A 57,671-nucleotide genomic window follows, 5' to 3' on the forward strand; every position below is an offset into this window, starting at 1 on the left:
CATCCACCGCACGGAGGTTCGATGACGCAGGTTCTCGTTCTGGTTCTGGCCCTGTTGATCGGCGTGGTCGCCGGCGCGCGTGCGATGACGGCGCCCGCCGCGGTGGCGTGGGGCGCCATGCTCGGCTGGATCGACGTCACCGACAAGTGGTCGGAATGGATGGCCCACCCGATCACCGTGACCGTGCTGACCATCTTGCTCGTCGGCGAATTGATCACCGACCAGCTGCCGAAGACGCCGAGCCGAAAGGTGCCCCCGCAGTTCCTCGCCCGTCTCGTCACCGGTGGCTTCTCGGGCGCTGTGATCGGCAGCGCCTTCTTCCACACGTTCTCGGCCACGGGCGCAGGCGTCATCGGCGCCGTGCTCGGCACGCTGGCCGGCGCTGCGCTCCGTAGCGGGCTGGCCGCCAAGAACAACGGAAGCGACCGCCCCGGGGCCTTCACCGAGGACGTCCTCGCCGTCGGCGGCGGGTTCCTGGTCGCCTTCCTGGTCAGCCTGGTCTAGGCGACTGATGCCGCAGCATTTCGATGCCATCATCGTCGGTGCCGGCCAGGCGGGACCGCCGCTGGCGGGTCGGCTGACCGCCGCGGGACAGACCGTCGCCGTCATCGAGCGCAAGCTCGTCGGCGGCACCTGCGTCAACTATGGATGCATCCCGACCAAAGCACTGGTCGCCAGCGCACACGCCGCCCATGTGGCGCGTCGCAGCGGCGATTTCGGGGTGAGCACGGGCGACGTCTCTGTCGACATGGCGGCGGTGAAGGCGCGCAAGGACAAGATCAGTGGCGGCGACCGTGAAGGTCTCGAGAAGTGGCTCGACGGTATGGAGGGCGCCACGCTGATCCGCGGGCATGCCCGCTTCGAGGACCCCCACACCATCCGCGTCGACGACCAAGTGCTGGAAGCAGATCGCATCTTCCTCAACGTGGGCGGCCGCGCCGTCGCCCCCGACATGCCCGGACTGGCCGACGTCGACTACCTGACCAACGTCGGAATCCTTGACCTCGATGTCGTGCCCGAGCATCTGGTCATCATCGGCGGCAGCTACATCGCGCTGGAGTTCGCCCAGATGTACCGCCGCTTCGGCGCCCAGGTCACCGTCGTCGAGAAGGGGCCGCGGCTGACCGGTCGCGAGGACGAGGATGTGTCGGCGGCGATCAAGGACATCCTCGAAGCCGAGGGCATCACCATCGTTGTCGGCGCCGACGCCATCAGTTTCGCCAAGCGCGAGAACGGGATTGCCGTCACGGCGCGCGACGGGGAGGAACCCGTCGTCGGCAGCCACGTCCTCGTCGCGGTCGGACGGCAACCCAATACCGACGACCTCGGGCTCGACGTCGCCGGTGTGCAGACCGACAGCCGGGGCTACGTGGTCGTCGACGATCAACTACGCACGAGCGTCCCGCACATCTGGGCGATGGGCGACTGCAACGGCAAGGGCGCATTCACGCATACCTCCTACAACGACTTCGAGATCGTCGCCGCGAACCTGCTCGACGACGATCCGCGCCGGGTGAGCGACCGGGTCTCGACCTATGCGCTCTACATCGATCCGCCGCTGGGGCGTGCCGGCATGACGGCCGACGAGGTGCGTAGGTCGGGTCGAAAAGCGTTGGTGGGCAAGCGCCCGATGACGCGCGTGGGCCGTGCGGTGGAGAAGGGCGAGACCCAGGGCTTCATGAAGGTGGTGGTCGACGCCGAGACCGAGGAGATCCTCGGCGCGTCGATTCTCGGCGTCGGTGGCGACGAGGTCGTACACCTGATCCTGGATGTCATGACCGCAAAGCTGCCCTACACGGCGATCTCGCGCACGATGCACATCCACCCGACGGTCAGTGAACTCGTCCCCACCCTGCTGCAGGAACTGGAGCCTCTCGCCTAGACCCTTGACTGTGGCTTGGGTCACAGTAATATGACCACTGGTCACATCAAGCCTTGGAGGCGCGATGCCGACGGTGACATGGTCTCGTCTGGGCGCGGATCGCCGCGCCGCGGTGGTCTCCGCCGCCGAAGCGGAGTTCGCCGCGCACGGGTTTTCCGCGGGCAGCCTCAATGTCATCGCCCGGCGTGCAGGTGTCGCGAAAGGCAGTCTCTTTCAATACTTTGCGGACAAACGCGATCTGTACGCCTTCATCACCGACGTGGGCAGCCAGCGTGTGCGCGAATACATGGAAGGCCAGATCGGCAGACTGGACCCCACGCGCCCGTTCTTCGAGTTCCTGACTGACCTGCTCGACGTCTGGGTGGCCTACTTCGCCGAGCATCCGCGTGACCGTGCGCTGCACGCCGCGGCCAGTTTCGAGGTCGACACCGACGCCCGGGTCAGCGTGCGCGCCGTCGTACACCGCCACTACCTGGAAGTGCTGCGGCCCCTGGTCCGCGACGCGCAGGCCCGCGGCGATCTGAGTGCCGACGCCGACATCGACGCACTGCTGTCGCTGCTGCTGATGCTGCTACCGCATCTGGCGCTGGCGCCCTATGTGCGGGGCATGGACCCGTTGTTGGGGCTTGACGAGCTGTCGCCCGACCAGCCCGCTCTCGTGGTACGCCGCTATGTCGCCGTGCTGTCGGCCGCATTCGGAGCACTCGCCCGGACAGCAGGTACCGCAACAACCGAAGGAGTGAACACATGACGAGGGCACGATCGGATTCGCTGGCCGAAGGCGGCCTCAACTGGAACAGTCTGCCGCTCAAGCTTTTCGCCGGCGGTAACAAGAAGTTCTGGGACCCGGCCGACATCGACTTCTCCCGCGACCGCGCCGACTGGGAATCGCTGACCGAGGTGGAGCGGGACTGGGCGACACGGCTGTGCGCGGAGTTCATCGCCGGAGAGGAGGCGGTGACCCAGGACATCCAGCCGTTCATGGCCGCGATGCGGGCGGAGGGGAGGCTCGGCGACGAAATGTACCTGACCCAGTTCGCGTTCGAGGAGGCCAAGCACACCCAGGTCTTTCGCATGTGGCTCGACGCCGTCGGCATCACCGGGGACCTGCAGGGCTACCTCGACGAGCTTCCCGCCTACCGGCAGATGTTCTACGAGGAACTCCCTTCCTCGCTGGACACGTTGTCGAGTGACCCGTCGCCGGCAGCCCAGGTGCGCGCCTCGGTGACCTACAACCACGTCATCGAAGGGATGATGGCACTCACGGGATACTATGCGTGGCACCGTATTTGCGTCGACCGCGGCATCCTGCCGGGAATGCAGGAGCTGGTGCGCAGGATCGGCGACGACGAACGACGCCACATGGCGTGGGGCACCTTCACCTGCCGGCGTCACGTCGCGGCGGACGACGCCAACTGGTCGGTGTTCGAATCGCGGATGAACGAACTGATACCGCTGGCCCTGCGCAACACCGAAGACGCGTTCGCGCTGTATGACGAGATCCCGTTCGGACTGACGATGGACGAATTCCAGAACTACGCCGCCGACAAGGGGATGCGTCGCTTCGGCACGATCAGCAGCGCCCGCGGACGCCCGCTTGAGGAGATCGACGTCGACTATTCACCACTGCACCTCGAGGACACGTTCGCCGACGAGGACCGCGCGGCGCTGGCCTCCTAGGGGCAGCCGCGGGCGGCGCCGACCTCGTCGATCATCAGCGCCGTTGTACCAGCAGCGTCTGCGCGCAGGTGCCGATGAAGCCATCGCGGTCGAACAGGTCGGCGGTCGTGGCTCCGATGCCGTCAGGGCCGATCGACCCGCGGGCACGCAGGCCGAAATCCTGCCCCTGCGGGAGCCGGTGCAGGTGCACGACGGTGTCGGTGTTCATGAACAGAAACTGCCGCGGATCCAGTGCGGCTCCGATACCGTTCGCCGAGTCGACCACCATGGCCAGCCGCTGCAGCGGAGTCGTCGGCTCCGAATCGACAAGAGGCACAAGGGGAGTCAGCCACGCGACGGCCGAACCGTTGTCATCGGGCTGGCTGCGCCAGTTCACCGTCTCCAGATATCCGGGCGCGTCCTGCCAGGCGTGGGTGAAATCCGTCGTTTCGCCCTCGACCAGGGGCGGATGACGGTCGGTGACCGCGTCACGGGTGTCGCTCGGCGCCAGCAGCCACGCGGTGACGCGGGCCACCGCCCTGCGCGATCCGTCCGGCCGGTCGGCGAGCATCTCGGCGGCCATCATCGAGATACGGCTGCCCGGCCGCTCGACCCAGGCGCGCACCCGTAGGGTCGTCACGGGGATCGCGCCGAGAATGTCGAGGGTGAGCCTTCCGACTCGCAAACCGGTACCGGCGGAGCGGTTTTCGATGGCCTTGGTCAGCAACGCCAGCGGCGGGGAGCCGTGCTGGATCTGCGGATCCCAGTTGCTGCGTGTGCCGTCGGTCGACTCGAAGACGTCGAATTCGCCGTCGGTGCCCAGACGGTGGAACAGGCAGTCGATCACGCTGCCGGCTCTGCCTGCAGCACCGCGTCGGGATCGCCTTCGTCGAGCACCTGAGGCCAACCGGGATACGGCGGGGGAGTGCCACCGAAGACCGGGCAGTGCGCGTGGTGGGCGCACCAATCGCACAGTCGCGACGGGTTGGGCCGGAAATCCCCTGTGACGCCCGCAGATTGGATTGCACGCCAGATCGCCATCAACGTCTTTTCGAAACGCTCCAGCTCGGCGAGGTCGGGGGTGTAGTCGAGCACCTGCTGATCGGCAAGATAGAGCAGCCGCAGCCGGGTGGGCAGCACGCCGCGGGAGCGCAGCAGCGCGACGGCGTAGAACTTCATCTGGAACATGGCCTTGAACTCGGCGAGTGCACGCGCTTCGGGCGGCGCCTTGCCCGTCTTGTAGTCGACGACGCGCATCTCACCGGTCGGTGCGACATCGATGCGGTCGACGAAGCCGCGCAGCAGTGTGCCGTCCGCGAGTTCGACCTCGACCCGCTGTTCGCAACTCTGCGGATCGAAACGGGTCGGATCCTCCAGCCGGTAATAACCCGACAGCAGGATGCGCGCCTGCTCCAGCAGTTCGGCTCGCATGCCCGGCTCGAAGTCGGAGGCCAGCGACGGCTGCTCGGCGACCAGGCGGTCCCAGGCAGGCGCCACGAGGGCCGTCGCGGCTTCCGGCACCCGGTCCGCGGCGGGCAGCGCATACAGCTGCTCCAGAGCGGCATGCACGACGGAGCCCCGGACCTGCGCGGTGGACGACGGCTCCGGAAGTCGATCGATCGCGCGAAACCGGTACAGCAGCGGGCACTGCTTGAAGTCCGCGGCGCGCGACGGCGACAACGCTGGGCGTCTCACCGGCTCGTTCATGGGTTTCACACTAGGACCGCGGTCGGACAACCCCGGAGACCCGGCGCGGCGCGTCTACTGGCAGGCTGATCAACCGTGCGCAGAACAGGCCCCTTCGACTTTGGTGATCGAGTGCAGCTCACCGACGCCAAGGGCAGGCGCTACACGATGCTGCTCAAGCCCGGCGGAGAGTTCCACACCCACCGGGGCATCATCTCGCTGGACGCCGTCGTCGGCCTGCCCGAAGGCAGCGTGATCAAGTCGACCAACGGCGACCAGTTCCTCGTCCTGCGACCGCTGCTCGTCGACTACGTGATGTCGATGCCGCGCGGCGCCCAGGTCGTCTACCCCAAGGACGCCGCGCAGATCGTCCATGAGGGCGACATCTTCCCCGGCGCACGAGTTCTGGAAGCGGGCGCCGGTTCGGGCGCGCTGACATGCTCGCTGCTGCGCGCGGTCGGGCCGGAGGGGCGGGTCACGTCCTACGAGGTTCGCGAAGATCACGCCGAACACGCGCTGCGCAACGTCGTGACCTTCTTCGGCGATCAGCCGCCCAACTGGGATCTGGTGACGGCAGACCTGGCCGACTACGACGGTCCCGAGGTGGACCGGGTGGTGCTGGACATGCTGGCGCCGTGGGACATTCTCGGCACGGTCGCGAAGGCACTCGTGCCGGGCGGAGTCCTGATGATCTACGTCGCGACCGTCACCCAGCTTTCCAAGACCGTCGAGGCGCTGCGCGAACAGCAGTGCTGGACCGAGCCGAGGTCGTGGGAGAGCATGCAGCGAGGCTGGCACGTCGTGGGCCTGGCGGTCCGTCCGGAACACACGATGCGCGGCCACACGGCGTTCCTGATCAGCGCCCGCAGGCTTGCGCCGGGCGCGGTGGCTCCGGTTCCCCTGCGCAAGAAGCGGTTGACCTAGCGCCCACGGTCATTCGTCGGTGCTCTTGAGGAGTCCCCGGCGTGTCGAGAGCAATTCGAGTTCGGGGCGCGCCGCCACGAGGCGCTCGGCGGCATCGAGGACGTCCACCACGTGCGCGCGGTCGGCGGCGACCAGTGCGATGCCGATGCCCGCACGCCGGTGCAGGTCCTGCGCGCCGCTCTCGGACGCGGACACCGCGAACCGTCTCGACAGTTCGGCGATGACCGGCCGGATCACCGAGCGCTTCTGCTTGAGGGAATGCACGTCACCGAGCAGTACGTCGAACTCCAGCCAGCCGATCCACATGGGTCAGCGCGGCGGGGGCGCCGGGGCGGGTTCGAGTTGGAGCAGCAGGTCGGCGGTCTGCCGGGTCAGCTGCCACGACCCGTTCGACGGGGCGAACTCCATCGGATAGCTGAACTCGCCGCCCTGCGGGTTCGCCGGTTTGATGACGATCGTCGTGACGACGTTGCCGGGGACGGCTTGCGACCACGCGAGATCCCGGGCCTCAAAGGTCAGGGGTAATGCGGCGTTGTCACGGAGTGCGATCGCGAACCGGTCGAGGCCGGGAGCCTCGTCGGGCGTGCCCTGTTCGATCAGCATGATTTTCTGATCGCCGGGAACGGCAGGATCGGCCAGCCGGGCCATCACGTCGGTGAGGGCGTTGGCCGGCGGTAGTGGGGGACCGCCTGGCGAGTCGGGGATCGGATCGGCATGTTCGGCCGACGTCGCAGGCGTGGGTGTCGATGACGGGCCGGCGGCGGGCTGCTGCTCCGGTTGACCGCACCCGCTCACAAACCCAGACAGCCCGAGCGCCGCCACACCGAGTGTGGCGGCGCACCGAGCCGAGAAGGCTGGACGCGACAGCGTCACAGTTTTGTTAGAAGCGTCAGCCGACCGCGCTGAGGAGCGCCATGGCGGACTGCTTGGAGATCTGCCAGCCGGTCGGGCTCGGGCCCGCGACGAACGTGACGTTCTGGGACGCGGCGGCGCCCGTCTGCGCGGTCGCGGTGACGCTGGCGGTGGCCACGGGGCCGTTCTGGTCGATGTTGGAGACCACGAAGTTCAGTGGAAAGTAACCCTGGGCGGCGGCATTGTTGTAGCTGTTGTCGGCGACCCTGGATTCAATGCGGCCGAGGCCACCCTGGATGTAGGAGCCCTTCCCACCTGCGAACGAACCCGGGCCGGCGAGCGCGCTCAGCGTCGTCACCAGCGGACCCTGCAGGTCCGGAGCAGGAGCGGCAGGCAGCGGCGCACCGAACGCGCCGGGCGAGGCTGACGCGATCCCGGCGCCGGTGGCAATCGAGGTCACACCCGCGGCTGCACCACCGACCATTGCGGCGGCTGCTGCCCCAGCGGTAAGGCTGGTAACGAGGGATTTCAGGGTCACGGCTGTCCTTCCGTTCGGCCGAACTGATCTAAAGAGGCTAACAGTGTTGCTGGTGTGTCGAATTCCCAGAGCACACACAATGACTGAATCGCCGGTAGCGTTGAAGTTGTTACCGCACCAACATCGGGTGTGGGAAAGGAGCTCAGCATGAGTGAGTCCGAGCGTTCCGGAGCCTCTGACGCCTTTGGAACATCCCCTAGTAGCCACCTGTCCAGCGAAGATGCGGCAGAGCTGGAACAGCTGCGGCGCGAGGCGGCGAACCTGCGCGAACAGCTGGAGAGTGCTGTTGGTCCCCAAAGCGGTTTGCGCAGTGCACGAGATGTTCACCAACTCGAGGCGAGGATCGACTCTCTCGCCGCGAGGAACGCCAAGCTGATGGACACCTTGAAGGAAGCGCGTCAGCAGTTGCTGGCGCTTCGGGAAGAGGTCGACCGGCTCGGTCAGCCGCCCAGCGGCTACGGCGTGCTGCTGTCGGTCCAGGAGGACGACACCGTCGACGTGTTCACCTCCGGCCGCAAGATGCGGCTGACGTGCTCGCCCAACATCGACACCAAGGAACTGAAAAAGGGCCAGACGGTCCGTCTCAACGAGGCGCTCACCGTCGTCGAGGCGGGCACCTTCGAATCCGTCGGTGAGATCAGCACGTTGCGCGAGATCCTGGCCGACGGGCACCGCGCCCTCGTGGTCGGGCACGCCGATGAGGAGCGCATCGTCTGGCTGGCGGAGCCGCTGGTCGCGGCTGAGCATCTGCCCGAGGACGCGTACGCCGCAGACGACGACATGACCGACGACCGGCCCCGCAAGCTCCGTCCGGGCGATTCCCTGCTCGTCGACACCAAAGCCGGCTACGCCTTCGAGCGCGTCCCGAAGGCCGAGGTCGAGGACCTGGTGCTCGAAGAGGTGCCCGACGTCAGCTACAACGACATCGGCGGCCTTGGCCGTCAGATCGAGCAGATCCGCGACGCGGTCGAACTGCCGTTCCTGCACAAAGAGCTTTACCGCGAGTACTCGTTGCGGCCGCCCAAGGGTGTGCTGCTCTACGGTCCGCCCGGCTGCGGCAAGACGCTGATCGCCAAGGCGGTCGCGAACTCGCTGGCCAAGAAGATGGCCGAGGTTCGTGGCGATGACGCCCGTGAGGCGAAGAGCTACTTCCTCAACATCAAGGGCCCCGAGTTGCTGAACAAGTTCGTCGGCGAGACCGAACGGCACATCCGGCTGATCTTCCAGCGGGCCCGTGAGAAGGCGTCCGAGGGCACCCCGGTGATCGTGTTCTTCGACGAGATGGACTCGATCTTCCGCACCCGCGGTACGGGCGTCAGCTCCGATGTCGAAACCACCGTCGTTCCACAGCTTCTCAGTGAGATCGACGGCGTGGAGGGGCTGGAGAACGTCATCGTCATCGGCGCCTCCAACCGCGAGGACATGATCGACCCGGCGATCCTGCGGCCCGGCCGCCTGGACGTCAAGATCAAGATCGAGCGGCCCGATGCCGAGTCGGCGCAGGACATCTTCAGCAAGTACCTCACCGAGGAACTGCCGATCCACGTCGACGATCTCGCCGAGTTCTCCGGCGACCGCGGATCCACGATCAAGGCGATGATCGAGAAGGTCGTCGACCGGATGTACGCCGAGATCGACGACAACCGGTTCCTGGAGGTCACCTACGCCAACGGTGACAAGGAAGTCATGTACTTCAAGGACTTCAACTCCGGCGCCATGATCCAGAACGTCGTCGACCGGGCCAAGAAGAATGCGATCAAGGCGGTGCTGGAGACCGGTCAGCCCGGTCTGCGCATCCAGCATCTGCTCGATTCGATCGTCGACGAGTTCGCCGAGAACGAGGATCTGCCGAACACCACGAATCCCGATGACTGGGCTCGTATCTCGGGCAAGAAGGGCGAGCGGATCGTCTACATCCGCACGCTCGTCACCGGTAAGAGTTCGTCGGCAAGCCGCGCCATTGACACCGAGTCCAACCTCGGGCAGTACCTGTAGTCGACGGCGGTCCGGACCCGTGGCGAGGCAGTTCGCCACGGGTCCGGATCTGCACGTGATGTTCACAGCCCTGTCTTCGTGATGACACCTGGCGCGCGTACTTTTCGCGCCAAGTCACCACGATCGGGAGCCTCATGAAGATTCACGCCGCACGCCTTGTCGCCGTCACGTCGCTGTTGTTAACGACGGCTGTGGGCGCCGCGAGTCCGGCGCTGGCCGACGAGTGGAAGATGCCCGACGTCGAAGGTGAGCTTCTGCAGAACGCGACGGACGCCGTCCTGAAGGCCAGCGACGGCTCCGTCTCGCCGGAGACGTCGGTCGCGGCGGGTCCGCCCTATGAGCAGATCAACCTCACCTACTGGGAGGTGTGCGCGCAGTCGCCGGAAGCCGGCGAGGAGATCTCCGGCGACACGCCTCCCGAGCTCGAGGTGGCCCGGCCCAATCAGTGCTGATCACGCCAGCAGCGAGTAGCTGTTGGCGAAGTCGTCCTGCAGGACGCTGGCCTGTTCCGTCGTGGTGTCCACCCGCAGCGGCTGCTCCAGCGTGCGGGTTCGGTAACTCCACCCGGCGGGCAGCGTGAGCCTGGGGGCCAGGTCCGCGAGGTCGCCCAGCGTCAGGTCGGGATCGACGGTCTGGCTGTAGGTCTGCATGATCCAGGTGCGGCCCTCGCCGTCCGCCAGTTCGAAAACCGGGCTGCCGGCGTCGTAGACGAACGCGGCTTTCCGATCGACGCGGTTCACGGAGTACGGAGACGGGTTCATCGACGACAACGCGACGGTCGCCTGCCGCAGCATCTCGATGCCGCCGAACGTCTTTCGTTCGGTCTCGGTGCCGCCCTCCTTCTCGATGCGGCTCATCAGCCAGTAACGCGGCCCGTTGAGCAGAGCTGCGACGGCCTGATGCTCGGCGGCGAGGGCCTGCGCGTCGAGTTTCGTCCACAGCTCGTCGGGACAGTCGTTGAGTGGATAGGTGTTGTAGACGGTGGCCTGCGGGCCGGTGTCGCCCACATGCACGAGGAGCACCTCGCCGTACCGCTTACCGAAGACGCTCACTGCCCGGCCGTCACGGTGCGGTAGCGGTCGCGGGCCACCAGTGTGAGGCGCAGATCCTCGATCAGCGGATCGAGGAACTGGGCGCGGTACTCCTTGTCGCCGACGGCGCGCGCGGCCAGATACATGAACGTCAGGGCGACCAGGAACATCGTGATCTGGATCAGGGCGTTCGGGACCGGCAGGGTCATCCCGAGGAACTGGCCGTCGGTGGACGCATCGGTCGTCAACGCCGCCAACAAGTCGGGGCTGATCAGGATCAGGCCCAGCGCGAAGAACAGCAGGCCCGTTACCACCGAGACCGTGAGCACCTGGACGATCTGCGACATCGCGAGCACGAACACAACATTGAGCCGTTCTGGTTTGGACAGAGGTACCCGCCGCGGCCGGTCCGGCATCGCGGCGAACGGAGTCCCGGTCAGCTGCGCGGCATCCTCGGGCTGCTTGGCGTCGGGGCGCAGGATCGGGCGTACCCGGCCCAACGTTCCCGACACCAGGAACGCGACGGCGATCAGCATCAGGAACAGCAGCCCCAGCCAGAGCCGGGGACGACTGATGATGCCCGCCATGGTCCAGACCGGACCGTTGAAGAACACCAGAACCGTCAACAGCATCACCGGTAGGGCGCCCAGGAGCAGACTGCCGATGGACGCCAGATTGCCCAGCGTCATCCTGGTCGCCCAGCCCAGGATCGCGCCGACTCCCGTTGCGGTGCAGACGAATATCAGTGCCACGATGATCAGCTCGACGACCACGTCGGCGAAGACGCGGGCGCTGGGGCCCGCGTAGATGCTGCCCAGCGTCGCGATGCTCAGCGAGGCCGCGGAAACCGTCGCGCGGAGGCGGACGTCGTCGGTGCGAGACACCAGCCAACCCGCCACGCCGGCGATCGGGAGGACGAGCAGAATGACCGCGATGACGAACCATTCGGTGCGCGTCGGCGCGCCGTTGATGTCGATCGAGTACTCCCCGGTCACGCCGACGACGAGCAGCGAAAACGTCATCATCACCGCGAGCCCTGCGAGCGCAGGCGCCGACCGCGTCCACACCCGCGCCACCAGGACACCGGGACGCAGCACGGCGGGCAGGCCGTGCCGCAGAAACCAGCGCTCCGCCGCGAGCCGGTCCGCGGTCTTCGGAGTCTCCGCTTTCTCTCGGGTCATAACGGGTAAATCTCACCACGCGAGAGGGCCCTCCGCGCGGACCTTTAGGCTGGTCGGTATGCAACGGATCATCGGAACAGAGGTCGAGTACGGCATTTCGTCGCCGTCCGATCCGACCGCGAATCCGATCTTGACTTCCACTCAGGCGGTGCTGGCCTATGCCGCCGCGGCCGGCATCCAGCGGGCCAAGCGCACCCGCTGGGACTACGAGGTGGAGTCGCCCCTGCGCGACGCCCGCGGTTTCGACCTGAGCCGGTCCTCCGGGCCACCGCCGGTCGTGGATGCCGACGAGGTCGGCGCGGCCAACATGATCCTGACCAACGGGGCGCGTCTTTACGTGGACCACGCGCACCCCGAGTACTCCGCGCCGGAGTGCACTGACCCGATGGACGCGGTGATCTGGGACAAGGCGGGGGAGCGCGTCATGGAGGCCGCCGCGCGCCACGTCGCGAGCGTGCCGGGCGCGGCGAAGCTCCAGCTCTACAAGAACAACGTCGACGGCAAGGGCGCGTCGTATGGATCGCACGAGAATTATCTGATGAGCCGCCAGACGCCGTTCTCGGCGGTCATCGCAGGCCTGACACCGTTCATGGTGTCGCGGCAGGTGATCACCGGTTCGGGACGGGTCGGAATCGGACCTTCGGGTGACGAGCCCGGTTTCCAGCTCTCGCAGCGCTCGGATTACATCGAGGTCGAGGTCGGCCTGGAGACCACGCTCAAGCGCGGCATCATCAACACCCGCGATGAACCGCATGCCGACGCGGACAAGTACCGCAGACTTCACGTCATCATCGGCGACGCGAATCTCGCCGAGACCTCGACCTACCTCAAGCTCGGGACCACGTCTCTGGTGCTCGACCTCATCGAGGAGGGCCCGCAGATCGGGGTCGACCTCAGTGATCTGGTACTCGCGCGCCCGGTGCACGCGGTGCACGTCGTCTCTCGCGATCCTTCGCTGCGCGCGACTGTGGCGCTCGCCGACGGACGCGAGATGACCGCACTCGCGCTGCAGCGGATCTACCTCGACCGCGTCGCCAAGCTCGTCGACAGCCGCGACCCCGACCCGCGGGCCTCGCACGTGCTGGAGACGTGGGCGCACGTCCTGGATCTGCTCGAACGCGACCCGATGGAGTGCGCGAACCTGCTGGACTGGCCCGCGAAGCTGCGCCTGCTGGAGGGTTTCCGTAACCGCGAGAATCTCGGCTGGAACGCACCCCGGCTGCACCTGGTCGATCTGCAGTACTCCGACGTGCGCCTGGACAAGGGCCTCTACAACCGTCTGGTGGCGCGCGGCTCGATGAAGAGACTCGTGACCGAGCAGCAGGTGATCGACGCGGTGGACAATCCGCCGACCGACACCCGCGCCTACTTCCGTGGCGAATGTCTGCGGCGATTCGGTGCGGACATCGCCGCGGCCAGTTGGGACTCGGTGATCTTCGACCTGGGGGGTGACTCGCTGGTGCGCATCCCCACTCTGGAGCCGCTGCGAGGCAGCAAGTCACACGTCGGGGCCCTGCTGGATTCCGTGGACAGCGCCGTCGAACTCGTCGAGCAGTTGACGACCTGATCGCGCTATCCCCAGCAATCCAGGCACCGCCCGGTAGTGTGGTGAGACCGGGGGGCAGACGGTCGAATGCCCGCAAGGGTGAAAAGACTTACGCAGGAGGCGGCGATGGCTCAGGAGCAGACCAAGCGTGGCGGCGGAGGCGGCGATGACGACGACCTCACCGGCAACACGGGTGCCGGCCAGGAGCGCCGCGAAAAGCTGGCCGAAGAGACAGACGACCTGCTGGATGAGATCGATGACGTCCTGGAGGAGAACGCCGAGGACTTCGTGCGTGCGTATGTACAGAAGGGTGGACAGTGACCTGGCCGAATCAAGATAAGTCGGCCTTTTCGTCCGCTCTACCCGGTGCTTTCAGTGCCTCGTCGGCGATGCCCCACGGTGGCGTGAATCCGTCGTCGTTCTCGGATTTCCTGCGCCACCAGGCGCCCCACCTGCTGCCCGGCAGTAGCGGCGGCGGGCCTGCGCCGACGGACGCGGTGCCGCACGGCACCACGATCGTCGCGCTGAAGTTCCCCGGCGGCGTGGTGATGGCCGGTGACCGGCGGGCCACGCAGGGGCACATGATCGCCAGCCGCGACGTCCAGAAGGTCTACATCACCGACGACTACACCGTCACCGGCATCGCGGGCACCGCCGCGATCGCGGTCGAGTTCGCGCGCCTCTACGCGGTCGAATTGGAACACTACGAAAAACTCGAAGGTGTCGCGCTGACGTTCCCCGGCAAGGTGAACAGGCTCGCGACGATGGTGCGTGGAAACCTGGGCGCCGCACTCCAGGGCTTCGTCGCTTTGCCGCTTCTCGCCGGTTACGACCTCGACGATCCGAATCCCGAAGGGGCGGGCCGCATCGTGTCGTTCGACGCCGCCGGCGGACACAACCTCGAGGAAGAGGGATATCAGTCGGTCGGTTCCGGCTCGATCTTCGCGAAGTCCTCGATGAAGAAGCTGTATGCGCAGGTGCGAGATGCCGATTCGGCACTGCGGGTCGCGATCGAGGCGCTCTACGACGCCGCCGACGACGATTCCGCCACCGGTGGACCGGATCTGGTGCGCGGCATCTTCCCGACGGCGGTCGTGATCAACGCCGACGGCGCCGTCGAGGTCACCGAGCAGCAGATCGCGGCAGTGTGCCGAGAGATCATCCAGAATCGTTCGCGGGCCGACACTTTCGGGCCCGACGCCGAGCCCGTTCGAGGTGACGAGCCGTGAGCTTTCCTTATTTCATCTCGCCCGAGCAGGCGATGCGCGAGCGTTCGGAGCTTGCGCGCAAAGGCATTTCCCGCGGCCGCAGTGTGATCGCACTGGCGTACGCCGACGGTGTGCTGTTCGTGGCGGAGAACCCGTCGCGGTCCCTGCAGAAGGTCAGCGAGCTCTACGACCGCGTGGGTTTCGCCGCCGTGGGCCGGTTCAACGAGTTCAACAACCTGCGCAGCGGCGGGATCCGGTTCGCCGACACCCAGGGCTATGCGTACTCACGCCGCGACGTGACCGGCCGTCAGCTGGCCAACGTATACGCCCAGACGCTGGGCACGATCTTCACCGAGCAGGCCAAGCCGTACGAGGTGGAACTCTGCGTGGCAGAGGTCGCGCATTACGGCGAGACGAAAGCCCCTGAGCTGTACCGGATCACGTACGACGGGTCGATCGCCGACGAGCCGCATTTCGTGGTCATGGGCGGCACCACCGAGCCGATCACGACCGCGCTCAACGAGACCTACACCGAGAACGCGAGCCTCGGGGACGCCGTGTCGATCGCGGTGGCAGCGTTGGGGGCCGCCGGCAACGGCGCTGAACCGCGGACGTTGGCACCGTCGACCCTCGAGGTCGCGATCCTGGACGCGAACCGGCCACGCCGGGCATTCCGCCGTATCACCGGGGCGGCGCTGGAAGCGCTGCTGCCCGCGAACGAGGCCGCCGAGGCCGGCGACTCCAGCTCCTAGTCGGGTCGTGTAACTCTCTCGCGCCGAGCGTGCGCGTACGGCGAGAAATCGTCGCTAACTCCGCCCTGGCTGCACGCTGGGCAGCGGAAACCTCGGGTGCGGTTCACGCCCCGCACTCTCAGGATCGCTTCGCGTGTCCATCTTGCGTCATCTCCCGTGAGGGTGGATGATTTTGTTGCGCATAACGCATCGCGTTGCGTAATACGCAACTAAACGTTCACAATCCTTTCAGCACAGGGAAAGCGGTCCAGGCATGCCCAAAGTCGTCGTGATCGGTGCCGGGATCGTCGGCACCTCACTTGCCGACGAACTGACCGCGCGCGGGTGGACCGACGTCACCGTCGTCGACCGCGGGCCACTGTTCGCCACCGGGGGCTCCACCACCCACGCGCCGGGTCTGGTGTTCCAGACCAACCCGTCCAAGACCATGACCGCCTTCGCGAGATACACAGTCGAGAAGTTCAACGCTCTCGACCACCCCGACGGGTGGGCGTTCAACCCGGTCGGTGGTCTCGAGGTGGCCACCACCCCCGAGCGGTTGGCCGACCTGCATCGCAAAGCCGGGTGGGCACAGTCATGGGGCATCGAAGGGCACCTCGTTTCGCCCACCGAATGCGTCCGACTGCACCCGCTCATCGATCGCGATCGCATCCTCGGCGGCTTCCACACTCCGGCTGACGGCCTGGCGAAGGCGCTGCGGGCGGCCGAGGCGCAGGCCCGCCGCGCCGAGGCCAGGGGAGCCACGCTCCGCCCGCACACCGAGGTGCTCGGCATCCTCGACAACGGCCGCCGCGTCACCGGGGTCCAGACCGCCGACGGGGTCATCGAGGCCGACATCGTGGTGTGTGCCGCCGGCTTCTGGGGTGCGCAGTTCGCCAAGCAGGTCGGCCTCGTCCTTCCGCTTGTTCCCATGGCGCACCAGTACGCGCGGACGGGGCAGATCCCCGACCTCGTCGGCCGCAACACCGAGCTCGCCGAGGCCGGCCTGCCGATCCTGCGGCACCAGGACCAGGACCTCTATTTCCGCGAGCACGTCGACCGCCTCGGCATCGGGTCCTACAGCCACAAGCCGATGCCGGTGGACATGACAAGGCTGCTGGCCGACACCGCCGGTGAACCGATGCCTTCGATGATGCCGTTCACCGAAGAGGACTTCGCTCCCGCCTGGGCAGCAGCCGCCGATCTGCTTCCCGCACTAGGGGATTCGAAGGTCGAGGAGGCGTTCAACGGCATCTTCTCGTTCACCCCTGACGGATTCTCGATCATGGGGGAACACCGCGAGCTTGCGGGCTTCTGGGTCGCCGAGGCGGTGTGGGTCACCCACTCGGCAGGCGTCGCCAGGGCCACCGCCGAATGGATCATCGACGGCACCCCGTCCATCGACACCCACGAATGCGACCTCTACCGATTCGAGGATGTCGCGCGCAGTCCCGACTTCGTCCTGAAGACCAGCTCGCAGGCGTTCGTCGAGGTGTACGACGTCGTCCATCCCCACCAGTACCGCACCGCGCTGCGCGGCCTGCGCACCAGCCCGTTCCATGCACGCCAGCGCGAGCTCGGCGCATATTTCTACGAGGGTGGCGGCTGGGAAAGGCCCGCGTGGTATGAGTCCAATGCCGATCTGGCGCAACGGCTTTTCGACGAAGGCCTCGCCGCCCCCGACCGCGACGAATGGGCGGCGAGGTTCTGGTCGCCGATTTCGATCGCCGAAGCGCACTGGACCCGCGAGCACGTTTCGATGTTCGACATGACCCCGCTGACCCGGTACGAGGTATCGGGCCCTGGCGCGGCCTCGTTCCTGCAGCAGATGACCACCAACAACGTCGACAAGAGCGTCGGGTCGGTCACCTACACGTTGCTGCTCGACGAAACCGGCGGTATCCGCAGCGATCTCACTGTCGCCCGCCTGGCACCCGACACCTTCCAGGTCGGCGCGAACTCGCCGATGGACTTCGACTGGCTCGCGCGACGCAAGCCCGCCGACGTGATGCTGCGCGACATCACGGGTGCGACGTGCTGCCTGGGCGTGTGGGGCCCCGACGCTCGCGACGTCATCGCGCCGCTGTGCCCGGATGACATCTCGCACGAGGGTTTCAAGTACTTCCGCGCGCTGCGCACCTACCTCGGCGCCATCCCGGTCACCATGATGCGGGTCTCCTATGTCGGCGAGCTCGGCTGGGAGATCTATGCCAGCGCCGAATACGGCTCCTCCCTGTGGGATCTCGTCGCCGAGGCGGGCGCACCGTTGGGCATTATTGCGGCCGGCCGCATCGCGTTCAACAGCCTGCGTATCGAAAAGGGTTATCGCAGCTGGGGTACCGACATGACGGCCGAACACCAGCCCGCCGCGGCGGGCCTGGACTTCGCGGTGCGCATGGCCAAAGACACCGATTTCATCGGCAAGGCTGCCTTGCAGCAGGCGGGCGACCCCGAGAAGTCGTTGCGCAGCATCGTCTTCGAAGACCCCGCCGCGGTAGTCCTCGGCAAGGAGCCGGTATCTGTCGGCCGACGCTGCGTCGGATACATCACGAGCGCGGGCTTCTCGACGACCGTCGGCCGCACCATCGCCTATGCGTGGTTGCCCACGACGGTGGCCGTCGGCGACGTCGTCACTGTCGCCTACCGCGGCGCGACGTACCGCGCCGTCGTGCACGCCGAGCCCGTCGTGGACCCCGAGATGTCGCGGATCAAGAGGTAGCAACGTGACTTATGACGTCATCGTGATCGGGCTGGGCGGCATGGGCAGCGCCGCGGCCTACCATCTCGCCGCCCGCGGGCAGCGCGTGCTGGGGCTGGAGAAGTTCACGCCCGCACACGACAGAGGATCCAGCCACGGCGGCTCCCGCATCATCCGCCAGTCCTACTTCGAGGATCCGGCCTATGTGCCGCTGCTCCTGCGCGCATACGAACTGTGGGACCAGCTCGCCACAGACAGCGGTCGAGACGTCTACCGCATGACCGGCGGCCTGTTCATCGGACCCCCGGACAGCCTGACCGTGGCAGGCAGCCTACGGGCCAGTCAGGAGTGGGATCTGCCCCACGACGTGCTCGGCGAGAACGAGATCAGGCTGCGCTTCCCGAACTTCACCCCTCACCCGGGTGACGTCGCGCTCTTCGAGGCCAAAGCCGGCTTCGCCCGCCCAGAGCTGACCGTGCAGGCCCATCTGGATCTCGCCGAGAACGCCGGAGCCACTTTGCGGTTCGGCGAGCAGGTGCTGGAGTGGTCCGAAAAGGCCGGCGGCGTCACCGTCCGCACGGCCGCAGGTGCATACACGGCGGGACAGGTGGTGATCTGCCCCGGGGCCTGGGCGCCCCAGCTGCTCACCGATTTCGGGATACCGATCACCGTCGAGCGCCAGGTTCTGTACTGGCTGGACCCGGTCGGCGGCACGGAGCCGTTCGTCGATCACCCGATCTTCATCGACGAGAACGCCTCGGGCATGCAGATCTACGGATTCCCGGCCATCGACGGACCTCGCGGTGGCGTCAAGGTCGCGTTCTTCCGCAAGGGCATCGAGTGCACGCCGGAGACCATCGACCGCACGGTCTACGACCGGGAGATCCGCGAAATGCGCGACCGCACAGCCGAACTGCTGCCCGCTCTGGACGGACCGTGTCTGCACTCCGCGACATGCATGTACTCCAACACCCCGGATCAGCACTTCGTGATCGCCCGTCACCCCGACAGCGCACACGTGACGGTGGCATGCGGATTCTCCGGACACGGCTTCAAATTCGTTCCCGTGGTAGGGGAGATCCTCGCCGATCTCGCCACCACCGGTGCAACGACGCACCCGATCTCGCTGTTCGACCCCCGCAGATTGGTGACGACCTCATGACTGCCGTACAACCGCCCGCCCTGCTGCCGACGCTGGCGGGCAAGTATTACACCAGCGCCGACGTCTTCGCGGCGGAGCAGGAACACATCTTCGAGACCCAGTGGTTCTGCGCGGTGCGGTCCTCGGACCTGGCGCTACCGGGCAAGTTTCGGAAGGTTCAGGTCGGACGCGAAAGTGTGCTCCTGGTGCGCGGCCGCGACGGGCTGCTGCGCGCCTTCCTGAACGTGTGCAGGCATCGTGGTGCCCAGCTGTGCACGGAATCCGAAGGTCAGGTCAAACGAACTCTGCGCTGCCCCTACCATTCCTGGACCTATGCCCTGGACGGCAAGCTCATGGCCGCTCCGAACATCGGAACGCTGACCGACGACGCGGGAGCCCCGATCGACCGGTACCGCTACGGGCTCGTGCCGGTGGCGCTGACCGAGTGGCTGGGCTATGCGTGGGTGTGCCTTTCCGACACCCCGCCGCCGTTCGAGGACGTGCTGGCCGAGACCACCAGGACGCTCGGCGACACCGATGCCATCAACTGCTACGGAATCGGCGGTCTCGATGTCGGGCACCGCGTGGTCTACGACGTCGCGGCGAACTGGAAGCTGATCGTCGAGAACTTCATGGAGTGCTACCACTGCAGCTCCATCCACCCCGAGCTGGTCGGCGTCGTGCCGGAGTTCGCGCGGGGGCTGGCCGCGCAGGCCAATGTCGGACTCGGTGCGGAATTCGGCTCCGACATCGCAGGATTCACCATCGACGGTGGACGCGGGTTCGAGAGGCTACCCGGAATCACCGACGATCAGGACCGCCGCTATTACGCGATCACCGTGAAGGCGAACGTCTTCATCAATCTGGTACCCGACCACGTGATCTTCCATCGGATGTATCCGATGTCCGCGGATCGCACGGTGGTGGAATGCGATTGGCTCTACACCGGTGACGTCATCGCCTCCGATCAGGACGTTTCGCGGTCTGTGGAGCTTTTCCACCGGGTCAACGTCCAGGATTTCGAGGCGTGCGAACGCACCCAGCCGGCGATGTCGTCGCGCGCCTACCGCCACGGCGGGGTGCTCGTTCCGGCCGAACACCACATCGCGGAGTTCCATCACTGGGTAATGTCCCGTCTGGCTGGTGCTCCGGTGTAAACGGCGAGAGGGTCGACAGGGCCATGGACGGTGAACCCGATCTCTGGATCGGTGGATCGTGGCGTCATGCCTCCGACGGCGGCACGCGCTCCATCATCAACCCGGCACATGGCGGCGTTGCCGCGATCGTCGACGAAGCCACTCCCGAGGACGCGCTGGCCGCGGTGGCTGCGGCGAGAACGGCGTTCGACGAGGGAACCTGGCGCGCCACCCCCGTCACGGAACGCGCCGCCCTGCTCGACCGGGTCGCCGATCTGCTGCAGCGCGACAAGGAATCACTGGCTCGCCTGGAGACCATCGACACCGGCAAGACACTGGCCGAGAGCCGCATCGACATCGACGATGTCACATCGGTTTTCCGCTATTACGCCAAGCTCGTCGGCGTAGAAGCAGACCGCGTGGTCGACGTGGGCGACGCCGCCGTGATCAGCCGAGTCGTGCGCGAACCCATCGGTGTGTGCGTACTGATCGCGCCATGGAACTATCCCCTGCTGCAGATGTCGTGGAAGGTTGCGCCGGCGCTGGCCGCAGGGTGCACCATGGTCGCCAAACCCAGCGAGGTCACACCGCTGAGCACTATCGCGTTCGCGCACCTTCTCGACGAGGCCGGCGTGGCCCCGGGAGTGGTCAACCTCGTGCAGGGCAGCGGCGCCGCGCTGGGCGCCGCGCTGACCGACAACCCGGACGTCGATTTCATCTCCTTCACCGGCGGGCTGGCCACCGGCCGCACCATCGCCAAGACAGCGGCCGCACACGTGACCAAGGTGGCTCTCGAACTGGGCGGGAAGAATCCGCACATCGTGTTCGCCGACATCGGGGCTCCGGGTGACAGGGATTCTGGGTGGGACGCCGCGGTCGACCATGTGCTCACCGGGGTGTTCCTGCATTCCGGACAGGTGTGTTCGGCGGGCACCCGCTTGATCGTCGAAGAGTCCATCGCCGACGACTTCGTCGCCGCGCTCGCCGCACGCGCAGCCACGATCACGATGGGCGACGGCATGGACCCGGCGAGCGAAACCGGCCCGCTGGTGTCAGAACAACACCGCGACAAAGTGGAAGGCTATGTGCAGCTCGGCCTTTCGGAGGGTGCACAGCTGATCACCGGTGGCGCCAGACCGGAAGACCCTGCGCTGGCCGACGGCTATTTCTACCTCCCTACGATCTTCGACCAGTGCGACAGGTCGATGCGCATCGTCGCCGAGGAGACCTTCGGTCCGATCCTGACGGTCGAGCGTTTCAGCACCGAAGCCGAGGCGATCGCCCTCGGCAATGACACCGGATACGGTCTGGCAGCCGGGGTCCGGACATCGGACATGGCGCGAGGCGAACGTGTGGTGCGAGCGTTGCGGCACGGCACGGTGTGGCTCAATGATTTCGGCTACTACACCGCGTCGGCGGAGTGGGGCGGATTCGGAAAGTCGGGTAACGGCCGCGAACTCGGACCCTCGGGACTCGCGGAATACCAAGAGATGAAACACATCTGGCACAACACCGCTCCCGGCGCCGCGGGCTGGTTCAAGGGTTAGGGGCAGACATGGTCATCAAGCACGCGGACAGCGGCATGGAGGATTTCGGGTACAGGGAGTCGCTGGACCGCAGCATCGGCAAGTTCGCGAGCTTCGCCGCCGGGGTCAGCTACATCTCGATCCTGACGGGCACGTTCCAGCTGTTCTATTTCGGATTCAGCACGGCCGGCCCCGCCTACCTGTGGTCGTGGCCGCTGGTGTTCGTCGGCCAGATGGCGGTGGCACTGTGCTTCATGGAGCTGGCGGCCAAGTACCCGGTCGCCGGCTCGGTATACAACTGGAGCAAGAAGCTCGCGAGCAGACTGGTCGGCTGGACATCGGGGTGGCTGATGCTCACCGCGTCGATCGTCACCATCTCGGCGGTCGCGCTCGCCTACCAGCTCAACCTGCCGCGGTTGTGGAGCGGATTCCAGATCATCGGTGACGGCACAGGAACATACGACTACGCCGCCAATGCGGTGCTGCTCGGGTCGATCCTCATCGCTTTCACCACGCTGGTGAACGCCCTCGGGGTCAGGCTGATGGCGATGATCAACTCCAGCGGTGTCTTCATCGAGCTGATCGCGGCCGTCCTGATCGTGATCCTGCTGGCCGTCAACGCCGAACGCGGACCGCAGGTCTTCTTCTCCACCAACGGGTACGGCGCGGGGGAGAGCATGGGCTTTCTCGGTGCGTTCCTCGTCGCGTCGCTGGCGTCGGGGTACGTGATGTACGGATTCGACACGGCGAGCTCGCTGGGTGAGGAGACGGTCGAACCTCGTCGCACCGCGCCGAAAGCCATCGCCCGGGCGATCCTGGCCTCCTTCGTGATCGGCGGCGGCATCCTGGTGTTCGCGGTGATGGCCGCGCCGAACCTGGAGGACCCGCAGCTCGGGGAAAGCAGCGGCGGTCTGCAGTACATCGTCGAGCAGGTGATGTGGGGACCGCTGGGCAAGATCTTCCTCGTCTGCATCGTCATCGCGGTCACCGTGTGCTGTCTGGCCGTGCACACCGCAGCGATTCGGTTGTCGTTCGCCATGGCCCGCGACAACGCGTTGCCGTTCGGTGAGAAGCTCGCCACGGTGAACCCGAAGACGCAGACGCCGATCATCCCCGCTGTGACCATCGGTGTCCTGGCGCTGCTGATCCTCGTCATCAACATCGCGAACATCCAGATCTTCACGGTGCTGACCTCGATCGCCATCATCATGATCTACCTGGCGTATCTGATGGTGACGGGCCCTCTGCTCAAGAAGCGGCTCCAAGGCCAATGGCCGCCAGCGGATCTCAAGGAGGGCGGCTACTTCACGATGGGCCGGTGGGGGTTGCCGGTGAACATCCTCGCGGTGGTGTGGGGTATCGGCATGGCGATCAACCTGGCCTGGCCGCGGGTGGCCGTCTACGGCGAGCCCTGGTATTTCACGTGGGGTGCCTTCCTGTACATCGGCATCATTCTCGGCGCCGGTCTGCTGTGGTACGCCCTTAAGGGCCTCCACCACATCGGCACCCTGAAATCTCATGCCGCAGAGACGGTCTCGGGAGTCGCTACGGATGGCTGAGGCAACGTTCGACTACGTTGTCGCCGGTGGCGGCACCGCGGGCTGCGTGCTCGCGGCGCGGCTGTCCGAGGACCCCGACGTGACGGTGTGTCTGATCGAGGCAGGACCGTCGGACGTCGGCGACGACGCGATCCTGGTGCTCTCGGAGTGGATGCATCTGCTCGACTCCGGCTACGACTGGGACTATCCGGTGGAACCGCAGGAGCGCGGCAACTCGTTCATGCGGCACGCCAGGGCCAGGGTGCTGGGAGGGTGCTCCTCGCACAACTCGTGCATCGCGTTCCACCCGCCCGCCGAGGCGCTCGACGAGTGGGTGCAGATGGGCGCGACGGGGTGGGGCGCCGCCGAGGTGCTTCCGCTCGTACAGCGCCTCACCGAGACCGTTCTGCTGCGTGACGTTCCGCCCGAAGATCCCTGCGGCAAAGCGGTTTTGGAAGCTGCCGCGCAGGTGGGCCTGCCCACGGTGGCGTTCAACCGTGGTGAGACGGTACGAAACGGGGCGGGCTGGTTCCAGATCAACGGCGGCGAGGACGGTATCCGCAACTCGACGTCGAAAGCGTTCCTGCATCCGATCCTGGGCACCCGGAAGAACCTGGAAGTCCGCACCGACTCCTGGATCTCGGAAATCCTGTTCGACGGATCACGGCGTGCGATCGGGGTACGTCACCAGCGGCCGGACCTCACCGGCTACGACACGGTGTCTGCCCGCCGTGAGGTGATCGTCACCGCAGGGGCAATCGACACCCCGAAGTTGTTGATGCTCTCCGGGATCGGGCCCACCGCCCATCTGCGGGAGATCGGCATCGACGTCCGCGTCGACTCGCCTGGCGTCGGAGCCAACCTCGACGATCACGTCGAGGGTTTGGTGTTCTGGGAAGCCGCCCAGCCGATGGTGACGACGTCGACGCAGTGGTGGGAGATCGGCCTGTTCACCACCATCGATCCGGTTTTTCCCGGCGGCGCGGCACAGCCCGATCTCATGATGCACTACGGCAGCGTGCCCTTCGACATGAACACGCTGCGCCACGGATATCCCACCACCGACAACGGATTCTGCCTGACGCCCAACGTGACTCAAGGTCGGTCCCGTGGGACGGTGCGCCTGCGGTCCCGGGATTTCCGTGACCGCGCCAGGGTCGACCCCCGCTACTTCACCGATCCCGAAGGCTACGACGAACGGATCATGCTTGCCGGCGTCAAGCTCGCCCGCAGCATTGCGGCACAACAACCTCTGGCTCCCTGGGTGGCTCGCGAACTGGCGCCAGGACCCGAGGCCACCACCGACGACGAACTGCTCGACTACATCCACCGCTGCCACAACACCGTCTATCACCCCGCGGCGACCGCCCGGATGGGGTCGATGTCGGACCCGATGGCGGTTCTCGATCCGCAACTGCGGGTCAAGGGGGTCACAGGCCTGCGAGTGGTGGACGCCTCGGCGATGCCGAAGCTGCCTTCGGTCAACCCGAACATCACCGTGATGACCATGGCGGAGAAGTGTGCCGACCTCATCCGAGAAACCTGACCGGCAGAGTCTTCCCGAGTTCCTGGCCGAGCACACGCCGTTCCAGGGGTCGACGGCGGCTGAACTCGCCGAACTCGCCGCCGGGGCGTCGATCGAGGAGTTCGGGACGGGTGCCGTCATCGCCGACTACTCGCGGCGCGTGCCCGACGAGGTGTGGATGGTGTGCGACGGCGCCGTGGCACTACGGGCCAGCGGTGACGGGACTCTCATCGACATCGTCACCCGGGGCGGGATCTTCGGCTACACCCCGCTGCTGACCGGCGCGGGCATGGACTTCGAGGCCCGGGCCACCACGGCGAGCACGCTGATCAGGCTGCCCGGCGCGCGCGTTCGCGCGCAGTTCGCCAAACCGGCGGGGCTGGCGTTCTTGGCCTCGTCGGGCTGGCCCCGGGCCGCGGAGCGATCGACCATCGCACCGGCCACCGACAGCAGGCCCGTCGCCGAACTCATTCATGGTGAGGTCCTGGTGGTCGCTCCGACCGACCCTGTCCGCGACGTCGTCATCCGGATGACCGAGCACCACGTCTCCTACGCGTTGATCCGATTGCGCGACGGCAGTCTGGGCATCTTCACCGATCGTGACCTGCGCACCCGCGTGGTGGCCGCCGGGCTCGGCGTGGACGTAGCCATCGAGCAGGTGATGAGCGCGCCCGCCCGCACCGTCACCACGGACCTGTCCGCTGACAGCGTGCTGATGGAGATGCTCGAATGCGGGCTGCGGCACATGCCGGTGCTGACGCCGCGCGGTGAAGTCGTGGGAGTACTCGAGGACGCCGATCTGCTCGCTGCCTCGGCGCGGCAGAGCTTCATGCTGCGTCGCGCCATCGCCGAGGCCGGCGATGCGGCGCAGCTGCAGCACGTCGGGCAGCGCGTGACCGGTACGGCCGTCGACCTTTTCCGCAACGGCACCAAGGCCGCTGCGACCAGCGCCATCCTCGCGGTCGTCATCGACAGCCTGGTACGTCGAGTCCTCGAAATCGTGCTCGCCCAATCGCATTCCGGGCTCGTCGACGGCTTCGCCTGGTTGACGCTCGGCAGCGTCGCACGCCGTGAGGCGATGCCGTCCTCCGACGTTGACAGCGCCCTGTCGGTGCGCGACGATCTCGGGGACCGCGCATCTCAGCTGCGGGCGACCGCCGCCGAGGTGCACAACCTGCTCGAGGCGTGCGGTCTGCCCCATGATCGCAACGGAGCAACCGCAGCATCAGCGAGATTCGCCAGGACACAGTCCGATTGGCGCGACGCCGCCCGAGGCTGGCTGGACGACCCGCTGCAGAACCGGGGCCTGATCATGTCCTCGTTGATGATCGATGCGCGGGTGGTATGGGGTGACCAGTCTCTGCACACCGTGCCGGCGGCATTCCACCGGATCCGCGACGAGCATCCGAATGCCCTGCGGCTGCAGCTACTTGACGTGCTGTCGGGCAAGGTGCGAACCCGTTCGCTACGCGATGTGCTGTCACGACGTGGCGGCACCTTCGATCTGAAGAACCACGCCGTCACCCCGATCGTGAACCTGGCCCGGTGGGGCGGGCTGAATGCCGGCGTCACGTCGGCGGCCACCCCGGCCCGGTTGGAGGCCGCGGCACAAGCCGGCGTGCTGAGCGACTCCGATGCCCGCACCCTGTGCGAGGTGTACGCGATGGCGCAGCGGCTCCGGATGACCCACCAGGTCGAGCAACTCGCCGCTGGGCACACCGCGAACGACATCATCACCATGTCGGAGTTGTCGCCGCTGAACCGCAGCCTGCTCGGTGACGGGCTGCGAGAAATCGCGGCGGTGCGGCGGCGTGTCGGCAACCTCGGGCTCACGGGCATATAGTCTGGTTGCGCAATGGTCAAGGACGACAGCACCTCAGCGGGGGATCCGCCCGCCGCTGTGCAGTCCGTGGACCGAGCTCTCACGGTTCTGGAGATCGTCGCTTCGCTCGGCCAGGCCGGCGTCACCGAGATCGCCGCCGAACTCGGCGTGCACAAGTCAACGGTGTCGAGACTGATAGCTGTCCTCGAGGCGCGCGGTTATGTCGAACGGGTTTCCGAACGCGGCAAGTATCGGCTCGGTTTCGCCATTCCGCGGCTGGCCCACGTCGCGGGCGGTCAGAGCGACCTGGTCAAGCTCGGCCAGGCTGCATGCGACATGCTCAGCGTCGATGCGGGGGAGACGACGAACCTCGCTGTGCTCGACCAGGACCGCATCGTCAACATCGTCGAGTCGATCGGCCCGGCGGAGATCACCTTGCGCACCTGGGTCGGGCAGAGCTGCCCGGCATACGCCACCTCGAGTGGCAAAGTATTGCTGGCCGGCCTCGACCCCAACGACGTGCGGTCCCGGGTACCGGTGCCGATCACGGTCTTCACCGATCGCACCGTCCGCAGCGTCGCCGACCTGCAGGACGAGCTGTCCGTGGTGCGCGAACGTGGTTGGGCCAGCGTCAGCGAGGAACTCGAGGTCGGACTGAATGCCGTCGCCGCACCCGTCTACGGTGCGCACGCGCAAGTCGTTGCGGCGCTCAGTGTTTCGGGACCGGCGTACCGGCTGGCCCCGGAACGGTTCGAAGAGGTCGCCAAGCAGACGATAGCGGCGGCCGACGAGATCAGCCACCGGCTGGGCTGGACCGCGCGAGAATAGGAGCTCAGCGCACTGTCTGCCCATCGAGGACGGCGCGACGCACCGTCTCCGAATCCCCGGTGATGACCGCCAGGATCGTCCGCCACGAGTCCGAGGGCCGGTTCAGCATTCCACTGTGGGCGTCCCAGCCGGCGACGGGCCCGCCGTCGTCGTAATCGCCTGCAGCCAGCGGGATCACGGTACGGAGTTCGTCGGGGTCGCTGCCGTGGGGCCCGCCGGGAATGCCCTGCACCAGCTCGATGAAATCGCCCGGCGCGGTCATCGAGAACCGCGTGACATGCGGGTTTCGGTTGTGCCAGTCCCCGGGATCGTCCACGCCGACCCCAGCCCCCGCCGCCGCGAGGAACAGCGTGCGGTCCGACGTCAACCCCAAAGTCTCGGCGGTCCCGACGATCGATCCGCCGTAGGAGTGTCCGATCACGGTCACCGGCACCCCGGCGCCCACCCGTCGGTCGACGTCCTCGGTGAAGGCGACCAGGCGCGGCGCCATGTTCAATGCAAAGCCGGGGTCCGCGGATTGCCACACCTCGAATGGTCCGCGCACCTGAGGGAAAGGCCCACCGAGGTAGGTGAGGACCGCAACGTCACCACGCGTCTCCGACACGAAGCGACGCGCCGTCGCGGTGTTGGAGGAAGAGCCCTCGATCGTGGTGTTCACCCCGGGAACCAGTACGGCGACGCTGCGCGCGGTCGCGAGGTCCCCGTTGAGTTCGACCAGCGATGCGCGGGCAGGATCGAAGGCGACGATCTTGCGTGGAATACGTTGTCCACCTTCGGGATTGTCGGTCTCGGCGAGAAGTGTGCGATAGAACGCGATGCGCCGGCCGGACGGCGGGTCGGCGCCGCTCTCGGCGAGAATCGCCGCCGCGACGTTGAGGCGATTCGCGGCGATGCGCATGTCCCACGGAACGCCGTCGGTGTTGCCGACCTGATGGGGGAAATCGGCGATGAGGCGGCTGCGCTGCTCGGTGCTCATCCCCGCGATCTGGGTGGCGATCCGGTCCTGGCTCATCGCGGGCCACGCATCGACCACGTCGGCCGCCTGGACGGGCCAGGCGCCGGCGGGCACCGTGGCCGCAGGCGTCTCGGATATGTCGGTGTCGGCCAGCGCCGACGTGATGTCGTGGGCCGCATCGGCATCGGCGCCCTCGAGCCGGCGCAGGGCCTCTCGGATCCGCACGCCGAGCTCCGCGGCGCGAAGCTCGAGCATCTCTGCCGCCGCCGCGTCCTGGCCGCCCGCGAGCAACACCAGCAGCGGTGTCGGTGCGGACGCGACGGTCACCGTTCCGTCGTCGGCGACGTCGAAGCCGTGCGCGCGCGCTTCGTCCACCTCGGAGAGGACGCCGTCGCGGGCCGTCGCCATCTGCAGGGCGCCGTCGTCGGCGGCCACGGATGCAGTCACCAGCCGGCGCGCCACCTCCGCGGTGTCGGCACCGATGCGGCGGCCGCGTTCTCGCGCGGCATCGGCAGCGGCGCCGATCCAATGGTCCTGGCTTCGATCCGACATGCCGAGGGCATCGTCGACGCGGTCGCGCAGCCGGCGGGCCGCGTCGTCGAGGTCTCGGGCCAGAGTCGAGAGTGACTCGGGGCGCCAGCGTCGCGCCATGGAGACGGTCACCGTGCTCATCTCGGCCCGAATCGCTGTCCGTTGACGGCATCGGCGTGCTCGAATGCTTCCGCTGACGCGCGTGCCGCCATCGCCCAGCCCACGAGGTCCGCCGACAGCCCGTCGACCTGGCCGGTGATCAGGTCGGCGACGGGCACGGCGCCGACGGACGAGCCGGGGAGCGCGTCACCGTCGAGTGCCGGCCAGGACATGCCTGTGACGTCGGATGCCGCAGTCCGGAAGCTGTCCGCCACGGCGCGCAGACGGTCGAGATCGACGTGCGCGATTTCGCCCATGGCTCATGCTGACAGCCGCGCACGGCGGCCGGCCGAGTTATCCACAGGGCCTGGAGCGGGTGTCCGACCGTCGTGTGAGCCAGACAACTTGTAGTCTCGGTGAGGTGCAGCGACGAATCATGGGCATCGAGACCGAATTCGGTGTCACCTGCACGTTCCACGGCCACCGCCGGTTGAGTCCCGACGAGGTCGCCCGCTATCTGTTCCGCCGGGTGGTGTCGTGGGGACGTAGCAGCAACGTCTTCCTCCGTAACGGTGCGCGCCTCTATCTCGACGTGGGCAGCCACCCCGAATACGCGACCGCCGAGTGCGACAGCCTGACGCAGTTGGTCACCCACGATCGCGCGGGTGAGCGGGTCCTGGAGGACCTGCTGATCGACGCCGAGCAGCGACTGGCCGACGAGGGCATCGGCGGCGACATCTATCTGTTCAAGAACAACACCGACTCGGCCGGCAACTCATACGGCTGCCACGAGAACTACCTGATCGTGCGCGCCGGCGAGTTCTCCCGGATCTCCGACGTGCTGCTGCCGTTCCTGGTCACCCGCCAGCTGATCTGCGGTGCCGGCAAGGTGCTGCAGACGCCGAAGGCGGCGACGTACTGCCTGTCCCAGCGCGCCGAGCACATCTGGGAGGGCGTCTCCAGCGCGACGACGCGGTCCCGGCCGATCATCAACACCCGCGACGAACCGCACGCCGACGCCGAGAAGTACCGACGACTGCACGTCATCGTCGGCGACTCCAACATGAGCGAGTCGACCACGATGCTCAAGTTGGGTTCGGCATCGTTGGTGCTGGAGATGATCGAGGCGGGCGTCGCGTTCCGCGATTTCTCACTGGACAATCCGATCCGGGCGATCCGTGAGGTCAGCCACGACCTGACCGGGCGGCGGCCGGTGCGGCTGGCCGGCGGCCGGCAGGCCAGCGCGCTGGATATCCAGCGTGAGTACTACGCCCGGGCCGTCGAATACCTGCAGACCCGCGAACCCAACACCAACATCGAGCAGGTCGTCGACCTGTGGGGCCGCCAGCTCGACGCCGTCGAGAGCCAGGACTTCGCCAAGGTCGACACCGAGATCGACTGGGTGATCAAGCGCAAGCTGTTCCAGCGCTACCAGGACCGCTACAACATGGAGTTGTCCGACCCGAAGATCAGCCAACTCGACCTCGCCTATCACGACATCAAACGTGGCCGCGGCGTGTTCGACCTGCTGCAGCGCAAGGGCCTCGCGGCGCGGATCACCACCGACGAGGAGATCGAGGCTGCGGTCAACACCCCGCCGCAGACGACGCGTGCCAAGTTGCGCGGCGAATTCATCAGCGCCGCGCAGGAAGCAGGCCGCGACTTCACGGTCGACTGGGTGCATCTCAAGCTCAACGATCAGGCGCAGCGCACCGTGCTGTGCAAGGACCCGTTCCGGTCCGTCGACGAGAGGGTCAAAAGGCTCATTGCGAGCATGTGAGCCTGTGCACTGACACCGCGTAGTCGCCGCCGTCGTACGGGTCGCGGTCCCACGTCGCCCACCGGTCCGCCAGTTCCAGGCCCGCCGCAGCGGCCACCTCGTCATAGCGGGCCAGCGTCAGCCGCCCCGTGCCGAGCTGGAACCCGGCGACCAGCAGCCCACCCGGTGTCAGACGGTGCGCGAGCTGGGCGACGACGGTGGCCTCGGTGCCACGGTCGAGGAAGATCATCACGTTGCCCGGCATCGCGACGATGTCGAACGTCTCTTGCAGATGAGTGTCGGTCTCGACGAGGTCGGCCTCGATCCACCGGACATGCGGCGCTTTCGCCCTGGCGGCCGACAGCATGGCGGGGTCGGCGTCGATACCTGTGACGGAGAACCCGCGGGCAGCGAGTTCGATTGCGACTCGGCCGGTTCCGCAGCCCGCGTCCAGCACGCGCGTACCGCTGGAACCGCGCAGCAGTGTCTCGATGAGGTCGGCTTCGCCGTGCACGCTCGCCCCGGACGCCGCAAGGCGCTCCCAGCGCGCGTCGTAGTCGTCCCCGCGGGGCCTGTCGGACTGCTGCCACCGAGTGCTCATCGAGTCATTGTGCCGGGGCGCGCCGTTACGGGCGCGCAGCGGGATCCCCCGCACGCTTTAAGCTCTACAGCCGTGGGGATCTCGAAAGTCGAACGCCTGATGAATCTCGTCATCGCGTTGTTGTCCACGCGGTCCTTCATCACCGCGGAGCGGATCCGCGAAACCGTTTACGGCTATTCGGACGAAGCGAGCGATGAGGCGTTCTCGCGGATGTTCGAACGCGACAAGAACGAACTACGCGACCTGGGCATCCCGCTGGAGACCGGCCGCGTGTCGTCGACCGACCCGGCCGAGGGCTACCGCATCAACCGCGACGCCTACGCCCTGCCCGCGGTGGAACTGACCCCCGACGAGGCTGCCGCCGTCGCCGTCGCGACCCAACTGTGGGAATCGCCCGAACTCATCACGGCGACCCAGGGAGCGCTGCTGAAGCTGCGGGCCGCAGGCGTCGACATCGAAGCCGCCGACGACGACATCGCGATCACCTCCACGGCGGCGTTGCCGGGGTTGCGCGGTTCGGAGGAAGTCCTCGGAATCCTGTTGTCCGCCATCGATTCCGGACGTGCCGTGCAGTTCCGGTACCGCCCTGCGCGCAGCGAGCCGTACGCGACCCGCACGTTGGAGCCGTGGGGAGTGGTCACCGACCGGGGGCGGTGGTACGTAGTGGGCCACGACCGCGACCGCGACGCGGTCCGGACCTTCCGGCTCTCGCGCATCGGTGCCGATGTGATGCCGATCGGCCCCGCGGGCGCGGTGAGCATGCCCGAGGGGACCGACCTGCGCGACATCGTCGCCAAGGTCGTGGGGGACTGGCCGGCGGCTGGTCAGGCCACGGTCTGGGTCGCCGAGGGCCGCGCGACCGCGCTGCGCCGCCGCGGCACGGTGATCGGCCCCAGAACCATCGGTGGGCGAGCCGGAGACGAGCTCAGCATCGACATCGGTATGTTCGACCGGCTCGCCCGAGAGGTGGCCAGTTACGGCGCCGACGCGCTGGCACTCGAACCGGAGTCGCTGCGCCGCGACGTCATCGCCCGGCTCGAGGCGCACCTGGCGCCGGTCGGCGCCGACGGGAGGGGCGACCGGTGACGGCTATCAGTGCTCGGCTGGTGCGGCTGCTCAACATGGTGCCGTACTTCCAGGCGAACCCGAAGATCACCTACGCCGAGGCCGCGACCGATCTCGGGGTCAGCGTCAAACAACTCCGCGACGACCTCAACCAGCTGTGGATGTGCGGTCTGCCGGGCTACGGCCCCGGCGATCTCATCGACTTCGAATTCTCCGGCGACACGATCGAGGTCACGTTCTCGGCGGGTATCGACCATCCTTTGCGCCTGACCTCACCCGAAGCGACCGGCGTGCTCGTGGCGTTGAGAGCATTGGTCGACGTCCCGGGGATGGTCGATCCCGAGGCGGCCCGCAGCGCGATCGCCAAGATCGAATCCGCGGCGGGCGCTGTCGGGCACGGCGTCGAGGGCGCCGCGGTCGACGAGCCGGCGCCGATGGAAAGCGAGGCCGCGGCGGCGGTGCGCACCGCGGTACGCAACGATCGCGCGCTGGCGATCGAGTACTACTCGGCATCTCACGACATGCTGTCCAGCCGCGTCGTCGACCCCATCCGCGTGGTCCTCGTCGCCGACCACAGCTACCTGGAGGCCTGGTGTCGCACCGCCGAGGCGGTGCGCCTGTTCCGGTTCGACCGGATCGTGGACGCGCGGGTCCTCGACGAGCCGTCGTCGCCGCCGCCACCGGCGGTGCAGGCGGGCCCCGACACGTCTCTCTTCGATCCCGACACCGCGGACCCGTCCCTGCCGACCGCGACACTTCTCATCGACCGTTCCGCGGCATGGATGTTCGACTACTACCCGTTGCGGGTGCAGCGCGAGTACCCCGACGGCTCCTGCGAGGCGGCGATGACGTACGCCTCCGATCAGTGGATGACGCGCTTCGTGCTGGGCTTCGGCGCCGCGGTGCAGGTTATTCGACCGGCGGAATTGGCCGACCGGGTCCGGCAGTCCGCCGCGGCGGCACTGGAGGCGTATCGGGTCGGCATCGACTCGCCGGGCGAGTAAGCTTGGCGCAGACGTCTGGAGGTAACCAAATTGGGTGGTCTACAACCCTGGCACTGGCTCATCGTCATCGCCGTGTTCGTGCTGCTTTTCGGCGCCAAGAAGCTCCCGGACGCAGCGCGGTCACTCGGCAAGTCGATGCGCATCTTCAAGTCCGAGATCAAGGAGATGCAGTCCGACTCGAAGCCGGAGAACTCGGACAGGCCCGAGCAGCCGACGCAGATCGCGTCCGAACGGGTCGTCGACCCTTCGACCGGATCGACCGCGTCGGACAAACGCCCGGCCTGATCGGACAGCTCGTGAACGCGGCCACCGGCCGCGTTCGTGATTTCGCGCCTGTGAGCAACACCTAGGCAGCCCCAGTGCAGACACCCGGATTCTTCAAAAAGCTCGATCCCCGGCAGCGGCGTTCACGGGTGAACCCCGACGGCACGATGTCGTTGGTCGACCATCTCACCGAGTTGCGCACCCGGCTGCTGATCGCGGTCCTTGCCGTCTTGGCGACGACGGTCCTCGGCTTTCTCTGGTACAGCCACGGTTTCCTGGGGCTACCGAGTCTCGGGGACTGGCTGCGGGGGCCCTACTGTGCGCTTCCCGACTCGGCCAGGGCATCCATCACGCCCGACGGGGAGTGTCGGTTGCTCGCCACCGCGCCGTTCGACCAGTTCATGCTCCGCCTGAAGGTCGGCATGACCGCCGGCGTCGTGCTGGCCTGCCCGGTTTGGCTCTATCAGCTGTGGGCGTTCATCACCCCCGGCCTGTACGCCAAGGAGCGCCGGTTCGCCGTCGCGTTCGTCATGGTCGGGGCGGTGCTGTTCGTCGCGGGCGCGATCCTCGCCTACGTGGTGCTGTCCAAGGCGCTGAGCTTTCTGTTGACCGTCGGCAGCGACGTGCAGGTCACCGCACTCTCCGGCGACCAGTACTTCGGCTTCTTGATCAACCTGCTGTTGGTGTTCGGCATCAGCTTCGAGTTCCCGCTGCTGATCATCATGCTCAACCTCGTCGGCATCCTCACCTACGAACGGCTCAAGGCATGGCGGCGCGGCCTGATCATGGGGGTGTTCGTATTCTGCGCGTTCGTCACACCCGGGTCGGACCCGTTCTCGATGCTGGCGCTCGCGCTGGCTATGACCCTGCTGATGGAGATGGCGATCCAAGTCGCGAGGATCAGCGACAGGCGGAAAGCCCGCCGCGCGGCACTCGAAGACATTCCCGACGACCAGGCCGCCCCCATCGGCAGGGCCGAAACCATCGAGGCGCCCACCGCGGTGCCGACGCCGTCGCGACTCGTGGTCGATGACGACGCGACCTGAGTCAGCAACCGGGTCACCGCCCGTATCCGACTCCGTCGCCGCCTTCACCGCGCTGCTGCCTTTCGCGCTGGACGGGTTTCAGCGCCGCGCGTGTGAGGCGCTGGCCCAGGGCCACGGCGTCCTCGTGTGCGCGCCCACCGGTGCGGGCAAGACCGTGGTCGGTGAATTCGCGGTCCACCTGGCGTTGGCCGCAGGACGAAAGTGCTTCTACACCACTCCCATCAAGGCGCTGAGCAATCAGAAGCACAACGATCTGGTGCGCCGCTACGGCCCTGAGCGCATCGGGCTGCTCACCGGCGACCAGGCCATCAACGGGGACGCCGATGTCGTCGTGATGACCACCGAGGTGCTCCGCAACATGCTCTACGCGGATTCGCCTGCACTGCAAGGGCTTTCCTACGTAGTCATGGACGAGGTGCACTTCCTCGCCGACCGGATGCGCGGCGCGGTCTGGGAGGAAGTCATCCTGCACCTGTCCGAAGACGTCCGGCTGGTCAGCCTGTCGGCGACGGTGAGTAACGCCGAGGAGTTCGGCGGCTGGATCAAGGCGGTTCGGGGCGACACCTCGGTCGTGGTCGACGAGCATCGCCCCGTCCCGCTGTGGCAGCACGTCATGGTCGGCAAGCGGCTGCTCGATCTGTTCGACTACCGCGCGTCGGGCCCGGCGGGGCGGAACATGCTCGTCGACCCGGAACTGTTGCGCCACATCGCGCATCGGCGCGAAGCCGAGCGCCTCGTCGACTGGCAGCCCCGCGGCCGTGGCAGGCCCGGCCGCCAACCCGGCCTCTATCGCACCCCCGGCAGGCCTGAGGTCATCGCCGCGTTGGCCCAGGACGACCTGCTGCCCGCCATCACCTTCATCTTCTCGCGCGCCGGGTGCGACGCCGCCGTCAAACAGTGCCTGCGCTCGTCGCTGCGGCTCACCACCCACGAGGAACGGGCCCGCATCGCCGAAATCGTCGACCGCCGCACCGCTGACCTCAACGACGCCGACCTGATCGTGCTGGACTACCACGAGTGGCGGGAGGCGCTGCTGCGCGGCCTGGCCGCCCACCACGCAGGCATGCTGCCCACATTCCGCCACACCGTCGAAGAGCTGTTCACCGCGGGCCTGGTCAAGGCCGTCTTCGCAACGGAGACACTGGCTTTGGGCATCAACATGCCCGCCCGCACCGTGGTGCTCGAACGTCTCGTCAAGTACAACGGCGAACAGCACCTTCCGCTGACGCCGGGGGAATACACCCAGCTCACCGGCCGTGCGGGGCGACGGGGGATCGACGTCGAAGGCCACGCGGTGGTGCTGTGGAACCCGGACGTGGACCCCGCCGAAGTCGCCGGGCTGGCATCCACGCGCACATTTCCGCTGCGCAGCTCGTTCGCCCCGACCTACAACATGACCATCAACCTCGTGCACCAGATGGGGCCCGAGCAGGCGCACCGACTGCTGGAGCGCTCCTTCGCGCAGTATCAGGCGGACCGGTCGGTGACGGGCCTGGTGCGCGGCGTCGAGCGCGGCGAACGCATGCTCGGTGACATTGCGGCCGAGCTGGGCGGCAAGGACGGCAAGGACGGCAAGGACGGCAGGGATCCGGCCATCCTCGACTACGCACGGCTGCGCGCCCAGATCTCCGAGCGCGAGCGCGCGCAATCCCGGGCGTCGCGGCTGCAGCGGCGGCAGGCCACCAACGACGCGCTGGCCGCGCTCAAGCGCGGCGACATCATCACCATGCACGGCAAGCGCGGCGGACTCGCCGTGGTGCTCGAACCGGCCCGTGACGACGACGATCCGCGTCCGGTCGTCCTGTCCGAACACCGGTGGGCGGGCCGCATCTCGTCGGCCGACTATTCGGGCGCGACGGGGCCGCTGGGCAAGATGGCGCTGCCCAAACGCGTCGAGCACCGAAACCCGCGGGCGCGCCGGGACCTGGCGTCGGCGCTGCGGTCGGCCGCGGCCGGCCTCGACGTGCCGTCGGCGCGGGGGCGCAGGAGCGGGCCGCCGCCCGACCAGGACGTCGACCCCGAGCTCGCCGCGCTGCGCGACCGGATGCGAGCGCATCGCGCCCACGGCCTGCCCGACCGGGAGGAGCAGGTTCGGTCCGCCGAGCGCTATCTGCGGCTGGAGCGGGACAACGAGCAGCTCCGCAAGAAGATCGCGGCAGCGACGAACTCGCTGGCCCACACCTTCGACCGCATCGTGGTGCTGCTGACCGAACGGGGATTCATCACCACGGACGGGGAGACGCCAACCGTCACCGAGGACGGCAGGCTGCTCGCCCGGATCTACAGCGAGAGCGACCTGCTGGTCGCCGAGTGCCTGCGGGCGGGCGTGTGGGACGAGCTCGACGCGGCCGAGCTGGCAGCGGCGCTGTCGTCGGTGCTCTACGAATCCCGCCGCGACAACCGCGGCCCGGGCGACGCATCGGAGATACCGACCGGCAGGCTGCGCCGCGCACTGAACCAGACACGCCGCCTGTCCTCGGAATTGCGATCCGATGAACAGCGGCACCGCATCACGCAGAGCCGCGAACCCGACGACGGCTTCGTCGCGGCCGTCTACCGGTGGGCCAGCACCGGCGATCTGACCACGGCGCTGGCCGCCGGAGACATCACGGGCACCGGATCGTCGATGTCGGCGGGCGATTTCGTGCGGTGGTGCCGGCAGGTGCTCGATCTCGCCGACCAGGTGCGCAACGCAGCACCGTCGCCGGCTTTGCGGGCAACCGCGAAACGCGCGATCAACGATGTTCGGCGCGGCGTCGTAGCTGTTGATGCCGGGTAGTGTGTGGTGCCAGCAGGCATGCCAGACGCGTTTGACCAAGGAGAGAAATGAGCGGACCGCAGGGATCTGATCCGACGCAGCCGTGGCCGGGTCAGCAGCCTGACCAGGGTGCGGACCAGCCGGCGGGCGATCCGGCGGCCAACCAGAACCAGGGCTGGCAGCCGCCGAGCACCGAGCAGCAACCCGCGTGGCAGCAACCGCCGGCGTACACGCCGCAGCAGTACCCCCAGTACCAGCAGCCGACGCAGCCGCCCACCTACTCGCCGCAGCAGTACCCCCAGGATCAGTACGGGCAGCAGCCCCCTCAGTACGATCCGGCGGCCACCCAGGCCGGTTACCCGCCGCCCGGCCAGTACAGCCAGCCCGGCGGCTACCCCCAGCAGTACGGCCAGCAGGGCGCCTACGGTCAGCAGCCCACCCAGTACGGGCAGCAGCCCGGACAGTACGGCCAGTACCCGGGCTATCCGCAGCCCGGCTCCGAGGAGGGCTCCAAGAAGTCGCTGGCCCTGATCGGCGGTGTCGTCGGCGGGTTCGTGCTCCTGGTTGTCATCGTGGTGGCCGTGCTCGGCTTCTGGAAGCCCGGCTTCTTCGTCACCACCAAGCTCGACGTCAACGCCGCGCAGACCGGTGTCGAGCAGATCCTCACCGACGAGACCAACGGTTACGGCGCCAAGAACGTCAACGACGTGAACTGCAACAACGGAGTCAGCCCGACCGTGAAGAAGGGTGACACCTTCAACTGCGAGGTCAGCATCGACGGCACGAAGCGCCAGGTCACCGTCACGTTCCAGGACGACGACGGCACCTACGAGGTCGGCAGGCCCAAGTAGCTCAGAGCTCTCCGGGCTTTCAGAGTTTGTCAGAGCTGATCTAAGGCGGCCTGCAGTCGCCCGATCGAGGACGACACGCCGTAGCGTTCGGCCAGATCGGCGACTTTGCGGGGATGCCGGGCGGCCAGGGGCAGCGTGTCGCCGTCGGTGGACCAGTCGATGTCGGCGTCGGTGGCGACGCGGACCACGGGGCCGGCCCTTTCGATGTAGTCGGTGGCGGCGAGCAACTTGTTGCGGTGGGCTTTCGACATCTTCGACCGCGGGTCCTGCGCGGCGGCGAGGATGCTTTCGAGTGAACCGTGTTGGGCCAGCAGGGTTGCGGCTGTCTTCTCTCCGATGCCGGGGACGCCGGGCAGGCCGTCGGACGGGTCACCGCGCAGCAGAGCGAGCTCGACGTAGGCCGGCCCCGCGCGGTCCAGCGGCACCCCGTAGGTGTCGGCCACCTCCTCGGGTCCCCACTTGATCGCCTTGGCGAGTCCCTTGCCCAGGTAGAGCACCCGCACGGGCACGGGTTTGTCGCGGACCAGCTGCAGCAGGTCGCGGTCGCCACTGACCACCACCACGGGATCCTTCTTCTCTCCGCTGGCCAGCGTGCCGAGCACATCGTCGGCTTCGCACTCCTTCGCCCCGGCCGTAGGGATGCCGAACGCGTCGAGGATCTCCATGATCATGTCGACCTGCGGGGTCAGATCGTCGGGAACCTCCTCGACATCGGGTTCACCCGCCGGGTTCTCCTCCACCACGCGGTGCGACTTGTAGGACGGGATGAGGTCGACCCGCCACTGCGGGCGCCAGTCGTCGTCGCGGCACACCACCAGCCGGCGGGGACGTTCCCGGGTGATCACGGTGGCGACGGCGTCGAGGAACCCGCGCAGCGCGTTGACGGGCCGGCCGTCCGGTGCCGTGATCGAGGACGGGACACCGAAGTAGGAGCGAAACCACATGCTCGCACCGTCGAGCAGGACCAGGGGGGCTTCTTTCGACGCACGGGCCATGCGGGCCATCCTGCCAGGACGCGATTAGCCTGAACGGCATGACGGGCGCCCGATTCGACGACGACGTGTACGCGCGACGGCTGCGCGCCGCGGCCGCAGCAACGGCTGACGCGGGCCTGGCCGGGCTGGTGATCACCCCCGGCTACGACCTGCGCTACCTCACGGGGTCACGCGCGCAGACCTTCGAACGGTTGACGGCACTCGTGCTGCCCGCAGACGCCGACCCGACGATCGTCGTTCCCCGCCTTGAGCTGGCCTCACTGAAAGAGTCAGCCGTCACCGAACTCGGTGTCGCCGTACGGGATTGGGTGGACGGCGACGATCCCTACGCGTTGGTGGCGGACGCCCTGCCGGGACGTGCCCCGCACCATGTCGCGGTGACGGACTCCATGCCCGCACTGCACCTGCTCCCGCTCGCCGAGGTCCTCGGTGCCGTCCCCGTGCTCGCCACCGACGTGCTGCGCACGCTGCGGATGATCAAGGATCCCGCCGAGATCGACGCATTGCGCAAAGCCGGCGCGGCGATCGACCGCGTCCACGCCCGGGTGCCCGAGTTCCTGGTGCCGGGCCGTACCGAAGCCGACGTCGCCGCTGACATCGCTGAAGCCATTGTCGCCGAAGGGCATTCGGAGGTCGCATTCATCATCGTCGGGTCCGGACCGCACGGTGCGGACCCCCACCACGAATGCTCGGACCGCGAGCTGCAGGTCGGCGACATCGTCGTCGTCGACATCGGCGGTCCGTATGACCCCGGCTACAACTCCGACTCGACGCGCACCTACAGCATCGGGGAACCCGATCCCGAGGTCGCGCGCAGGTACGCGGTGCTGCAGCGGGCGCAGCGTGCCGCGGTCGAGGCGGTTCGGCCGGGAGTGACCGCGGAGCACATCGACGCCGCGGCGCGCGACGTGCTCGCCGAGGAAGGGCTCGTCGACGCGTTCGTCCACCGGACCGGGCACGGGATCGGACTGTCCGTCCACGAGGAGCCCTACATCGTGGCGGGTAACGCGCTGCCGCTGCAGGAGGGGATGGCGTTCTCGGTCGAGCCGGGCGTCTACTTCCCGGGCCAGTGGGGCGCACGGATCGAGGACATCGTGATCGTCACCGCCGACGGAGCGCTGTCGGTCAACAACCGGCCCCACGACCTGGTCGTGGTCCCTGTCCCCTGAGCAGCCTTCAGGCGTCGCCGCGGTCCAGCAGGCTCGACGACCCGAGCACGCGTTCGACGCGCACCTCGATGACGACACGTTTGGGGTTGGGTCGCGGCGTGCGATAGCGCTGCGCGTAGCGCAATTCGGCGTCGCGCACCGCGTCGATGCTCGTGTGCACCGTCGACGTGCCTTCGAGCGACAGCCACCGCGCGCCGTCGACCTGGCTGAGCACCGCGACCCCGCGCTGTTCGGCGTTGACCGCCTTCTGGGAACCGCCCGTGGTGATGACGCGGGCGATATGGGTCGTCGGGTCGAACGTGAACCCCACCGCGACGACATGCGGAGACTGGTCGGCGCGCAACGTCGTCAACATCGCGAGGTGACGTTCGGTCAGAAACGCCAGCGCGTCGTTCGTCAGTCGCGTAGTTGCCTTGGCCATCGGCGTCCACGCTAGCGCAGGAGATAATCGGCGCCGTGACAGACACCGGCGGCGGGAGCCGTCACGCGGGCACGAACGTGGTCGTTTTCGGCGGCCGCAGTGAAATCGGGATGGAAGTCGCGCTGCGGCTGGCGTCGGGGGCTTCGGGTCGCTCGTTGGTCGTGCTGGCCGCTCGACGGCCCGACGACCTGCATCCGCAGGTCGCGGCGCTCCGGCAGGCCGGCGCTGCGGCGGTGCACACGGTCGCCTTCGACGCCGATGACCTCGCCTCGCACGGCCCCCTCGTCGAGGCGATCATCGCCGCCCATGGACCGATCGGCACCGCCGTGCTGGCTTTCGGGATCCTCGGCGACCAGTCCCGCGCCGAGGCCGATGCCGCACACGCGGCAGCCATCGCGCACACCGACTATGTCGCGCAGGTCAGCTTGCTGACGGTGCTCGCCCACACGATGCGCACGGCAGGCTCGGGCACGCTGGTGGCGTTCTCCTCGGTGGCGGGGGTGCGCGCACGCCGCGCCAACTACGTCTACGGGTCGGCCAAGGCCGGGCTGGACGCGTTCTGCAGCGGCCTGACCGATGCGCTGCGCGGTTCCGGGGTGCGTCTGCTCCTGGTGCGGCCCGGCTTCGTCATCGGTCGCATGACCGACGGCATGGCCCCGGCCCCGCTGTCGAGCACACCCGATCAGGTCGCCGACGCGACAGTGCGCGCCTTGCGTCAAGGGCGCAGCGCGGTGTGGGTCCCTAGATCCCTGGTCGCGTTGGCGTTCGCGTTCCGGATGACCCCGCGGTGGGTGTGGCGGAGGCTGAAGCGATGACGATCATCGTGGTGGGAATCGGAGCCGACGGCATGGCCGGGCTCCCCGAAACATCGAGAGACGAGTTGCGCCGAGCGACGGTCGTTTACGGCTCGCGCCGCCAACTCGACCTGCTGGACGAGTCGGTGACTGCCTCGCGCCGCGCGTGGCCCACCCCGCTGCTGGGCGCGTTGACGTCGATGCTCGACGGGGTCGACGGCGACGTACACGTGGTGGCCAGCGGCGACCCGTTGCTGCACGGGATCGGGAGCACGCTGATCCGGGTCCACGGCGCAGACAACGTCGCTGTCCTACCGCACGTCTCGTCGGTGACACTGGCCTGTTCCCGGCTGGGATGGGCGGTGCAGGACACCGAGGTCATCAGCTTGGTCTGGTACCCGCCGCATACCGCGGTGCGCCGCGGCGGTCAGGCGATCGTGCTGTCGAGGAACGGTTCGACGCCCGCCGAGCTGGCGCGGCTGCTCACCGACACGGGCCGAGGGGATTCCGAGCTCACCATTCTCGAGCAGCTCGGCGGACCCAAGGAACTCATGAGGTCTTCCACTGCGCGAGAGTGGGTGGCCCGGTCCCCCGGCGAGGTGGACGACCTGAACGTGATGGCCGTACGGTACCTGCCCGACGAACGTCGGTTCGGCAGCCTTCCCGACGACGTGTTCGCCCACGACGGCCAGATCACCAAGCAGGCGATCCGTGCGGCGACGCTGGCAGCACTCGCACCCAGGCCCGGCGAACTGCTGTGGGACGTCGGTGCGGGGTCTGGCAGTGTCTCGATCGAGTGGTGCCTCAGCGGCCCGGGATGCCGCGCGGTGGCCTTCGAGCGCGATGAGCAGCGCCGCGCCCGAATCGTGGACAACGCCACCGTATTCGGAGTTCATGTGGACGCCACCTTCGATGCGCCGGAGACATTCGAATTCACGCCGACGCCCGACGTCATCTTCATCGGCGGCGGTGTCAGCCAGGCCGGACTGATGGAGACGTGCTGGCAGAAGTTGCCACCGGGCGGCCGGCTGGTGGCCAATGCTGTCACTGTTGAATCTGAAGCGGTTCTGGCGCAATGGTATTCGCGTGTCGGTGGCCGACTCCGGCGTTTCCAGCACTACAGCGGAGACGCCGTCGGCTCCTTCACCGGCTGGCGTGCCGCCATGCCCGTCACGCAGTGGGCTGTGACGAAGCCTGATACGACCTGACCAGCTCGACGGCTTCCAGTTCGCGGATTGCGCGGCAGCCGCGCCGCAGCATCGTCAGCACCATCTCGTCGCCGCGCTCGGTGGATGCCGCGAAGGCAAAACCCAGGACGGTGATCAGTGGAGCCTGGAAGACGCCGAGACGGTAGTCCTGCCAGCATGTTTCGATGTCGTAGTCGGTGACCCCGTGGGTCAGCAGCGCTGCATGGTAGCGCTCCACCAGGTCGCGCTCGACGGCCGCGCGATCCTCCGGTGCCAGGCTGGTCGCCGTGAAGTACGTGAGGTCGCGTGCGGGCAGGCCGACCCCCATCGTCTGCCAGTCCACCACGGTGACCCGGGTGCGATCCGGATCGTAGAGCAGGTTGTCGAGGCGGTAGTCCCCGTGCATCAGCGAGAAGCGGTTGGGCTCGGCCAGCAGCCACGTCGTCACCAGGCTCATCGAGGTGACCAGGGTGTCGCGATCCTCGTCGCTGACCGAGCCGCCGAGCTTGTCGAGGGTGATGTCGGCGGCCATCACCGCGACATCACCCATTCCCTTGGCGGCCGCCTCGTCGCCCGGCTTGGGCATCACGATCGAGGGCAGGTCGAAGAAGCGCCGTTCTCCCCAGCTGGGGCCGTGCAGTCCGGCCAGCGCCTCGACGGCCAGCAACGCCTCGGCAGAGGTGCATCCGGCGATCTGATCCCCCTGCTCGGCGGGAGCCATGTCGGCCAGGACGAGGACGAAATCGGTTCCGTCGGAGGAAATCTCACTGTGGTAGCAGCCCGGCACCGGGATGGCCACCTCGGCGGTGACCGCCGAGTAGAACTCGACCTCGGACAGGTAGCCGAGCGCGACCCGCTCGCGCACAGTGTCGTCCTGCGCGGGCAGTTTGACCGCGAAGGTTTCCGGCAGAGTGGGGGATTGCGTATCGGCGGCGTACCGTGCTGTGACCCGGTAGGTGGCACCCGTCTGTCCGGTGCCGATGGCGGTCACCTGAACGTCGCTGATGTCGGCGCCCAGCGCCGAGCCCAGCCACTGCGGTGTGATGTCTTCGGGTGTGCGGGGGATCGTCACGGATTGCCTTTCGGTTCATCTGCGCATTCGGCGAAAATGGTTCGAAGCCACAGTGTTTCGGATCCGGCGAGGAGCTCGTCGCGGGTGAGGCCACCGCCGATCGTGTAGCGCTCCAACAATCGGTCGTTGAATTCCAACAGTATGCTCGCCATCACCTCGGCGGGAGGCCCGTCCGGGGCGTGGCCTGCTTCCCGTTCGGCGGAGATCATTGCCGCGACGGAGGTGACGAACGAGTTGCGGGCGTCGTCCCAGACCTCGCGGATCGCGGGATTGGTCGCCCTGGCCTCCAGCATCGCCTGCAGCAGGTAGCGGTGCTGGTCCACGGTGTCCAGCAGGGCCGTGAGCATTGCGCGGATGCGGTCGGTCCTGGGCTGGGTGGGGTCGATCAGGATGTCGCCGGCCAGGAACCCGTCTTCGTACATCGGTTCCAGCAGCGCCGCCACGGCTGCCGCCTTGTTCTCGAAGTAGAAGTAGAACGCCGAGCGCGTCACGCCCGCGCGCCGCGTGACGTCGGCGATGTTCAGCGCGTCGAACCCGGCTTCGCGCAGGTGGTGGTCGAGCGATTCGAGGATGGCGACACGCCGCAGGTCGCTCTTCTGCGGTTGACGCCGGTCGGTGGGCGAGCGCACCGGAAGTCCTCGCTGCACGCGCGAGGTTAACCCGCTCTTCTGACAACTGTCAACGAAGCGCGACAGGTGTCAACGGCTCAGTTCTGCGGATATCGACGCAGCGTGAACACCCGGTCGGCGCCGTCAACCCGGTGCCATTTGGTCTGCGACGAGCCGATGATGAGCAGGCAGCGCATGTCCACGTCGGCCGGGTCCAGCTTGGCCAGCGGCACGACCATGACCGATTCGCGCGGGCCGGAGACGTCGCGGCCGATGACCACCGGGGTGGCGGGGTCGCGATGCTCCAGCAGCAGGTCGCGCATCGCCGCCACCTGCCACGTCCTGGTCTTCGACGCCGGGTTGTAGATCGCCAGCACCATGTCCGCGGCGGCGGCCGCGGACAGACGCCGCACGATGACGTCCCACGGCTTCAGGCGGTCGGACAACGAGATCACGGCGTAGTCGTGTCCCAGTGGAGCGCCGACCCTGCTGGCCACCGCCTGTGCCGCCGTCATCGCCGGGATGACCCGGACGTCGACACCGGGCCACTGCTCGGCCTCTTCGAGCACGGCGGTCGCCATCGCGAACACGCCCGGATCTCCCGACGACACCACCGCGACGGACCGGCCCTGTGCGGCGAGTTCGCATGCGAGGCGGGCCCGGGCGGGTTCGTCGGTGTTGTCGGAAGGATGCCGATGCTGGCCTGCGCGGACGGCGACCCGGTCCAGGTACGGCCCGTACCCGATCAGGTCGGTGGCGGCGGAAAGCTCATGTCTGCTCTGCGCTGTCATCCAGTCCGATGCGCCGGGGCCCAGGCCCACGACCGCCACCGATCCGCTCTGGGCAGCGGCGCGCCGGTCACCGGTGAGCATGGTGAGCGCGAAGTAGGGCACCGAGGCGGCATCGACCTCGGCGGCGGGCAGCACCCGCTGCCTCTCCGTGCTGGCACGTTCGACGTAGTACGCGTCGCTCAGCCGGCCGGAATCCGAAAGTGCTTGTCGCACAGTGGGGTAAGAGCGGCCGAGCTTCATGATGATGGCCGCGTCGGTGTCGGAGAGCCGGCGTCGCAGTTCCTCGGCGGGCAACGTGCCGGGAAGGATCGTCAAGACCTGATCGCCCTGGACCAACGGTGTCGACACCGCCGCCGACGCAGCGCTGACCGATGTCACGCCGGGCACGATCAGGGCGTCGAAGCGCTGTGTCAGCCGGGTGTGCATGTGCATGTACGAGCTGTAGAACAGCGGGTCGCCCTCGGCCAGCAGCGCGACGTCGCGCCCGGCGTCGAGGTGGGCTGCAATGCGCTCGGCGGACTCGCGGTAGAAGTCCTCCATCGCGCCGGTGTAACCGCCTGGGTGGTCGGAGGTTTCGGTGGTGACGGGGTACACGAGGTGCTCCTCGATCTGCCCGTCACGGAGGTACGGTTCGGCGATGCTGCGCGCAATGCTGCGCCCGTGCCGCGCGCTGTGATATGCGACCACGTCGGCCGCGCCGATCACCCGGGCCGCCTTCACCGTCACCAGCTCCGGGTCGCCGGGACCGAGTCCGACGCCCCACAGGGTCCCCTGAGTTCCCGTCATTCGTCCTCTGCCGCAATCGCGTTCACGGCCGCCGCAGCCATCGCGCTGCCGCCTCGACGGCCGGTGACCATCAGGTAGGAGATGCCGCGCGGGTTGTCGATGAGCTCCTGCTTGGACTGCTCGGAACCGACGAAACCCACGGGCCCGCCGAGCACCGAGGCCGGCGGTGCGACGCCGTCGTCGACGAGCTCGAGCAGTCGGAACAGCGCGGTGGGCGCATTGCCGATGGCCAGCACCGCGCCGGGGATCCGGTCCGCCCAGAGATCGACCGCTGCTGCCGAGCGGGTGGTGCCCATCTTGGCGGCGAGGTCGGGGGCGCGGGAATCGGCGACCAAGGAGACCACCTCGTTGTCGGCGGGTAGCCGCCGCCGGGTGATTCCCGCGGCGACCATCGACGAATCGCACAGGATGGGGGCGCCGCCGGCGAGTGCGGCATGGGTACGAGACACCACGTCAGGGGTGAAAGCGACGTGCTCGGTGACATCGACCTGTCCGCACGTATGGATCAGCCGCACCACCGCGCGGGCGACGTCGGCGGGAAATCGCGCGAGATCGGCCTCGTCGCGGATGGTCGCAAACGACTGACGGTAGATCTCCGCGGCGTCGCGGGTGTAGTCGAGCACCCGTTCACCCTACGGGTGCAGTTCGCGGGCCTGATAGCCGTCTCCGGTCGCCACCAGCACGGCGCCGTGTGCAGGGCTGCCGCAGGCGCGTTCACAGCCGACGAAGTGCCTGTGCGACCTCACCGCGGGGTCCAGCGCCGCCGCCGCGTCGGCCCGCACGTCGGTCAGGGAGTGTGCACAGCCCGGGCTGCCCGTACAGGCCGACAGCGACAGCCAGGGGGAGTCCTCGTCGAACACCAGCCCCAAGGGTGCGAGCACCCGCAGGGCGACATCGGCGACGCCCTCGTCGAGGTCGAAGATCAGGACCGACCGCCACGGGGTGACCGCCAGTGGGGCGCCGATGGCCGCCAGGTAGCGCGCCACCTCGGCGTCGAGGACACCGAGCGGTACGGCGGCGCCGAGGGTGATGCGTCCGTCGTCCTGCTCGATCCATCCGACGGGCGGGCGGGCCTGCGGGGGCCACGTCATCCCCGGAGGGGTGACCGCGGCCCGATCCGCGAGCAGTACGGCCGGATCGTCGAGTTCGGTGACGCGCCAGGCGTTTCCCCGCGCCTCGGTGAAGCGCGTCGCCACGGAGAGCAGTTCGTGCACCGCGTCGGCGATGTCGATTCGGACTCCGGTGTCTTCACCGCCAAGAAGCAGTGCGCCGGTGGCCGTGTCGAGGGCATGGACGCCGACGTCGGCGCCGAGCCCCGAGATGTCCCCGCGCCCGTCGTCGATGCCGAACAGAAAACGTCCGGGCAACCTGGCCAGCTGCGGGTCGCGCTGCAGCGCGGCGTCGAGCGCGACAACGAGTCCGCGCGTGTCGCAAAGTCCGCCGCTGCGACCGGCCAGCGGGGAGGCCACGATGTTGCGCACGCGTTCGTGGCTCGCCGACGGCAGCAATCCGGTGTCGGCTAGGAGACCTGCGACAGACGCGGTGTCGCGCACACCGCGGATCTGCACGTTGCCGCGCGACGTCAGCTCCAGCGTGGATGCGGCGAAATCGATGGCGGCGAGGGCGATCGTTTCCATCTGGTCGGCGGTCATGACACCGCCGGGCAGGCGGATCCGCGCCAGCTCGCCGTCTGCAGCGCTGTGGGTCTGCAGCGCGCCGGGACAGGCGTCGTCGTCGCGAGTCCGGGCCATGGGCTCACGGTACCCGCGTGGCCGGCCGAGAACTGGCCTGCGGGTCCAGATGTGCGCGCCGCGAGGCTCTCAGCTCGCGAGCGCCACCGGCGTCACGATCTGTGAGTACGTCGATGCGTCGCCTGTGATGGCCCGGCTGGGGACGCCGTGGACATCGACGGGGATGTCCCCGGCGAGGGTGACCCGTGAGAGGCGGCGGAACTGGTCGTCGTAGTCGGCGACGGCGTAGTGCTGGGTGGCCCTGTTGTCCCACACGGCGAGGTCGCCCAGCTCCCAGTTCCATCGAATCGTGTTCTCCAGCTTGGTGATCCGATTCTGCAACAGCGCGAACAGCGCCGTCGACTCGGCGTGGCCGAGGCCCACGAAGTGCTTGACGAAGTGGCCGAGCAGCAGCACCTTGCGCCCGGTCTCGGGGTGAACCCGGACGACGGGATGCTCGGTCTCGTAGTAGTCGGAGACGAACTCCTCGCGATACTGGCGCTCGGTGTCGGCGAGTTTTTCGATGCGCGCGTCGGCATCGGCGGCGTAGTCATAGGTGTTGGTGTGCACCGCCCACAGGTTCTCCGCCAGCAGCCGCAGCGGGCCGGGGAGCCGGTCATAGGCCGCTTCGGTCGACGCCCATGTGGTCGTCCCGCCGTACGGCGGCAGCGTGATCGCCCGCAACAGCGATGCTTTCGGTATGCGGTCGACGAAAGTGACGTCGGTGTGCCAGCTGTTGGCCTTGTCGTAGCGCGAGTCGATCGGCAGCACCTTGGCGCCGCGCGAGGTCACCGTCGGATGTGCCGTCGTCGGTGTGCCCAGTGCGCGAGCGAACTCGAGCTGGCCGTCGTCGTCGAGGTCGTGCTGTCCGCGGAAGAAGATCACCTTGTGTTCGAGCAGCGCGGCGTTGATCTGAGCCGCGGTACGTGAACTCACGCCGCGCGCCAGATCGACGCCGTCGATACGTGCCCCGATGTGTGCGCCGAGCTTGACGACAGTCAATGATGACAACGGTCCTCCTCCAAAACTTTCAGACCGTCACTGTGCCGCGTCGCAGCGACCGGGCCCACCTTTAGATTCAACGCGAATCGAATCCGTGCAGTTTCAGCGAAGTCACGATCGGGTAAGGACAGCAGTCAGCGTGTCGATGCGGGTTCGCGCAGACACCTGAGACCGAGGGGAATCGAGAGCAGTGAGCTCCCTGTGGGACTACGTCTCTGCGCACTACCCTCAGCTGATCTTCGACTCGTACCAGCATGTCAGTGCCGTGGTGCAGAGCGTGCTGATCGCGACGGTCATCGGCGTGCTGATCGGTGTGCTCACATACCGCAGCGCCCTTGCCGCCAACCTGGCGACCACGACGTCGAGTGTGATCCTGACAGTGCCGTCGTTCGCACTCCTGGGTCTGCTCATCCCGCTGTTCGGGCTCGGGGTCATTCCCAGCGTCACCGCGCTGGTGCTGTATTCGCTGCTGCCCATAGTCCGCAACACCATCGTCGGACTCAACGCCGTCGACCCGGCTCTGACCGATGCGGCGCGGGGGATCGGCATGAGTCGGCTGGACACCCTGCGCCGGGTCGAATTGCGTCTCGTATGGCCGGCCATCCTGTCCGGGATGCGCCTGAGTACGCAGATGTCCATGGGCGTGCTCGCCATCGCCGCGTACGTCAAGGGGCCCGGCCTGGGCAATCTGATCTTCGCGGGCCTGGCCCGGGTGGGCAGCCCCACGGCACTACCGATGGCGTTGAGCGGCACCCTCCTGATCGTGATCCTGGCACTCGCACTCGATGCCGTCCTGGTGCTGATCGGACGGCTCACGACGTCGAAAGGCATTCGGTGACAACGACTTCTGAAAAGGGTTCAGGACCGGCGCAACACTCCGAACCGACCGGCGTACGCATCGAACTCGACCACGTGTCGAAGGTGTATCCGGGAGCCGATCAGCCTGCCGTCGACGACGTGTCGTTGGAGATCCCGGCCGGCGAGATCGTCATCTTCGTCGGGCCCTCCGGATGCGGCAAGACGACTACGATGCGCATGATCAACCGGCTCAGTGAGCCGACGTCGGGGCGGATCCTGATCGGTGAGAAGGACGCGTTGTCGATCAAGCCGACCGAGCTGCGTCGCTCGATCGGTTACGCCATCCAGCAGGCCGGTCTCTTCCCGCACATGACGATCCGTCAGAACGTCGCACTGGTGCCGGGCCTCCTCGGCTGGGACCGCACCAGGATCGGCGACCGCGTCGACGAGCTTCTCGACCTGGTCGGACTTGAGCCCGCCCAATACGCCGACCGCTATCCACGCCAGCTCTCGGGTGGCCAGCAGCAGCGCGTCGGCGTCGCGCGGGCGCTGGCGGCCGACCCGCCGGTGCTGCTCATGGACGAACCCTTCGGTGCTGTCGACCCGATCACCAGGAGCACGCTGCAGGACGAATTGCTGCGGTTGCAAACCGAATTGCGCAAGACCATCGTCTTCGTCACCCACGACTTCGGGGAGGCCGTCAAGCTCGGCGACCGTATCGCGGTGCTCGGCCAGCAGTCCAAGGTGCTGCAGTACGACACCCCGCAGAACATCCTCGCCAGCCCCGCCGACGAAACGGTCGCCGGTTTCGTGGGGTCCGGGGCCTCCCTGCAACAGCTCGGTCTGCTTCGCGTCAAGGACGTCGCACTCGAAGAACGTCCGTCGGTGCACCGCGGCGACAGTGTCGAGGCGGTGCGGTCGGTGATCGCGGCGAGCGACCACGATTGGGCCGTCGTCCTCGACGACCGGCAGCGGCCGGTCAGCTGGGTGCGTGAGAGCCGCCTGCGGCATGCGAACTCGCTGGCTGACGCGGTCGAGCGGCTCGACGTGGTGAGCACCCATTCGACGCTGGAGGACGCGCTGGAGGCGATCCTGGCCGAGCAGCACGCATCGGCCGTCGTCGCGGGGCCCGGGAATCGTTATGAGGGCGTCGTCACCCTCGACACCCTCATCGCGACGATCACGAAGCTCCGTGCCGACGCCGAGGCGTCGAACGCCGACGAAAGCACGTCGTGAGCACCGCTACCGACGCCGTACCCGCCGATGCGTCCAGCACGCCGGCGAGGACACGGGCCGAGCGCCTACGGCTCTTCATCCAGCCGGTGCTCGTCCTCCTGGTCGGGGCCGCCGTGGTCTTCTGGGCCTTCAACCGTGACCTGACCGCCACCCAGCAGGAGAACATCAACCCGGCCAATGTCGCCACGCTGATCTGGCAGCATCTGCTCATCACGGCGGCGGTGACGGTCATCGTGCTGGTGATCGGCATTCCGCTGGGCGTGCTGGTGACCCGGCCGGGCGCAAAGGCGTTGCGCCCGTTGTTCGTCGGGATCGCCAATGTCGGGCAGGCCGCGCCGGCCATCGGCCTGCTGGTGCTGCTCTTCCTGCTGACCGCGCAGACGGGCTTCTGGATCGGCGTGCTGCCGATCGCGCTGTACTCGCTCTTGCCCGTGCTGTCGAGCACCATCCTCGGCATCGACCAGGTCGACCGGCCGCTCATCGACGCCGGCCTCGGCCAGGGCATGTCCCGCCGATCGCTGCTCCTGCGCGTCGAACTCCCACTGGCCGTGCCCTATATTCTCGCCGGTCTGCGCACGTCGCTCGTGCTCGCTGTCGGCACCGCGACCCTGTCCTTCCTCGTCAACGCCGGGGGCTTGGGGATCCTCATCGACACCGGCTACAAGTTGCAGGACGACGTGACGCTGATCCTGGGCAGCGTGCTGGCCGTGTGCCTGGCGCTGCTGGTGGACTGGCTCGGCGGGCTGGCCGAGTTCTTCATCAGCCCGAAGGGGTTGCGGTGATGAGAAGAGTTGCCGCACTGGCCCTCGTCGTGGTGTCGGTGCTGACGGGCTGCGGACTGGGCTCGGGAAGCACGGTGCCCCTGCGTGTCGGGCCGGGGACGGTCCAGCCCAACCCCGCCCTGGAGGGCGTACCGATCACGGTCGGCTCCAAGGAGTACACCGAGCAGGTGATCATGGGCTACATCCTGGAGTTCACCCTGGCCGCCGCCGGCGCCGACGTCCGCGACCTCACCGGAATCGTCGGGTCCCGAAGCACAAGGGAGGCACAGCTTTCCGGGCAGGTCGACGTCGCCTACGAGTTCACCGGCAACGCCTGGATCAACTACCTCGGGCACGAGAAGCCGATCCCGGACACCCGGGAGCAGTACGAGGCCGTCCGCGACGAGGACCTCGAACGCAACGACATGGTGTGGCTGGAACCCGGCCCCATGGACGACACCTACGCGCTGGCGGCGAGCCCCCGGACGGTCGAACGGACCGGCGTGCGAACGCTTTCCGACTATGCCGCGTTGGTGCTGCGGGACCCCGCCGCCGCCCGGACATGTGTGGACACCGAATTCCGCGCCCGCCAGGACGGCTTCCCCGGGATGGCGGCTGCGTACGGCTTCGATCCGCAACGCGCCCAGACGCCGGTCCTGCAGGTCGGCATCATCTACCAGGCCACCGCCGACGGCACCGAGTGTGACTTCGGCGAGGTGTTCACCACCGACGGCCGCATCGCGGCACTGAACCTGACGCTTCTTACCGACGACAAGCAGTTCTTCGCTCACTACAACCCGTCGGTGACGATGAAACGGGAGTTCTTCGAGGCTCATCCCGAGATCGCCGAGGTGACCGCGCCGGTGACGGCGGCGCTGACCAATGAGGCGATCACCGACATGAACAAGCAGGTCGACGTCGAGGGGCGGGATCCCAGTGTGGTGGCCCGCGACTGGATGGTCGAGCAGGGGTTCGTCACCGCCGAGTAGCGCGGATGTGACGGTGGTCACTTCGCTTCGCGACCCGTACCGTCACGCACACAACCCCCTTTTTGGCCGGGACCGGCGGTACCGTCTCGCTTACTGAACCCGTGTCGAACAACGGGTCGTGTGAAAGGAACCGACGATGCTTGCCCTCTTCGCTTTCGCGACGGTCATCTTCCTGCTGATCGCTGCCATCGGCATGCCGTACCGGCAGACCTGGTATGCCCGCTGGAACGGCTGACGTTCAGCGTTTCGCCGGCCGGTACGTGCCGAAGCTCCAGATGTTGCCGTAAGGATCCCGTGCGGCGAACTCGTGTGAGCCGTAATCATGATCGGTGATGCCCATGACGATCTCGGCGCCCGCTGCGCACGCACGGTCGTGCAGAGCGTCCACCTCGGCGGCCGTGGTGATCACGACGTAAACCACAACCGGCCCGGGCAGTGCGAACACGCTGTCGCGCTCGGCGTCGTCGACCATTACCACGCCGGTGCCGACCTCCACTTCGGCGTGCTGCAGCGGCTGATCAGGGTCCGGGGGCACCACCAGCGTCGGCACGGCTCCGAATGCCTGCGCAAGCCACTCGATGCCCTTCCTGGGATCGGTGAACGGCACGATCGGGACGGCGCCCATGTGGTTCTGGCTCGTTGTCATGCCGACGACGGTAGGAGCCTCACCCGGCCGGGTCTTGTACGGAATTGACGGTGTCCCGAAGTTCCGACGGCGTGATGCCGGCGAATTCGCGCACGTCGCGGGACAGGTGGGCCTGGTCGAAATAGCCGCACTCCGCGGCAGCCGCCGCTGGGCCGGCGCCCTCCCGAAGCCGAGCGCACGCGCGCTCGAACCGGACGATGCGTGCCACCACCTTCGGGGGAAGCCCGACCGTGTCGCGATAGCGCGCGATGAATTTGCGGTGGCTCCAGCCCAACTCGGTCGCGAGCGCCCCGATCGCCGTGGTGCCCCCGCTGGCGACGATCCGCCCGAGTGACCACGCCACCTCGGCGTCGATGTCCCCCGCATCGGCGAGACGCGCGGCGAGTGCGGCGTCGACGAGCGCGAAGCGTTCCTGCCACGTGGCCGCGTCGCCGATGCGCTGGACAAGGTCCGCGCCGCCTCGTCCCAGCACCGCCTCGATCGGCACCGAGCGATTGGCCAATTCGCTCAGCGGAACGCCCAGGACGCGGCGAGCGCCCAGCGGGGTCAGATCGACCTGCAGGCAGCGAGCCGAGCCCGCGTGGCCGACCAGTACGGGCCCGTCGGTGAGGCCTGCGACGAAAGACCGCAGCCGCAGCGGAGCCGACCCGATGTGCTCGCGATGAGCCACGGACCAGCCCTGGTCGAGGTCGATGATGATCGGGACGAACGTGCACGCCACCTCGCGGAAGGTCGCCGGGCCGCCTCCGCACACCGTGAACCCCTCGTAGCGAAGCACCACGTCGCGCAACGACGGGTGCGGGGCGCCGGCGGCCATGCCCTATCCGGCGTCCGTGCCCATGCCCGCGCTCATGCCTGCCACGGTAGTCCGGTACGAATAGGTGGTGACCGAACCCGCCCCCAGCCAGGTTTCGACGGTGCTCCTCCTGTCGACGTCGGACACCGACCTCATCGCGGCGCGGGCCAGTGGTGCCCACTATCGGTGGGCCAATCCGTCGCGCCTCGTGGACGGCGAACTCGACGATCTGTTGCGCGACGCGGACATCGCGATCGTGCGAATCCTGGGCGGGTACCGGGCCTGGGAGGACGGCATCGACGCCGTCGTTGCCAGTGGTGTTCCTGCTGTGGTTGTCAGCGGCGAGCAAGCCGCTGACGCCGATCTGATGGCGCACTCCACGGTGCCTGCCGGCGTGGCGCTGCAGGCGCACATCTACCTGGCCCAGGGCGGTACCGAGAACCTGGCGAACCTGCACTCGTTCCTGTCCGACACGCTGCTGATGACCGGGTTCGGTTTCGCCGAACCGGTCGCCACGCCGGACTGGGGCGTTCTGGAACGCGCCGCCCATCCAGGGGATGGACCCACCGTCGCGGTGCTGTTCTACCGAGCCCAGTACCTGGCAGGTAACACCGCCTACATCGAAGCGCTGTGTGAGGCGATCGAAAATGCTGGGGGAGAAGCACTTCCGGTGTTCTGCGCATCGCTGCGAACCGCGGACGCGGCGCTGATCGAACTGCTCGGCTCCGCCGACGCGCTCATCACCACCGTGCTCGCGGCCGGTGGCGCCACCCCGGCGGCTGTCGGCGCCGGCGGCGCCGACGACACATGGAACGTGGCACACCTTGCCGCCCTCGACGTTCCGATCCTGCAGGGGCTGTGCCTGACGAGTTCGCGAGCGCAATGGGACGACAACGACGACGGGATGTCACCTCTGGACGTCGCCACTCAGGTGGCGGTGCCGGAGTTCGACGGCCGCATCATCACGGTGCCGTTCTCGTTCAAGGAGATCGACGACGAGGGCCTGATCTCCTACGTTCCCGACGCCGAACGCTGCGCCAGGGTGGCCGGCCTCGCGATCCGGCATGCCCGGCTGCGCTCCATCGCCCCGGCGGACAAGCGCGTCGCGCTCGTGTTCTCCGCGTACCCCACCAAGCACGCCCGCATCGGGAACGCGGTAGGGCTCGACACCCCCGCCAGCGCCATTCGCCTCCTGCAGGCGATGGCCGAGCGCGGCTACGACGTCGGCGACATCCCCGGCCTCGAGGCGGGCGATGGTGACGCCCTGATCCACGCGCTCATCGAACGCGGCGGCCAGGATGCGGCCTGGCTGACCGAAGGCCAGCTCACAGGAAACCCGATCCGGGTGTCCGCCAAGGATTATCGGGAGTGGTTCGCCACCCTGCCCGTCGACCTGACCGAGGCCGTCGTCGAGCACTGGGGCCCGCCGCCGGGCGAGCTGTTCGTCGATCGCAGCGTCGATCCCGACGGCGAGATCGTCATCGCGGCAATGCGATCGGGCAACGTCGTGTTGATGGTGCAGCCGCCCCGCGGGTTCGGCGAGAACCCGGTCGCGATCTACCACGATCCCGACCTGCCGCCCAGCCACCATTACCTGGCCGCCTACCACTGGCTGGGGAGTGGATTCGGCGACGGCGTGTCGAACACTTTCGATGCAGACGCGATCGTGCACCTCGGCAAGCACGGCAACCTGGAATGGCTGCCCGGCAAGACGCTGGGCATGTCGGCGGCGTGTGGCACCGACGCCGCGCTGGGCAATCAGCCGCTGATCTACCCGTTCCTGGTCAACGATCCCGGCGAGGGAACACAGGCCAAGCGGCGCGCCCACGCCACGCTGATCGACCACCTCATCCCGCCGATGGCCAGAGCCGAAACCTACGGCGACATCGCGAGATTGGAGCAGCTGCTCGACGAGCACGCCACGATCTCGGCACTCGATCCGGGTAAGCTGCCCGCGATCCGTCAGCAGATCTGGACGCTCATGCGGGCCGCCAAGATGGACCACGACCTCGGCCTGGAAGACCGTCCCGATGAAGACGTGTTCGACGACATGCTGCTGCACGTCGACGGCTGGCTGTGCGAGATCAAGGACGTCCAGATCCGCGACGGCCTCCACATCCTGGGGGAAACACCGGAGGGGGAGTCGCAACTCGACCTCGTGTTGGCAATCCTGCGGGCCCGCCAACTGTTCGGCGGTGAGCAGACGGTGCCGGGCCTGCGCCAGGCGCTGGGCCTGACCGAGGACGGGACCGACGAGCGCGTCGCCGTCGACGCGGCGGAGGCCCAGGCTCGCGAACTCGTTGCCGCACTGCAGAAAACCGGCTGGGATGCCGGCGCCGTCGACACCCTGACCGAGAATCCGGACGTCGCAGCGATCCTGCGCTTCGCCGCGACCGAGGTGGTACCCCGTCTCGCAGGCACAGCGAGCGAGGTCGAACAGATCCTGCGCGCACTCGACGGGCGGTTCATCGCCTCCGGGCCGTCCGGCTCGCCGCTGCGCGGACTGGTCAACGTCCTGCCCACCGGCCGCAACTTCTACTCCGTCGACCCCAAGGCCGTCCCGTCTCGGCTCGCGTGGGAAACCGGTGTCGCGATGGCCGATTCGCTGCTGGAGCGCTACCACACCGATTACGGTCGCTGGCCGGAATCGGTGGGCCTGTCGGTTTGGGGCACATCGGCGATGCGCACTGCAGGCGACGACATCGCCGAAGTGCTCGCGCTGCTCGGCGTCCGGCCCATCTGGGACGACGCGTCGCGGCGCGTCGTCGATCTGGAAGCCATCCCGCTTTCCGAACTGGGCAGGCCGCGCATCGACGTCACGGTGAGGATCTCCGGGTTCTTCCGTGACGCGTTCCCCCACGTCGTCGCGATGCTCGACGACGCGGTCCGGTTGGTGGCCGATCTCGACGAGCCCGACGAGGACAACTACGTGCGGGCGCACTCGCAGGCGGACCTGTCCGAGCATGGCGACCAAAGGCGCTCCACCACAAGGATTTTCGGGTCCAAGCCGGGAACATACGGCGCCGGTCTGTTGCAGCTGATCGACAGCCGGAACTGGCGCGACGATGCTGACCTCGCCGAGGTGTACACCGCGTGGGGCGGTTTCGCCTACGGCCGCGGCCTCGACGGCGCACCGGCCACCGACGACATGAACAGGGCGTACCGCCGGATCAAGGTGGCGGCCAAGAACACCGACACACGCGAACACGACATCGCAGACTCGGACGACTACTTCCAGTACCACGGCGGCATGGTGGCCACGGTGCGCGCGCTGACCGGTAAGGATCCCGCCGCCTACATCGGCGACAACACCAGGCCCGATGCGGTGCGTACCCGCACGTTGAACGAGGAGACCACCCGGGTGTTCCGCGCCCGTGTCGTCAACCCGCGCTGGATGACCGCGATGCGCAGGCACGGATACAAGGGCGCCTTCGAGATGGCTGCGACCGTCGACTACCTCTTCGGCTACGACGCAACCGCCGGAGTGATGGCCGACTGGATGTACGAGCA

General features: G+C 67.7%; 53 protein-coding genes and 1 pseudogene (1 of these 54 cut by a window edge). 34 read left to right on the top strand and 20 right to left on the bottom strand.

Going from position 1 to position 57,671, the window contains the following annotated elements; all coding sequences use genetic code 11:
- The first annotated feature begins 21 nt into the window (after positions 1-21).
- The 4 genes and pseudogenes from ACAG24_RS21965 (at position 22) to ACAG24_RS21980 (ending at position 3,562) form a co-directional block, all read left to right on the top strand.
- Positions 22-504, top strand: a complete 483-nt coding sequence (locus tag ACAG24_RS21965; protein WP_370474560.1) for a DUF4126 family protein — start codon at positions 22-24, stop codon at positions 502-504.
- Between the two features lie 7 nt (positions 505-511).
- On the top strand, positions 512-1,882 hold the full coding sequence (locus ACAG24_RS21970; protein WP_370474559.1) for an FAD-containing oxidoreductase: 1,371 nt from the start codon (positions 512-514) through the stop codon (positions 1,880-1,882).
- Positions 1,883-1,946: 64 nt separating this feature from the next.
- Positions 1,947-2,635, top strand: a pseudogene (locus ACAG24_RS21975) (TetR/AcrR family transcriptional regulator); the annotation flags it as partial.
- Entirely contained in the window at positions 2,630-3,562 is a 933-nt protein-coding gene (locus ACAG24_RS21980) for a R2-like ligand-binding oxidase (protein WP_370474611.1), read from the top strand. The pseudogene ACAG24_RS21975 and the gene ACAG24_RS21980, both read left to right, overlap by 6 nt.
- A 34-nt stretch (positions 3,563-3,596) precedes the next feature.
- Here the strand turns inward: ACAG24_RS21980 and ACAG24_RS21985 are convergent, their stop codons facing one another.
- Positions 3,597-4,388 (bottom strand): thioesterase family protein, encoded by a 792-nt coding sequence (locus ACAG24_RS21985; protein WP_370474558.1) that lies wholly within the window; start codon positions 4,386-4,388, stop codon positions 3,597-3,599.
- Positions 4,385-5,248, bottom strand: a complete 864-nt coding sequence (locus tag ACAG24_RS21990) for a RecB family exonuclease (RefSeq protein ID WP_370474557.1) — start codon at positions 5,246-5,248, stop codon at positions 4,385-4,387. The genes ACAG24_RS21985 and ACAG24_RS21990 overlap by 4 nt, the downstream gene beginning before the upstream one ends.
- A gap of 75 nt (positions 5,249-5,323) precedes the next feature.
- Here ACAG24_RS21990 and ACAG24_RS21995 point away from each other — a divergent pair, with 75 nt between their 5' ends.
- Positions 5,324-6,151 carry a tRNA (adenine-N1)-methyltransferase gene (locus ACAG24_RS21995; RefSeq protein ID WP_370474556.1) on the top strand — a complete coding sequence of 276 codons (828 nt, stop codon included), beginning with the start codon at positions 5,324-5,326 and terminating at the stop codon, positions 6,149-6,151.
- A 9-nt stretch (positions 6,152-6,160) separates the two neighbouring features.
- On the opposite strand, the gene ACAG24_RS22000 is transcribed toward ACAG24_RS21995, so the two are convergent.
- Genes ACAG24_RS22000 through ACAG24_RS22010 form a run of 3 tightly spaced genes read right to left on the bottom strand, consistent with a single transcriptional unit; the run spans position 6,161 to position 7,541 of the window.
- On the bottom strand, positions 6,161-6,457 hold the full coding sequence (locus ACAG24_RS22000) for a DUF503 domain-containing protein (RefSeq protein ID WP_370474555.1): 297 nt from the start codon (positions 6,455-6,457) through the stop codon (positions 6,161-6,163).
- Between the two features lie 3 nt (positions 6,458-6,460).
- Entirely contained in the window at positions 6,461-7,018 is a 558-nt protein-coding gene (lppK, locus tag ACAG24_RS22005) for a lipoprotein LppK (RefSeq protein ID WP_508506431.1), read from the bottom strand.
- Positions 7,019-7,040: 22 nt separating this feature from the next.
- Positions 7,041-7,541 (bottom strand): MTB12 family secreted protein, encoded by a 501-nt coding sequence (locus tag ACAG24_RS22010; protein WP_370474553.1) that lies wholly within the window; start codon positions 7,539-7,541, stop codon positions 7,041-7,043.
- A 147-nt stretch (positions 7,542-7,688) separates the two neighbouring features.
- Here ACAG24_RS22010 and arc point away from each other — a divergent pair, with 147 nt between their 5' ends.
- Positions 7,689-9,536, top strand: a complete 1,848-nt coding sequence (arc, locus tag ACAG24_RS22015) for a proteasome ATPase (protein WP_370474552.1) — start codon at positions 7,689-7,691, stop codon at positions 9,534-9,536.
- A gap of 134 nt (positions 9,537-9,670) precedes the next feature.
- Positions 9,671-9,988, top strand: coding sequence for a hypothetical protein (locus ACAG24_RS22020; protein ID WP_370474551.1), 318 nt, complete (start codon positions 9,671-9,673; stop codon positions 9,986-9,988).
- Here ACAG24_RS22020 and ACAG24_RS22025 read toward each other — a convergent pair whose 3' ends face one another.
- Positions 9,989-10,588, bottom strand: coding sequence for a hypothetical protein (locus ACAG24_RS22025; protein WP_370474550.1), 600 nt, complete (start codon positions 10,586-10,588; stop codon positions 9,989-9,991).
- Complete coding sequence (locus tag ACAG24_RS22030) at positions 10,585-11,748, bottom strand: hypothetical protein (protein WP_370474549.1); 1,164 nt, start codon at positions 11,746-11,748, stop codon at positions 10,585-10,587. The genes ACAG24_RS22025 and ACAG24_RS22030 overlap by 4 nt, the downstream gene beginning before the upstream one ends.
- Before the next feature lie 58 nt (positions 11,749-11,806).
- Here ACAG24_RS22030 and dop point away from each other — a divergent pair, with 58 nt between their 5' ends.
- The 12 genes from dop (at position 11,807) to ACAG24_RS22090 (ending at position 27,447) form a co-directional block, all read left to right on the top strand.
- Positions 11,807-13,315 (top strand): depupylase/deamidase Dop, encoded by a 1,509-nt coding sequence (dop, locus tag ACAG24_RS22035; RefSeq protein WP_370474548.1) that lies wholly within the window; start codon positions 11,807-11,809, stop codon positions 13,313-13,315.
- Positions 13,316-13,420: 105 nt separating this feature from the next.
- On the top strand, positions 13,421-13,615 hold the full coding sequence (locus ACAG24_RS22040; RefSeq protein WP_370474547.1) for a ubiquitin-like protein Pup: 195 nt from the start codon (positions 13,421-13,423) through the stop codon (positions 13,613-13,615).
- Positions 13,612-14,523, top strand: coding sequence for a proteasome subunit beta (gene prcB / locus ACAG24_RS22045; protein ID WP_370474546.1), 912 nt, complete (start codon positions 13,612-13,614; stop codon positions 14,521-14,523). Before ACAG24_RS22040 ends, prcB begins: the two co-directional genes overlap by 4 nt.
- Complete coding sequence (gene prcA / locus ACAG24_RS22050) at positions 14,520-15,254, top strand: proteasome subunit alpha (RefSeq protein ID WP_370474545.1); 735 nt, start codon at positions 14,520-14,522, stop codon at positions 15,252-15,254. The genes prcB and prcA overlap by 4 nt, the downstream gene beginning before the upstream one ends.
- Before the next feature lie 253 nt (positions 15,255-15,507).
- Positions 15,508-17,952 (top strand): GcvT family protein, encoded by a 2,445-nt coding sequence (locus ACAG24_RS22055; protein ID WP_370474544.1) that lies wholly within the window; start codon positions 15,508-15,510, stop codon positions 17,950-17,952.
- A 40-nt stretch (positions 17,953-17,992) separates the two neighbouring features.
- Positions 17,993-19,093 (top strand): N-methyl-L-tryptophan oxidase, encoded by a 1,101-nt coding sequence (gene solA, locus ACAG24_RS22060; protein ID WP_370474610.1) that lies wholly within the window; start codon positions 17,993-17,995, stop codon positions 19,091-19,093.
- Positions 19,090-20,229: an aromatic ring-hydroxylating oxygenase subunit alpha gene (locus ACAG24_RS22065; protein WP_370474543.1), complete on the top strand. Its 1,140-nt coding sequence runs from the start codon at positions 19,090-19,092 to the stop codon at positions 20,227-20,229. Before solA ends, ACAG24_RS22065 begins: the two co-directional genes overlap by 4 nt.
- A gap of 23 nt (positions 20,230-20,252) precedes the next feature.
- Positions 20,253-21,755: an aldehyde dehydrogenase family protein gene (locus ACAG24_RS22070; RefSeq protein ID WP_370474542.1), complete on the top strand. Its 1,503-nt coding sequence runs from the start codon at positions 20,253-20,255 to the stop codon at positions 21,753-21,755.
- A gap of 8 nt (positions 21,756-21,763) precedes the next feature.
- On the top strand, positions 21,764-23,293 hold the full coding sequence (locus ACAG24_RS22075; protein ID WP_370474541.1) for an APC family permease: 1,530 nt from the start codon (positions 21,764-21,766) through the stop codon (positions 23,291-23,293).
- The gene (locus ACAG24_RS22080) at positions 23,286-24,818 is read left to right on the top strand and encodes a GMC family oxidoreductase (RefSeq protein ID WP_370474540.1); all 1,533 of its coding nucleotides are present in this window, start codon (positions 23,286-23,288) and stop codon (positions 24,816-24,818) included. Before ACAG24_RS22075 ends, ACAG24_RS22080 begins: the two co-directional genes overlap by 8 nt.
- Positions 24,793-26,640, top strand: coding sequence for a putative nucleotidyltransferase substrate binding domain-containing protein (locus ACAG24_RS22085; protein WP_370474539.1), 1,848 nt, complete (start codon positions 24,793-24,795; stop codon positions 26,638-26,640). The genes ACAG24_RS22080 and ACAG24_RS22085 overlap by 26 nt, the downstream gene beginning before the upstream one ends.
- Before the next feature lie 12 nt (positions 26,641-26,652).
- Positions 26,653-27,447 (top strand): IclR family transcriptional regulator, encoded by a 795-nt coding sequence (locus ACAG24_RS22090; protein ID WP_370474538.1) that lies wholly within the window; start codon positions 26,653-26,655, stop codon positions 27,445-27,447.
- 4 nt (positions 27,448-27,451) lie between these two features.
- Here the strand turns inward: ACAG24_RS22090 and ACAG24_RS22095 are convergent, their stop codons facing one another.
- Positions 27,452-29,074 carry an alpha/beta hydrolase gene (locus ACAG24_RS22095; protein ID WP_370474537.1) on the bottom strand — a complete coding sequence of 541 codons (1,623 nt, stop codon included), beginning with the start codon at positions 29,072-29,074 and terminating at the stop codon, positions 27,452-27,454.
- Complete coding sequence (locus ACAG24_RS22100; protein ID WP_370474536.1) at positions 29,071-29,349, bottom strand: DUF7162 family protein; 279 nt, start codon at positions 29,347-29,349, stop codon at positions 29,071-29,073. Before ACAG24_RS22100 ends, ACAG24_RS22095 begins: the two co-directional genes overlap by 4 nt.
- A 104-nt stretch (positions 29,350-29,453) precedes the next feature.
- Here ACAG24_RS22100 and pafA point away from each other — a divergent pair, with 104 nt between their 5' ends.
- On the top strand, positions 29,454-30,812 hold the full coding sequence (gene pafA, locus ACAG24_RS22105) for a Pup--protein ligase (protein WP_370474535.1): 1,359 nt from the start codon (positions 29,454-29,456) through the stop codon (positions 30,810-30,812).
- Here pafA and ACAG24_RS22110 read toward each other — a convergent pair.
- Complete coding sequence (locus ACAG24_RS22110; protein ID WP_370474534.1) at positions 30,796-31,392, bottom strand: class I SAM-dependent DNA methyltransferase; 597 nt, start codon at positions 31,390-31,392, stop codon at positions 30,796-30,798. The genes pafA and ACAG24_RS22110 overlap by 17 nt on opposite strands.
- Positions 31,393-31,464: 72 nt before the next feature.
- On the opposite strand from ACAG24_RS22110, the gene ACAG24_RS22115 reads away from it, so the two are divergent.
- From ACAG24_RS22115 to ACAG24_RS22140, 6 genes are all read left to right on the top strand, one after another.
- Positions 31,465-32,478, top strand: a complete 1,014-nt coding sequence (locus tag ACAG24_RS22115) for a helix-turn-helix transcriptional regulator (RefSeq protein ID WP_370474533.1) — start codon at positions 31,465-31,467, stop codon at positions 32,476-32,478.
- On the top strand, positions 32,475-33,461 hold the full coding sequence (locus tag ACAG24_RS22120) for a helix-turn-helix transcriptional regulator (RefSeq protein WP_370474532.1): 987 nt from the start codon (positions 32,475-32,477) through the stop codon (positions 33,459-33,461). The genes ACAG24_RS22115 and ACAG24_RS22120 overlap by 4 nt, the downstream gene beginning before the upstream one ends.
- Before the next feature lie 30 nt (positions 33,462-33,491).
- Positions 33,492-33,746, top strand: coding sequence for a Sec-independent protein translocase subunit TatA (gene tatA, locus ACAG24_RS22125; RefSeq protein ID WP_370474531.1), 255 nt, complete (start codon positions 33,492-33,494; stop codon positions 33,744-33,746).
- A gap of 74 nt (positions 33,747-33,820) precedes the next feature.
- Positions 33,821-34,771, top strand: coding sequence for a twin-arginine translocase subunit TatC (gene tatC / locus ACAG24_RS22130; protein ID WP_370474530.1), 951 nt, complete (start codon positions 33,821-33,823; stop codon positions 34,769-34,771).
- Positions 34,755-37,550 carry a DEAD/DEAH box helicase gene (locus ACAG24_RS22135; RefSeq protein WP_370474529.1) on the top strand — a complete coding sequence of 932 codons (2,796 nt, stop codon included), beginning with the start codon at positions 34,755-34,757 and terminating at the stop codon, positions 37,548-37,550. Before tatC ends, ACAG24_RS22135 begins: the two co-directional genes overlap by 17 nt.
- Positions 37,551-37,597: 47 nt before the next feature.
- Complete coding sequence (locus ACAG24_RS22140; RefSeq protein ID WP_370474528.1) at positions 37,598-38,380, top strand: DUF4333 domain-containing protein; 783 nt, start codon at positions 37,598-37,600, stop codon at positions 38,378-38,380.
- A 29-nt stretch (positions 38,381-38,409) separates the two neighbouring features.
- Here ACAG24_RS22140 and ACAG24_RS22145 read toward each other — a convergent pair whose 3' ends face one another.
- Positions 38,410-39,384: a 5'-3' exonuclease gene (locus ACAG24_RS22145; protein WP_370474527.1), complete on the bottom strand. Its 975-nt coding sequence runs from the start codon at positions 39,382-39,384 to the stop codon at positions 38,410-38,412.
- 29 nt (positions 39,385-39,413) lie between these two features.
- On the opposite strand from ACAG24_RS22145, the gene ACAG24_RS22150 reads away from it, so the two are divergent.
- Positions 39,414-40,544 carry a M24 family metallopeptidase gene (locus ACAG24_RS22150; protein WP_370474526.1) on the top strand — a complete coding sequence of 377 codons (1,131 nt, stop codon included), beginning with the start codon at positions 39,414-39,416 and terminating at the stop codon, positions 40,542-40,544.
- 7 nt (positions 40,545-40,551) lie between these two features.
- Here ACAG24_RS22150 and ACAG24_RS22155 read toward each other — a convergent pair whose 3' ends face one another.
- A complete protein-coding gene (locus ACAG24_RS22155; protein WP_370474525.1) occupies positions 40,552-40,965 on the bottom strand; it encodes a F420-dependent biliverdin reductase in 414 nt (137 codons plus the stop codon).
- A gap of 35 nt (positions 40,966-41,000) precedes the next feature.
- Between ACAG24_RS22155 and dprE2 the strand changes: the two genes are divergently transcribed.
- Both dprE2 and cbiE read left to right on the top strand, forming a co-directional pair.
- Positions 41,001-41,780 carry a decaprenylphospho-beta-D-erythro-pentofuranosid-2-ulose 2-reductase gene (gene dprE2, locus ACAG24_RS22160; RefSeq protein ID WP_370474524.1) on the top strand — a complete coding sequence of 260 codons (780 nt, stop codon included), beginning with the start codon at positions 41,001-41,003 and terminating at the stop codon, positions 41,778-41,780.
- Positions 41,777-42,967, top strand: coding sequence for a precorrin-6y C5,15-methyltransferase (decarboxylating) subunit CbiE (cbiE, locus tag ACAG24_RS22165; protein WP_370474523.1), 1,191 nt, complete (start codon positions 41,777-41,779; stop codon positions 42,965-42,967). The genes dprE2 and cbiE overlap by 4 nt, the downstream gene beginning before the upstream one ends.
- On the opposite strand, the gene ACAG24_RS22170 is transcribed toward cbiE, so the two are convergent.
- The 6 genes from ACAG24_RS22170 to ACAG24_RS22195 form a co-directional block, all read right to left on the bottom strand.
- Positions 42,930-44,018, bottom strand: a complete 1,089-nt coding sequence (locus ACAG24_RS22170; RefSeq protein ID WP_370474522.1) for a phosphotransferase family protein — start codon at positions 44,016-44,018, stop codon at positions 42,930-42,932. The two genes, cbiE and ACAG24_RS22170, sit on opposite strands and share 38 nt — an antisense overlap.
- Complete coding sequence (locus tag ACAG24_RS22175) at positions 44,015-44,647, bottom strand: TetR/AcrR family transcriptional regulator (protein WP_370474521.1); 633 nt, start codon at positions 44,645-44,647, stop codon at positions 44,015-44,017. Before ACAG24_RS22175 ends, ACAG24_RS22170 begins: the two co-directional genes overlap by 4 nt.
- Positions 44,648-44,724: 77 nt before the next feature.
- Entirely contained in the window at positions 44,725-46,203 is a 1,479-nt protein-coding gene (locus ACAG24_RS22180; protein WP_370474520.1) for a precorrin-2 C(20)-methyltransferase, read from the bottom strand.
- Complete coding sequence (locus ACAG24_RS22185; RefSeq protein ID WP_370474519.1) at positions 46,200-46,826, bottom strand: precorrin-8X methylmutase; 627 nt, start codon at positions 46,824-46,826, stop codon at positions 46,200-46,202. Before ACAG24_RS22185 ends, ACAG24_RS22180 begins: the two co-directional genes overlap by 4 nt.
- Before the next feature lie 9 nt (positions 46,827-46,835).
- Entirely contained in the window at positions 46,836-47,954 is a 1,119-nt protein-coding gene (gene cobG / locus ACAG24_RS22190) for a precorrin-3B synthase (protein WP_370474518.1), read from the bottom strand.
- Positions 47,955-48,023: 69 nt separating this feature from the next.
- Positions 48,024-48,944 carry a TauD/TfdA dioxygenase family protein gene (locus ACAG24_RS22195; RefSeq protein ID WP_370474517.1) on the bottom strand — a complete coding sequence of 307 codons (921 nt, stop codon included), beginning with the start codon at positions 48,942-48,944 and terminating at the stop codon, positions 48,024-48,026.
- Positions 48,945-49,125: 181 nt separating this feature from the next.
- On the opposite strand from ACAG24_RS22195, the gene ACAG24_RS22200 reads away from it, so the two are divergent.
- Genes ACAG24_RS22200 through ACAG24_RS22215 form a run of 4 tightly spaced genes read left to right on the top strand, consistent with a single transcriptional unit; the run spans position 49,126 to position 52,719 of the window.
- A complete protein-coding gene (locus ACAG24_RS22200; RefSeq protein ID WP_370474516.1) occupies positions 49,126-49,773 on the top strand; it encodes an ABC transporter permease in 648 nt (215 codons plus the stop codon).
- Complete coding sequence (locus ACAG24_RS22205; protein WP_370474515.1) at positions 49,770-50,969, top strand: ABC transporter ATP-binding protein; 1,200 nt, start codon at positions 49,770-49,772, stop codon at positions 50,967-50,969. The genes ACAG24_RS22200 and ACAG24_RS22205 overlap by 4 nt, the downstream gene beginning before the upstream one ends.
- The gene (locus ACAG24_RS22210; RefSeq protein WP_370474514.1) at positions 50,966-51,751 is read left to right on the top strand and encodes an ABC transporter permease; all 786 of its coding nucleotides are present in this window, start codon (positions 50,966-50,968) and stop codon (positions 51,749-51,751) included. Before ACAG24_RS22205 ends, ACAG24_RS22210 begins: the two co-directional genes overlap by 4 nt.
- On the top strand, positions 51,751-52,719 hold the full coding sequence (locus ACAG24_RS22215) for a glycine betaine ABC transporter substrate-binding protein (protein ID WP_370474513.1): 969 nt from the start codon (positions 51,751-51,753) through the stop codon (positions 52,717-52,719). Before ACAG24_RS22210 ends, ACAG24_RS22215 begins: the two co-directional genes overlap by 1 nt.
- Before the next feature lie 238 nt (positions 52,720-52,957).
- On the opposite strand, the gene ACAG24_RS22220 is transcribed toward ACAG24_RS22215, so the two are convergent.
- Together ACAG24_RS22220 and ACAG24_RS22225 are read right to left on the bottom strand one after the other, a co-directional pair.
- Positions 52,958-53,365: a VOC family protein gene (locus ACAG24_RS22220; protein WP_370474512.1), complete on the bottom strand. Its 408-nt coding sequence runs from the start codon at positions 53,363-53,365 to the stop codon at positions 52,958-52,960.
- A 19-nt stretch (positions 53,366-53,384) separates the two neighbouring features.
- The gene (locus ACAG24_RS22225) at positions 53,385-54,182 is read right to left on the bottom strand and encodes an AraC family transcriptional regulator (protein WP_370474511.1); all 798 of its coding nucleotides are present in this window, start codon (positions 54,180-54,182) and stop codon (positions 53,385-53,387) included.
- Positions 54,183-54,249: 67 nt separating this feature from the next.
- Here ACAG24_RS22225 and cobN point away from each other — a divergent pair, with 67 nt between their 5' ends.
- A protein-coding gene (gene cobN, locus ACAG24_RS22230) for a cobaltochelatase subunit CobN (RefSeq protein ID WP_370474510.1) crosses the window boundary here: on the top strand, positions 54,250-57,671 show its 5' portion. 193 nt of this gene lie beyond the right edge of the window; 3,422 of the gene's 3,615 nt are visible here — the first part of the coding sequence; its start codon is at positions 54,250-54,252; its stop codon lies off the right edge, out of view.

This window comes from Mycobacterium bulgaricum (assembly GCF_041287165.2).
Classification (GTDB): domain Bacteria; phylum Actinomycetota; class Actinomycetes; order Mycobacteriales; family Mycobacteriaceae; genus Mycobacterium; species Mycobacterium bulgaricum.

What these genes read in the sequence shown, in the direction of transcription:
- ACAG24_RS22155 (WP_370474525.1), bottom strand. Translation starts at nt 40,965, where the DNA reads ATGGCCAAGGCAACTACGCGACTGACGAACGACGCGCTGGCGTTTCTG.
- dop (WP_370474548.1), top strand. Translation starts at nt 11,807, where the DNA reads ATGCAACGGATCATCGGAACAGAGGTCGAGTACGGCATTTCGTCGCCG.
- ACAG24_RS22135 (WP_370474529.1), top strand. Translation starts at nt 34,755, where the DNA reads ATGACGACGCGACCTGAGTCAGCAACCGGGTCACCGCCCGTATCCGAC.
- cobG (WP_370474518.1), bottom strand. Translation starts at nt 47,954, where the DNA reads ATGGCCCGGACTCGCGACGACGACGCCTGTCCCGGCGCGCTGCAGACC.
- ACAG24_RS22150 (WP_370474526.1), top strand. Translation starts at nt 39,414, where the DNA reads ATGACGGGCGCCCGATTCGACGACGACGTGTACGCGCGACGGCTGCGC.
- ACAG24_RS22090 (WP_370474538.1), top strand. Translation starts at nt 26,653, where the DNA reads ATGGTCAAGGACGACAGCACCTCAGCGGGGGATCCGCCCGCCGCTGTG.
- ACAG24_RS22110 (WP_370474534.1), bottom strand. Translation starts at nt 31,392, where the DNA reads ATGAGCACTCGGTGGCAGCAGTCCGACAGGCCCCGCGGGGACGACTAC.
- ACAG24_RS22040 (WP_370474547.1), top strand. Translation starts at nt 13,421, where the DNA reads ATGGCTCAGGAGCAGACCAAGCGTGGCGGCGGAGGCGGCGATGACGAC.
- ACAG24_RS22075 (WP_370474541.1), top strand. Translation starts at nt 21,764, where the DNA reads ATGGTCATCAAGCACGCGGACAGCGGCATGGAGGATTTCGGGTACAGG.
- ACAG24_RS21970 (WP_370474559.1), top strand. Translation starts at nt 512, where the DNA reads ATGCCGCAGCATTTCGATGCCATCATCGTCGGTGCCGGCCAGGCGGGA.
- ACAG24_RS22000 (WP_370474555.1), bottom strand. Translation starts at nt 6,457, where the DNA reads ATGTGGATCGGCTGGCTGGAGTTCGACGTACTGCTCGGTGACGTGCAT.
- ACAG24_RS22140 (WP_370474528.1), top strand. Translation starts at nt 37,598, where the DNA reads ATGAGCGGACCGCAGGGATCTGATCCGACGCAGCCGTGGCCGGGTCAG.
- ACAG24_RS22065 (WP_370474543.1), top strand. Translation starts at nt 19,090, where the DNA reads ATGACTGCCGTACAACCGCCCGCCCTGCTGCCGACGCTGGCGGGCAAG.
- ACAG24_RS22080 (WP_370474540.1), top strand. Translation starts at nt 23,286, where the DNA reads ATGGCTGAGGCAACGTTCGACTACGTTGTCGCCGGTGGCGGCACCGCG.
- arc (WP_370474552.1), top strand. Translation starts at nt 7,689, where the DNA reads ATGAGTGAGTCCGAGCGTTCCGGAGCCTCTGACGCCTTTGGAACATCC.
- ACAG24_RS22225 (WP_370474511.1), bottom strand. Translation starts at nt 54,182, where the DNA reads ATGGCCGCCGGCGCCCCGCACCCGTCGTTGCGCGACGTGGTGCTTCGC.
- ACAG24_RS22145 (WP_370474527.1), bottom strand. Translation starts at nt 39,384, where the DNA reads ATGGCCCGCATGGCCCGTGCGTCGAAAGAAGCCCCCCTGGTCCTGCTC.
- ACAG24_RS21990 (WP_370474557.1), bottom strand. Translation starts at nt 5,248, where the DNA reads ATGAACGAGCCGGTGAGACGCCCAGCGTTGTCGCCGTCGCGCGCCGCG.
- ACAG24_RS21980 (WP_370474611.1), top strand. Translation starts at nt 2,630, where the DNA reads ATGACGAGGGCACGATCGGATTCGCTGGCCGAAGGCGGCCTCAACTGG.
- ACAG24_RS22215 (WP_370474513.1), top strand. Translation starts at nt 51,751, where the DNA reads ATGAGAAGAGTTGCCGCACTGGCCCTCGTCGTGGTGTCGGTGCTGACG.
- ACAG24_RS22055 (WP_370474544.1), top strand. Translation starts at nt 15,508, where the DNA reads ATGCCCAAAGTCGTCGTGATCGGTGCCGGGATCGTCGGCACCTCACTT.
- ACAG24_RS22100 (WP_370474536.1), bottom strand. Translation starts at nt 29,349, where the DNA reads ATGGGCGAAATCGCGCACGTCGATCTCGACCGTCTGCGCGCCGTGGCG.
- ACAG24_RS22095 (WP_370474537.1), bottom strand. Translation starts at nt 29,074, where the DNA reads ATGAGCACGGTGACCGTCTCCATGGCGCGACGCTGGCGCCCCGAGTCA.
- ACAG24_RS21965 (WP_370474560.1), top strand. Translation starts at nt 22, where the DNA reads ATGACGCAGGTTCTCGTTCTGGTTCTGGCCCTGTTGATCGGCGTGGTC.
- cbiE (WP_370474523.1), top strand. Translation starts at nt 41,777, where the DNA reads ATGACGATCATCGTGGTGGGAATCGGAGCCGACGGCATGGCCGGGCTC.
- ACAG24_RS22020 (WP_370474551.1), top strand. Translation starts at nt 9,671, where the DNA reads ATGAAGATTCACGCCGCACGCCTTGTCGCCGTCACGTCGCTGTTGTTA.
- solA (WP_370474610.1), top strand. Translation starts at nt 17,993, where the DNA reads ATGGGCAGCGCCGCGGCCTACCATCTCGCCGCCCGCGGGCAGCGCGTG.
- ACAG24_RS22220 (WP_370474512.1), bottom strand. Translation starts at nt 53,365, where the DNA reads ATGACAACGAGCCAGAACCACATGGGCGCCGTCCCGATCGTGCCGTTC.
- ACAG24_RS22030 (WP_370474549.1), bottom strand. Translation starts at nt 11,748, where the DNA reads ATGACCCGAGAGAAAGCGGAGACTCCGAAGACCGCGGACCGGCTCGCG.
- ACAG24_RS22070 (WP_370474542.1), top strand. Translation starts at nt 20,253, where the DNA reads ATGGACGGTGAACCCGATCTCTGGATCGGTGGATCGTGGCGTCATGCC.
- ACAG24_RS22180 (WP_370474520.1), bottom strand. Translation starts at nt 46,203, where the DNA reads ATGACGGGAACTCAGGGGACCCTGTGGGGCGTCGGACTCGGTCCCGGC.